Consider the following 57,671-nt stretch of genomic DNA (forward strand, 5'->3'; position numbering starts at 1 on the left):
GAAAACCTAGTCCGAGGACATATTGGCATTTGACAAGTGCACGCTGTTGAGTTCTCAAGGATCAGACGCACCCAGCCCTCACCATCACAGTGAGCCCTCCGGGGCAACTTCCCTACGCCACCACCACGACTTCTCGTTTAGGCGACAAGAGACAAACTTACCGGCCCATTCTGAATGAAACCTGAAGATCATCTCTTCCGAAACCCATCTCCTCTGAAGAGGATTCTGATTTCGTGTCGCCGTCTTGGGATGGGAGCCTGTCGGCTCAACCTCACCGCTTGGCGGCGACAAGGGATTACATTACGCGGATCCCAGGGCCCCAGCAAGCGGCCCCCGCACCGGGCGTGTCGCGCTCATCCCGCCCGGATACGCACAAGGGGCCGGCTCCGAAGAACCGGCCCCTCTGCTCACGACGAGCTCACGCGCCGCGGAGACGCTCCGCGAGGTAGCCGTAGAGCTTGTCGAGCGAGACGCGCTCCTGGCTCATGGTGTCGCGGTCACGGATCGTCACCGCGTTGTCCTCGAGCGAGTCGAAGTCGACCGTGACACAGAACGGCGTGCCGATCTCGTCCTGGCGGCGGTAACGGCGGCCGATCGCGCCTGCGTCGTCGAAGTCGACGTTCCAGGATCCGCGGAGGTCCTCGGCGACCTGGCGGGCGAGGGGCGACAGCTTCTCGTTGCGGCTCAGCGGCAGCACCGCGATCTTGACGGGAGCGAGGCGCGGGTCGAGCTTCAGCACGGTGCGGGTGTCGGTGCCGCCCTTTGCGTTCGGCACCTCCTCCTCCTCGTACGCGTCGACGAGGAATGCCATCATCGAGCGGGTGAGGCCGAACGACGGCTCGATCACATAGGGCACGTACTTCTCGCCCGACGCCTGGTCGAAGAACGCGAGGTTCGAGCCCGAGTGCTCGATGTGGTTCTTCAGGTCGAAGTCGGTGCGGTTGGCGACGCCCATGAGCTCGCCCCAGCCCTTGCCCTGGAAGCCGAAGTTGTACTCGAAGTCGATCGTGCGGTCCGAGTAGTGCGCGCGCTCGTCCTCCGGGACGTCGAATCGGCGCATGTTGTCGGGGTTCACGCCGAGGTCGATGAACCAGTTCCAGCACGCCTCGACCCAGTGGTCGAACCATTCGGGTGCCGTGTCGGGCGCGACGAAGAACTCGATCTCCATCTGCTCGAACTCGCGCGTGCGGAAGATGAAGTTACCGGGCGTGATCTCGTTGCGGAACGCCTTGCCGACCTGGCCGATGCCGAACGGGGGCTTCTTACGGGCCGCCGTGACAACATTCGCGAAGTTCGTGAAGATGCCCTGCGCCGTCTCGGGGCGGAGGTAGTGCAGCCCGGACTCGTCGTCGACGACGCCGAGGTAGCTCTTGACGAGACCCGAGAACGACTTCGGCTCGGTCCACTGACCGCGGGTACCGCAGTCGGGGCACGCGATGTCGGCGAGGCCGTTCTCGGGCTTGCGGCCCTTCTTCTCCTCGAACGCCTCGATGAGGTGGTCCTCGCGGTGACGCTTGTGGCACTGCAGGCACTCGACGAGGGGATCCGTGAACGTCGCCACGTGGCCCGAGGCCTCCCACACCTTCGACGGCAGGATCACCGAGCTGTCGAGGCCGACCATGTCGCCGCGTCCGCGCACGAAGGTCTGCCACCACTGGCGCCGGATGTTCTCCTTCAGCTCCGTGCCGAGGGGGCCGTAATCCCATGCCGATCGAGAACCGCCGTAGATCTCACCCGCTTGGAACACGAACCCGCGATGACGGGCGAGGGCGATGACTTTGTCGAGGCGAGACTGCTCGGCCACGGTGGCTCCAATGGTCGTCGGGAATGTCGTACGGTCAGAACGACCGTCGCTACGCGTCACATCCTATCGGGGGCGTCTGCGAGGCGCCGCCGATTTCACCAGCCGGGAAGAGTGCGATCGTCGTCATGACGCCACCCTACGCACGGGCATCGCGCGCCGCCGCGGCCGCGCGCGCGAGCCACGCCGGCGTCTTACCGGCGCGTGCCTGCGGGATCAGCTCCCCCGCCGCGCAGCAGTCGACGAGCTGGCTCGCGCGGCGCTCCCGCGTGGGCTGCTGCTTCGCGGACGAGATCCAGTGCCGCACGGTCTTGCGGTATCCGGGCGTCGCCGCCTCGAGGAACGCCACGGCAGCGGGCGACGCGTCGACGATCGCCTGCAGCTCGGGCGCGAGGGGCGCATCGTCGCGCTCGAAGGAGTAGATACCCGAGTTGTCGTCCGTGCGCCGCTCGTATGCGGCGATCCCGGCCGGGTGCATGCGTCCCTCGGCGAGAAGACGCTCGACGTGCGCGACGTTGACTTTCGACCAGGTGCTGCGCGGCTTCCGCGGCGTCCACCGCTGCCTCCGCGTGCCCTCACCGAGCGGGTAGGACACCGAGTCGATCCACCCGAAGCACAGCGCCTCCGGCACGGCCTCCGCCCAGGTCAGCCCCCGCTCCGGCGCACCCTTGGCGCGCAGTTCCATCCACAGTTCCGTCTCCGTCGCGTGGTGCCGCTCGAGCCACGCCCGGAACTCCTCGGCGTCTCGGAAGAAGACGGGGACGATGTCGTCACCCATGCCGGCGTCACTCCTCGGTGTCGAGCGGATCGCGGCGCGCGGGCACGGGCTCGGTGTGCTCGCGCCCCACGAGCCGCGCGCCGCGCAGGCGCTTCGCGAGGGCGCCGCCTCCCGCGACCGCCCACTCGCCGACCCGCACGTTGCCGTCGGCGCCCTCGGTCGCGACGCCCGAGATCGTGAAGATCCCGTAGGGCACCTGCTCGATATCGACCGACACGAGGTCCCCGTGCGCGAAGCCCAGCGGATCCGCGGGCTCGCCGTGCAGCGTCGCCGGGTCGGCGACAAGCGTGCGCAGCTCCGAGATCGGGGAGCGCACGGCGGATCCGTCCTTCGCCTTCGTCTGCGGGCCCGCGATGAGCCGCCCGCTCAGCCACAGATCGCCCGTCGGCGAGCTGAACACCCGCCCACTCACCTCGAGCGCCCCGTATCGCGTCGTGTGCAGGACGACCGTCACATGGTCGCCGCCGTCGAGCGCGCCCAGCGCGGCCTTGAGGCCGGCGACGTCGCGGCGGGCGGGGAAGGTGAGAAACGATTCCATGCCCCGAGCGTACCGAGACCGAGACGCGCGTCCTAGACGCGACCGGTCAGGCGTCGAAGCGGTACGCCGCTCCCCGGTGGTCGTCGGCGAGGTGGGCGCCCTTGCCACCGATGCGCTCGCGCAGCGTGACGGGGTCGCCGCCCTCGGCGAGCAGGCCCCGGCGGCGCAGCTCGGGCGAGACGAAGCGGGCGAAGCGCTCGAGGTCGGCCGGGCGCACGGCGGCCGAGACGTTGAAGCCGTCGACGCCGGACTCGTCCATCCACCGCTCGAGCTCGTCGACGACGGTCGCAGGCGAACCGACGATGACGGGCCCCCGGCCTCCGATCGCGACGAACTCGGCGAGGTCGCGCACCGTCCACGTCTTCCCGTCGGCGAGCGTCGTGAACGATGCGAGCGCCGACTGATTGGCGTCGGTGACGATGTGCTCGAGCTCCTGCTCGGGCCGCGCCCCCGCGAAGTCGACACCGGTCCACCCGCTGAACAGCGCCAGCGCCGACTCCGTGTCGACGTAGGAGGTGTACTCCGCGAGGCGCGCCTGGGCGGCCTCATCGGTTTCGTCGACGATGATCGTCGCGAGCGTGAAGATCTTGATGGCGTCGCGCGGCCGCCCCGCCGCCTCGAGCCCCTCGCGCACGCCATCGACCCACTTCTTCACGAGCCGCGGGGTGCCGCCCGAGAAGAAGATCGCCTCGGCGTGATCGACGGCGAACTGCTGCCCGCGCTTGGACGCGCCCGCCTGGAAGAGGAACGGGGTGCGCTGCGGGCCCGGCGCCGCGAGCGCCTCGCCCGGCACGCGGAAGTACGCGCCGTCGTGCGCGATCGGCCGCACCTTCTCCGGATCCACGAACACGTTCGCGTCGCGGTCCGCGACGACGGCCCCCTCGGCGAAGGAGCCCTCCCACAGCTTGTACATGACCTCCATGTACTCGTCCGCGCGGTCGTAGCGCTCGTCGTGGGGGATCTGCGCCTCGGTGCCGACGATGTTGCGCGCCGCGGAGTCCTGATAGCTCGTGACGATGTTCCACGCCACGCGGCCGTTCGTGAAGTGATCGAGCGTCGTCAGCGTGCGCGCGAGGAGATACGGGCGCTCGTACGACACCGACGCCGTGACGCCGAATCCGAGGCGTTCGGTGACCGCCGCCATCGCGGGGACGGCGACGATCGGATCCAGCAGCGGGTACTGCACCCCGCCGCGCGCCGTCTGCGCGATGTCGCCGCCGTACACGTCGTACGCGCCGACGATGTCGGCGAGGAACAGCGACGCGAACCCGCCCTCCTCGAGGGTCCGGGCGAGCGAGGTCCAATAGTCGAGCCGCTGGAAGTCCGCGACGCCCGACTCGGGGTGCCGCCAGAGGCCGGGCGACTGGTGCACGGGCACCAGCATGTCGAAGGCGTTGAGCAGGATGGGGCGGGTCATCGGGTCTCCGTTGCTATCAGGCGGCGCGCTCGGCGCGGATCTCGGCGCCGCGCGGATCCTTCGCGATGATCGTCGCGGTCAGCGAGATGGCGGCGATGAAGGTCAGGTAGCCGCAGATGAGCCAGGGCGTGTTTCCGCCCAGCTCGAAGAGCAGCGCGGCGATCATCGGCATGATGCCGCCGCCGATCACGGATCCCAGCTGGTAGCCCATGCTGACGCCCGAGTAGCGCACCTCGACCGGGAACTGCTCGGCGAACCACGCCGCCTGCGGGCCGTACACGGAGTCGTGGGCGACGTTCATGCCGAGGATCATGAGCAGGGGCAGTAGCGCGAGCGCGCCCGTCGACAGGTAGCCGAAGAACACCCAGCCGAACACGGCGATCGCGACGAATCCGAAGATGGTGACGGGCTTGCGACCCACGCGGTCGGAGAGCCAGCCCCAGAACGGTGCGGTGACGAGGCCGACGGCGGATCCGATCATCACCGCATTGACGCCGGCCTCCTTGTCGCCGTGGGTGTCGACGAGGTAGCTCAACACGTACACCGTGATCAGGAAGTAGACGCTGTTCTGCGCGATGCGCTGGGCGATCGTGACGAGCAGCGGGCGCCAGTGCGAACGGAACACCGTCACGACCGGCACGCGGTCGGTGGCGCCCGCGTCCTTGACCTGCTGGAACTCGGGGGCGTCGCGGACCCCGAGACGGATCCACAGGCCGATGACGACGAGCACCGCGGAGAGCAGGAAGGGGATGCGCCAGCCGAAGGCCTCGAACTGGGCGTCCGTCATCAGCGCCTGCACGATCACGAACATGCCCGTCGCGAGCAGCATGCCGGCGGCGGATCCGATCTGCGTGAAGGATCCGAAGAGGCCGCGGCGGCTGGGGGGCGCATGCTCGACCGACAGCAGCGCGGATCCGCCCCACTCGGCTCCCGCCGCGAGGCCCTGCACGAGTCGCAGCGCGACGAGCGCGGCCGCGGCCCACCAGCCGATCGCGTCGAAGTTCGGCACGAGCCCGATGATCGTCGACCCGATGCCCATCAGCAGCAGCGAGGCCACGAGGAGCGACTTCCGGCCGATCCGGTCGCCGAGGTGACCGGCGACGATACCGCCGATCGGCCGCGCGAGGAAGCCGACGGCGAGCGAGGCGAACGACGCCATGGTGCTCGCAAAGGCGCTGTCGGTCGGGAAGTACTGTTCGTTGAAGATCAGCGCGGCCGCGGTGCCGTAGAGGTAGAAGTCGTACCACTCGATGGTGGTGCCCGACAGGGCGGCGAGCAGGACCCTCCGCTTCTCGCGGGCGGTCGAGGTCGGTGCGGTGGCGACGGCGGTCATGCCTTCGATCCCTTCGTGGCATCGCCGATGGCGTTCAGGCCCTCGGGCAGCGTGCCGTTGATCCAGTAGTCGCCGATCGCCCGCGCGCGGAACGAGATCGGATTGTGGGTGGCGACCGTCTGGGCGTTGCGCCAGTGCCGGTCGAGGTTCTTGGCGGTCGACGTCGCGGAGGCGCCGACCGTGAGGAAGAGGTCCTGCGCGGCGCCGAGCGCGAGCTCCGGCACGCTGATCTGCGCGTGCTCGACGGCGACCTCGGACTGCACGATCTCGTCGGTCGCGGGCCCGTTGCCTTCCGCCGAGGCGACGCCGGCATCGAGCACGCGGGCCGTGTGCAGGACGACGGCCTCCGCGCTGTACGCCTTCGCGGCGATCCGCCCGACGGCCTCCTGGATCAGCGGATCCTCGCGGAACGGCAGGCCGGAGCCCGTGTTGAATGTGCGCGCGCGCCCGGCGACGAGCGCAGCGGCGTCGCGGCGGGCCGCGTGGGCGATCCCCGCGAGGACGGCGAGCAGGATGAGCTGGAAGTAGGCGGCCTCGTGGACGGCGTCGCTGGATCCGGAGATCCGGTCGATCAGCCCCGCGGGCTCGACGCGCACGCCGTCGAAGACGGTCGTGCCGGTTCCGGTGAGCTTCTGCCCGAAGCCGTCCCAGTCGTCCTCGATCGTGACGCCGTCGGCGTCGGTCGCGACGACCGCGAAGCAGCGGCCGTCCTCGTTCTCGAGGCCGGCCGAGACCCGCGTGTAGTCGGCGAAGATCGTGCCGGTCGAGTAGTACTTGCGGCCCGTGAGGACGGCGCCGTCGTCGGTGCGCGAGAGGACGGTGTTGAGGCGGCCGAGCGCGTTTCCGCCCTTCTCGGTCGAGGCGTTCCCGACGGTCGCCCCCGCGAGGACCCGCGGGTACCAGACGTCCTGGAGCTCGCGCGGCTGGAAGCGCAGCGAGTCGAGGAAGCCGAAGTGCGAGCGGTACTGGTGCGCGATGCTCGGGTCCGCCTGCGCGAGATCGATCAGCAGGCGCATCAGCGTCTCGATGCTCGCGCCCGGGCCGCCGTGCTCGCGCGGGACCCGCAACGTCCCGAAACCGGCCGCGTTGAGCTGGCGGATCTCCTCGAACGGCATGGCCCGCTGCTGCTCGCGCGCAGAGGATCCCTCGGCGAGCTCGTCGAAGATCGGCTGGAACAGGGCGCTGAGCGACGCGTAATCGCCCGGCAGGACGTCGGTCTGGCTGCGGTGCGGCATTGCGGATCCTTCCATGGAATGGGTCAATTGTGGTCGGAGGCCCCAAATGTGACGATTCGAGTCGTCACGCGCCGTCACGCTCTGTCACACGGCGTCATATGCGCCCCGCGGGAGCCGGAAGGCGGATCCGATAGTCTGCGGGGAGATGAACAGAGATCCGGGGTCCCGCGACAGACTGACCCGTCGCGTGCCCGGATGGGCCGTCGTCGCGGCCCTCGCCTTCGCGGGGCTGAGCTCCGCGTTCATGTTCACCCTCGTCGTCCCGCTGCAGGCCGAGCTGCCGGAGCTACTGGACGCGCCGCGCGAGGACACGACCTGGGTCGTCACGATCACGCTCCTCGTGGCCGCCGTCGCGACGCCCATCTCCGGGCGGCTCGGCGACATGTACGGAAAGCGTCGCGTGATCCTGGCCCTACTGATCGCGCTCATGGTCGGATCCCTCGTCGCCGCGCTGTCGCACTCGATCATCGGCCTGATCATCGGCCGCGGCCTGCAAGGCCTGACGACGGGCGTGATTCCCCTCGGCATCGCCGTCATGCGAGACGTCCTGCACCCCGCTCGCCTCGGCACCGCCGTGGCCTTCATGAGCGCGACGATGGGCGTCGGCGGCGCGATCGGCATGCCGGTCGCGGCATACATCGCCGAGAACTTCGACTGGCACATGCTGTTCTGGCTCGCGCTCGCGCTGGGGGTGCTCGGCTTCGCGGCGATCGCGCTCGTCGTGCCCGGCGACACGCTGCGCTCGCCCGGACGCCTCGACATCCCGGGCGTCATCGGCCTCGCCGTGGGCCTCACGGGCCTGCTGCTGTTCGTGTCGCGCGGTGCCGACTGGGGCTGGGCCTCGCCCGCCGCGATCGGATCCGCGGCCGGCGGCGTCATCGCGCTCGTGATCTGGGGCTGGTATCAGCTGAGAACGACGGATCCGCTCGTCGACCTCCGCGTCGCCTCGCGCCCCGCCGTGCTGCTGACGAACCTCGCGGCGATCGGCATGGGCTTCGCACTCTTCGGGTCGAACGTCTCGTTCCCCCAGATGCTCGAGCTCCCCGCCTCGACGGGCCACGGATTCGGACTCACGATGCTGCAGGCGGCTCTCGTGATCATGCCGTCGGGCCTCATCATGATGGTCCTCTCGCCCCTCTCCGGTCAGCTCGAGAAGGTCTTCGGACCGCGCCCCCTGTTCACGATCGGGACGGCGTCGATCGTCGTCGCCTACGTATTCGTGCTGATCTTCTCCACCGAGGTGTGGCACATCGTCGTCGTGAACTGCATCATCGGCGTCGGCATCGCCTTCTCCTTCGCGGCGATGCCGATGATCATCATGCAGGCCGTTCCCGCAAACGAGACCGGCGTCTCGAACGGGCTCAACGCACTGTTCCGCTCGGTCGGCACCTCCAGCGCCTCCGCCGTGATGGGCGGAGTGCTCGCCGCCATGAGCGTCGAGGTCGATGGGCACGCCCTCCCCACGGCGAGCGCCTTCCAGCTCTGCTTCTGGATCGCGATCGTCGCGGCCGTCGCCGCGACGATCCTGACCTTCTTCATCCCGCGGTCGACGCCCGAGGGGCACGCGTCGATCCCCTCCTGAGGCCACGCGCGACATCCGCAGGTTCTCCGGAACAAGAACCCGGTCCATGGCGCTGGGCATGCGGATTCGCGCACGATAGCGCATAGGATGACGCCTGCCGCCGCTCATCGAGACGGTCGGCTCTGACGAGAATGTGAGCGCATCGCCGTGGTCCTTGCCCGCTTTCAGACGCCGGTTCGGCCCGCACCAGAATGGGAGCGAAACGAAGCAGGAGAATCGCTGTCATTCGCTGCGGTGCCGGCACGACTATCGGTGTTTGGAGCGGTGGTCGCTGTCGTCACACTCTGCGCCGGTGCGCTGGTGAGCGTCCTCGCAATCACTGTCGCGCCCGAATCCGGCGCGGCCGCCCGGATGCTCATCGTCGCGGCCGCGCTGTGCCTGTGCCTCCCGCTCGTGTTCCTCGCGAATGCACCGTTTCGGGCGCGTACCGTGAGCGTCAGCCTCACCTACGATGCGCAGGCCATGACGATCACGGTCGGCGCCGAGTCGCGTCGGTTCCCGCTGCACGACATCACCGACATCGTCTGGCGCGCGGGCACGGAGTATTCCCGCATCGTCATCAACGGACGAGGCATACGGTGCTCGTTGCTGGCGGGTATCGCTCGCCCCCTCCCCGGCCTGCGCTCCGATGTGCCGACGGTGAGCGCCGAGTTGCACCGCGCACTCGAGGGCGCCGGATTGTCAGTCTCTGGGACCAAGCCCGGGTATCGCCGCTACCAGCGGTGAGCAGCCGACATCGCGACGCTGCAGGTGGGCCTTCGTACCCTCAGTTGCATACGAGATCGGCGGCGCTCCGATCGTGCCGCGCGTCAGCCCTCGGTGAACAGATACCCGCGCTCGGCGTCGAAGCCGGCAATCGTGAGCCCGCGGTTCATCAGCACGGCCATCTCGCGGCGGAGGTTCATGCGCCAGGCGTGCGCCTCGCGCGGGTCGTCGAGGCGCATCTGCTCGACGTCGCTCGGGATCTGCAGCGTCTCGACGACGTCACCGTCGGCCGGATGGGACGCGAGGTCGGCGAGCGCCCACTTCACGTCGAGGCGGTCGGACTCATCGCCCGCGTCGCCGCCGCCGAAGATCCCGTACTGGTTCACGGCGTAGTTCGTCACGCGCGCGCCGAGCACCGTCAGGAAAAAATGCGCGTTCCGGGCCACGAGGGGGTCGAAGGTCCACGTGATGTTGCCGACGCCGCGGGACAGGGCCCACTGGCGCTGGTGCTCCTTCATCTCGCGGCCCCAGCCGCGCCCGCGGAAGTCGGGCAAGAGGGCCGTGATGTGCGAGTGCATCGATCGCGTCGCGGGCGCGCCGAAGAACGCGACGGAGGCGCCGACCATGCGGCCCTCGTCGAAGAAGCCGACCGCGTAGTTGCCCGACTGCTGCAGCGCGCGCAGGGTTCCCGCGTCGACGACCCGCTGGGATCCGCGGATCGCGTCGAGCACCCCCTGTGCTTCGAGGATCAGTTCAACGCTGTCTAGATCGCGGATCTCACGCATGAATCCCAGCGTAGACCCCGTGAGCGCATGCGTGCCTCGCGGGGCGGCCCGTGGCGCCCAATAGACTGAGTCGGGAGCGCCCACGAGAGGACCCCCATGACCGCTTCCACGATCCCCCACCTCGTCGACCACGCCAGCGTCATCGTGCATGGGCCCGACCAGCCGGGAATCGTCGGCCAGGTCGCGGCACTGGTGGCGCGTAACGGCGGCAACATCATTTCGCTCGACCAGTACTCGTCGAACGAGTCGGGCGGCGACTTCTTCCAGCGCATCGTCATGCACCGCGACGGCCTCGCGGGCGCCCTGCCCGACATCGAGGCAGACCTCGCGCGCACGCTCGAGCCGATGGGTCTCTCGTGGCGCCTGCGCGACATGTCGCAGCCCCTGCGCATGGCCGTGCTCGCCTCGAAGAGCGACCACTGCCTGCTCGACCTGCTGTGGCGCCACCGCCGCGGCGAACTGCCCGTGTCGATCCCGATGACGATCTCGAACCACACAGACGTCGCCGACGACGTGCGCTCTTTCGGGATCCCGTTCTTCCACGTGCCGTCGCAGGTCGGCCCCGACAAGTCGAAGTCCGAGGCCGAGATCCTCGCCCTCCTGAAGGACAACGTCGACTTCATCGTGCTGGCGCGCTACATGCAGGTCATCTCGAGCGACTTCCTCGAGCAGCTCGGCGTGCCGGTCATCAACATCCACCACTCGTTCCTGCCGGCCTTCATCGGCGCGGCACCCTACCGCAAGGCGAAGGAACGCGGCGTGAAGCTCATCGGGGCCACGGCGCACTACGTGACCGAGGATCTCGACGAGGGCCCGATCATCGAGCAGGACGTGGTGCGCGTCACCCACGCCGACACCCCCGCGACGCTGCAGCGCCGCGGCGCCGACGTGGAGCGCGCCGTCCTCAGCCGCGCCGTGACGTGGCACGCGGAGGACCGCGTCATCCGTCACGGCAACCACACGATCGTGTTCAACTAGGGCTCGTCGCCCTGTCCGACTCGTCGCGCGCCCGAGCGCCTCGCTTCCTGCCCTCCTAGACTCGGTAGGAGCTGCGACGGGAGGGCGTGTGACGGCACGGGCATGGTTCGGCATCACGAGGCTCGCGATGGCGGCCGCGTGCGCCGTGTCGCTCGTGCATCGCCAGCTGTGGGGGCTGAACTCGCAGACCATCGCCGGGCAGAACTTCTTCTCCTACCTGACGATCCAATCGAACATCGCCTTCCTCGCGCTCGCGGTCGTCGGCGGGATCATCGCCCTGCGCCGGGAGGAGGATCCGGGCTGGCTCACCGACATCCGCACCGCCGTGCTGAGCTGGACGATCACGGCCGGGCTCGTGTTCGCGCTGCTCGTCTGGCAGGCGGGCCTGCGGGGCGTGCCGATGACCGTCCCCTGGTCCGACGTGGTGCTGCACTTCGTCCTGCCCGTGTTCAGCATCGCCGGCTGGATCATCGGCCCCGGCCGCCGGCGCGCGCGCTGGCGCGTCGTCGCGCTCGTGGTCGCGTACCCGATCGCCTGGGGACTGGTGACGCTGTGGCGGGGCCAGCGGATCGGCTGGTACCCCTACTACTTCCTCGACCCGCGCCAGGTGTCCGGGTTCGCCGAGTTTTCCCTCACCTGTGCCTTCGCGCTCGGAGTGTTCGTGGGCGTCGCGTGCGGCCTCATCGCCCTCAGCCGGTTCCACACGGTGAGGCCGCGAGAACCGATCCATCACAACGCGCGCAGGCTCGATATGTAGCTCAGGCGCCGTCGGCGGGCGGATCCGCGAACGGGGCGAGCGACGCCCTCGCGAGCTCGTGGAGCTCGTCGTCCGCGAGCTCCGCGAGACCGCGGGCGTCGCGTCCGCCGACGAGGCCGACGAGGATCGGCTCACCCGTGGTCGGGAGCAGGTTGATCCAGGTGCGGATCACCGGAGGAGCGGAGGTCTCGCCGTCCGGCTGCTCGCCCTCGGTCGCGTCGCCCTCCGGCTCCCCGGCCGAAGGCTCCTCGGTCGCCGCATCGTCGCCGATCGGCCCGACCAGCTGCCAGACGCCCGCCGTCGTCTCCCAGAACGGCGTCTCGTATCGCAGCCAGACAGCCTCCATGTGTCCCATCTCGAGCGCGGAGATCGCCCCGCGGTGCTCGAACGGAAGCGGCGGCTCGAAGCCGATCGCGTCGGTCTGCAGCACGCCGATCGGCACCGTGACGATCAGCCGGTCGACGGTGATCGACTCGCCGGAGGCGAAGCGCACGCTCACGCCCTCCTCGTCGTAGCTGATGTTCGAGACCACGGTCGACAGGGTCACGTCGACATCGCCCAGGGCGTCCTCCACGAAGGGTGCCACGTCGCTCACGAGGGCCGTGTGTGGCTCGGCGGGCAGCTCGGGCGCGTACCAGCTCGACGCGGTCTCGGGATCGATGCCCGTGAACGCCGAATAGCCGTCGAGGGCAGCGCGGAGCTCGTCGGAGAGCTCCTCGCCCAGCGCCTCGGCGAGCGGCGTGTCGGCGCTCGCCTCGCGCGCCGTCGCGAGGGCCTTCGCGATCTGCTCGGTGCTTGGCGCGTCGACCTCTCCGTCGGCTCCGATGCCGGCACGACCGTCGACGTCGACGGAACCCACGCCGACGAGGGCCAGCTTCGCGGCCGCTTGATCGTCGGGGGCGAACAGCCAGGCCCCGTGCTGGGGCGGCACCGGCCAGTCGTCGGTAGCCTCCGTCGCGAGGCGGCCGCCGATGCGGTCGCGCGCCTCGATGACGGTAACGGCGAAGCCCCCCTCCGCGAGCAGCCCGGCGGCCGCGGATCCCGCGATCCCCGCTCCCACGACCGCGATGCGCTCGCCGTCGTCCGCCAGCTCGGCGAGCTGCGCGGCGGCGCGGCGGCCCTCGTCGGCGGCCCCCGCGACCGTGCCCGGTCGCTCGGTGCTCGTCGCCTCTCCCGCGAAGAAGACCCGGTCCATGAGCGGCGCCGCGAGCGCCGCCCGCTCGACGCTCGTCACGCCCGCGGGCGTGACGCTGCGCGCACCGAAGGCATACGGATCCGCGGCCCAGGCCGTTCGGAACATCGCCGCCGCCTCGGGGATCTCACCGACGGGGGTGGGATCGACCGTCGGCTCCGGGGTCTTCGAGGGCTCGACCGGCTTCGGCTCCGGCTCATCGGGCGTGCACGAGGCGAGCAGGAGGGCGAGAGCGCCGGCTCCGGCGCCCGCGAAGAGCGTGCGGCGTGTGATCCTCATCGATCGCAAGGTTACCCGCGCCGCGCCCCGCGCGCGCGACTCGTGTTCCCGCGCGCCCGGACATCGGATCCATCTTCGTCTTCTTCCCCGTCCCATCCGCCGATCCGCACGATTGACGCGCGAGACGTCGGATGTCTACGCTGGAGTCACAGACCCTCAAGGAGCGCGTGTGAGCACCATCGTCAGCGTCGACACCATCGATATCCGATTCCCCACGTCCGAGCACCTTGACGGCTCGGACGCGATGAACCCGGATCCCGACTACTCGGCCGCCTACCTGCGCGTCACGACTGACGCGGGCGACGGACACGAGGGGCACGGCTTCGTCTTCACGATTGGCCGCGGCAACGACGTGCAGACGGCCGCCATCCGGGCCCTCACTCCCCACCTCGAGGGGCGCGCCGTCGAGGAGATCCTCGACGATATGGGCAGCTTCTGGCGCGAGCTCGTGTGGGATTCGCAGCTGCGCTGGCTCGGCCCCGAGAAGGGCGTCATGCACATGGCGATCGGGGCCGTCGTCAACGCCATGTGGGATCTCAAGGCGAAGCGGGCCGGTCTCCCCCTCTGGCAGCTCCTCGGCCGTATGAGCCCGGAGGAGATCGTCGACCTCGTCGACTTCCGCTATCTCACCGACGCCATGACGCGCGAGGACGCGCTCGGGATCCTCCACGCCGCCGAGGCGGGCCGAGCCGAACGCGAGGAACACCTGCTCGCGAGCGGCTACCCCGCCTACACGACGACGCCCGGATGGCTCGGATACTCCGACGAGAAGCTCGTTCGACTGTGCCGCGAGGCCGTCGAGGACGGCTTCGGCATGATCAAGCTGAAGGTCGGCGGAAACGTCGAGGACGACGTGCGCCGCATGCGCCTGGCCCGCGACACCGTCGGGCCGGACATCCGGATCGGCACCGACGCCAACCAGCGCTGGGACGTCGACGAGGCCATCGCGTGGATGGAGCACCTGCGCGAGTTCGACGTCGCGTGGATCGAGGAGCCCACGAGTCCCGACGACGTGCTCGGCCACGCCGCCATCGCGCGGGGCGTCGCGCCCATCCCCGTCGCGACCGGCGAGCACTCCGGCGGGCGCGTCATGTTCAAGCAGATGCTGCAGGCCGGATCCCTCAGCGTGCTGCAGATCGACGCCTCGCGCGTGGCGGGCGTCAACGAGAACATCGCCATCCTGCTGCTCGCCGCGAAGTTCGGCGTGCCCGTCTGCCCGCACGCCGGCGGCGTCGGCCTGTGCGAGGCGGTCCAGCACCTCTCGATGTTCGACTACGTCGCCGTCAGCGGAACGATGACCGGCCGCGTCATCGAATACGTCGATCACCTGCACGAGCACTTCGTGACCCCCACGAACGTGTCGGGCGGCGTCTACCACGCCCCCACCACCCCCGGAAACGGCATGGAGATGCTTGCCTCCAGCCGAGAGGAGTACACCTTCAATGCCTGAGCCCATTTCGCAGCGTAGCGAGCTGGTCCTGCCGACGCTCGGTTACGGGGCCGCGAACCTCGGGAACCTCCACCGCGCGCTCAGCGACGACGAGGCCCACGAGGTCCTCGAGGCCGCGTGGGACGCGGGGATCCGCTACTACGACACGGCACCCCACTACGGCATCGGCACCTCCGAGCGCCGCCTCGGCGCCTTCCTCGCGACGAAGCCGCGCGAGGAGTACGTGGTCTCGACCAAGGCGGGACGCCTGCTCGTCCCCAACGAGGACTACGCCGGCGAGCTCGACACGGCGCACGACTTCCACGTGCCGGCGACGGTGCGCCGCCACTGGGACGCGTCGCCCGACGGCATCCGCCGCTCGCTCGAGGAGTCGCTCAAGCGCATGGGGCTCGACCGCATCGACCTGCTCTACCTGCACGACCCGGATCGCTCGGAGGATCCGGACCGCGAACTGCAGTTCGGATCCGATGGCATCAACGCGCTCAAGGCCGAGGGCCTCGTGCGCGCCTCGGGTCTCGGATCCATGTCGGCTGAGACGCTCGCTCGCGGCGCGGAGTCGGGCGAGCTCGACGTGCTCATGGTCGCGGGGCGCCTGACGCTGCTCGAGCAGCCCGCGCTCGCCGACACCATCCCGGCCTGCGAGCGGACGGGGACGGGCATCGTCGCGGCATCCGTGTTCAACTCCGGCCTCCTCGCCCGCGAGAACCCCGCCGACAACCCGCGCTACGAGTACGGCGAGGCGCCGAGCGAGATCCTCGCGAAGGCGACGCGCATCGCCGAGATCAGCCGCTCGCACGGGGTGCCGTTGCCGGCCGCCGCCCTGCAGTACACCCTGCGCTTCGCGCCCATCGGATCCGTCGTCGCGGGATCCAGCCGCCCCGAGCAGATCCGCCAGAACGCCGAGTGGATGAACCTCGACATCCCCGACGAGCTGTGGGCGGAGCTGGCCGCCGAGGGCCTGATCCCGTCCGCCTGACGCGACAGCGCCCCCGGATCCATCGAGGATCCGGGGGCGCTTTTCATCGTTTTCTCAACCGGTCATCATGTCTCCGACGAATCATCCGTCGTCGCGGGATGATTCGTCGGAGACATGATGAGTTGTCGGGGAAGGGATGAGTTAGTCACCCACGGGCCGCAGGCGCAGGCCCTGCATTCCGCCGTCGACCGCGAGGGAGGTGCCGGTCGTGGATCCGGCGCGCGGGCTCGCGAGGTAGGCGACGGCGTCGGCGACCTCCTCGGCCGCGACGAGCCGGCCGTGCGGCTGGCGCGCGTTGAGCGCCGCGCGCTCGGCGGCGGGATCCTCGGCGGAGTCGAGCAGGCGACCCACCCAGGGCGTGTCCGCGGTGCCGGGGTTCACGCAGTTGACGCGGATGCCCTCGCGGAGGTGATCGGCGGCCATCTGCAGCGTGAGCGACAGCACCGCTCCCTTCGTCGCCCCGTAGATCGCGCGGGCGGGGAGGCCCGCCGTTGCCGCGACCGAACAGGTGTTGACGATCGCCGCGGCGCTCGACTGGCGCAGGTACGGCAGCGCGGCGCGCGAGACGCGCACGGCGCCGACGACGTTCACGTCGAAGACGCGGTGCCACTCCTCGTCCGCGCCGTCCTCGATCGTGCCCTGGGCGCCGATGCCGGCGTTGTTCACGACGATGTCGATCCCGCCGAAGTCGGCCGCCGCGGCGTCGACGCCCGCGCGCACGCTGGCGTCGTCGGTGACGTCGACGCGGTAGGCGTCGACGAGGTCCGGCGTGATCGCGCGGTCGAAGATCGCCACGCGGGCTCCCTCCTCGCGGAGGCGCGCGACGACCGCGGCGCCGATTCCGCTGGCGCCGCCCGTGACGATCGCCCGCAGGCCCTCGAAGCTCACGCGTACACCTGCCTCTGCGATCCGAGCCCCTCGATGTCGAGTTCGACGACGTCGCCGGCCTTCAGATACGGGAAGCGACCCGACAGCGCGACGCCCTCCGGCGTGCCGGTCATGATCACGTCGCCCGGCTCGAGCACCAGGAATTGCGACAGGTGCCACACGATGTACGGCACGTCGAAGATGAGGTCGCTCGTCGACGAGTCCTGGCGCGGTTCGCCGTTGACGAAGCTGCGCAGGCGCAGCCGCGAGGCGTCGACCTCGTCGGGGGTCACGAGCCAGGGGCCGAGGGGCGAGAAGCCCGGGCCCGACTTGCCCTTGCACCACTGCCCGCCCGAGATCTCGATCTGCCACTCGCGCTCCGAGAGGTCGTTGGCGATCGTGAAGCCGGCGATGTGCTCGAGCGACTGCTCGGGGCCGTCGAGGTAGCTGGCGCGCTTTCCGATGACGATCGCGAGTTCGACCTCCCAGTCGGTCTTCGTGCTGTTCCGCGGGATCTTCACCTCGTCGTTCGGCCCCACGACGGTGTTGGGCGCCTTCATGAACATGACGAGGTTCTTCGGCGGCTCGGATCCGGACTCCGCGGCGTGCGCCGCGTAGTTCATGCCGACGCAGTAGATCGCGCTGGGGCGCGTGATCGGGGCACCGAAGCGCTCGTCGCCGGGCGAGGTCTCCGGCAGGGATCCGGATTCGATCGCCCGGGTCACGCGGGCGCGGAAGTCCGATTCGAGGAAGGGCCCGTCGATGTCCGCCGTGAGCGGGCTCAGGTCGTAGGTGGTGTCATCGACGACGACAACGGGCTTCTCCGCGCCCGCTGCGCCACGTCGCGCAAATCGCATGGGTTCTCCGAACATCCGAGGTTTCGAGCCGCTTCGCGCGGTTCACCCCGAGGTTACCACCAGATGAGCGTCAAACGTCAGATGTATTTAGCGCATACGCGGCGCGGGCGGTCTCCCCCGAGAGCCTCGCCCACTCCGCATCACTCGCCGCCACGCGCAGCGCATCGAGCGCACGCGCGACCGGCACGCCGAAGCCGGCCTCCCCCGACACGGGCCAGTCGCTGCCGAACATCGCCCTCTCCGCACCGAAGGCATCGAGCGCGACCCGGTCGAAGACCCCTGCGACCTCGGCGAACGCGTCGCCCGCCTCGGCGGGGATCCCGGAGCACTTCACGAACACGTTCGGCAGGGCCGCGAGTCCCTCAATGCCGCGCCGCCACGCGGATCCCTGCGCGCTCGACAGTCCCTCGAGCACCGGGGGCTTGCCCAGGTGGTCAAGCACGATGCGCGTCTCGGGCGCGCGGGACGACGCCCGGACGAGGGCCTCGAGCTGGTGCCAGCGCACGCACGCGTCGACGGCGAGCCCGCGGGATCCGATCTCGCGGAGGTCCGAGGCGAACTCCTCCGAGGCGATGATGTCGGCGGGGCCGTTCTGCAGCGAGGGGCGCACGCCCACGAGCAGCCGCGCGCCCGTCAGCTCGTCGAGCTGCTGTGCGATGTCGCCGCGCGCCATCTCGACGTGCGCCACGATGCCGCGAAGGCCCGGCCAGTCGAGGCCGGCGACCCAGTCGGCCTCGGCGCGCGCGAAGGCCGGGATGGCGTCCGTCTCGACGAAGATCCACTCGCTGATCCGGCCGCCGGCCGTGTCGATGTTGCCCGGCAGGAAGGCGCGGTTGAGCGCCGGCACCTCCTCGAGCCAGGGATGCGGGATCTGCTCCGGATCCCACACGTGCACGTGGGAGTCGAGAATCGTCATGCCTTGGCCCCTCTCAGCCATGCCTCCACGCCGGCGACGTGGGCGACGGTCAGCGCGTGCGCGAGCTTCGCGTCGCGGTCCCGCAGGGCGCGGGCGATCGCGCGGTGCTCGTCGATGGTGCGCTCGACGGCGCCCGCCTCGGTCGCCCCGCGCCAGATCCGGGCCCGCACCGTCGGCCCCGACATGGACTCGAGCAGCCCCGCGAGATAGGCGTTGCCCGTCGACGTGGCGATGCGGTTGTGGAACTCGAGATCGTGGGCGACGAGCGCGTCGATGTCGGGATCCGCCGGCACGGCGTCGATCATGGCGTCGAGCTCGGCGAGCTGCTCGTCGCTCGCGGCGAGCGCCGCCCGTTCCGTGGCGGCGGGCTCGAGGATCCGGCGCACCGCGAAGATCTCGAGCACCGAGTCGTCCCGGTGCAGATCGACGACGAAGCTCATCGCCTCGAGCAGCAGGTTCGGTTCGAGGCTGGTGACGTAGGTTCCGTCGCCGCGGCGCACGTCGAGAACGCGGATCATCTCGAGCGCCTTCACGGCCTCGCGCAGCGAGCTGCGGGACAGCCCCAGTTCGTCGCTGAGCTCCTTCTCCGGGGGGAGCCGGTCGCCGGGGGCGAGCCGGCCCTTCACGATCATGTCCTTGATGCCCGCGATCGCCTGATCTGTCACCGCCATGGGGCGAGTCTAGCCAGAGATCGGATGTCTGGACACGGCGTTTTCCGCGAGAGCGCGGAGGGCTCGATTTCTCCTCACGGAAAAGTCTCGCTATTCTCGTACGCCTAATGTCCTCTTGTCGAACTGTCGACAATCGACGCGCAAGGGATCTTGCGGACGATACGAAACGGGAGATGGTCATGAGCCATTCCAGCCGGCCCACGAAGAACCGCACGGCGCGAGCGCCGAAACCGCGCACGCCTCGCCGCCTGCGCGTCGACGACGTGCTCGTCGTGAAGCGCTCGCGCATCCGGAGCGCCATCTCGGGCACCGTCGTGGGCAACTTCATGGAGTGGTTCGACTTCGGCATCTACGGCTACCTGGCCGTGACGATGACCGCGGTGTTCACCGAGGGGCTCCCCCGCGAGGCGGGCCTGCTGGTGACGCTGCTGGGCTTCGCGGTGTCCTTCCTCGTCCGACCCCTGGGCGGCATCGTGCTCGGCCCCCTCGGCGACCGGATCGGCCGCCAGAAGGTGCTCTTCTTCACGATGGCGATGATGGCCGCCGCGACCGCCCTCATCGGCGTGCTCCCCACCGCCGCGCAGATCGGCCTGTGGGCGATCGTTCCGCTGTACCTGCTGAAGATGATCCAGGGCTTCTCGACCGGTGGCGAGTACGCCGGGGCGGCGACCTACGTCGCCGAGTTCTCCTCCGACCGGCGCCGAGGCTTCTGGTCGTCGCTGCTCGACCTCGGATCCTACGTCGGCTTCGCCGCCGGAGCGGCGACAGTCGCCGTGACCACTCTGATCACAGAGTCGATCTCCGGCCCCGGCGCGATGCTCGACTACGGCTGGCGCATTCCGTTCCTCCTGGCCCTGCCGCTCGGCATCGTCGCGATCTGGTTCCGCCTGCGCATCCCCGAGACCCCCGCGTACGAGCTCGCGGAGGGCGCGGGCGAGACGCAGGCCCGCGACGACGCGGATCCGCTGGCCCGCCACGGCATCGTCGGCATCGCCCGCCACTACTGGCGCCAGATCCTCATCGCCATGGCGATCGTCGCCGCCACGAACACGTCGAGCTATGCCCTGACGAGCTACATGCCCGCCTACCTCGAGAACACGGTCGGGGCGAGCAACCTCATGGCCGCGATGGCGACGGTGCCCGTACTGCTCGTTCTCGCCGTCTGCATCCCGCTCGTCGGGCGCCTCTCCGACCGCGTGGGCCGGAAACCCGTCTATCTCGCGGCCTCGGTCGCGACGCTTGTGATCATGGTGCCCGCCTTCGCGATCATGCAGATCGGCCAGGAGTGGGCCATCTTCATCGCTCTCGCCCTGAACGCCATCCCGCTGGCCCTGTGGGTGGGCCCGTCGGCATCGGCGCTGCCGGCGCTCTTCCCCACCGCCTCGCGCTTCGGCGCGATGGCGATCGCCTACAACCTCTCGGTGTCGCTGTTCGGCGGCACGACCCCGCTGTTCAGCGAGTGGCTGATCCAGCTCACGGGCAACGCCTTCATGCCCGCGTTCTACGTGATGTTCTTCGGCGTCATCGGCGGGCTCGCGTGCCTCGGCATGCGCGAGTCGGCGGGGCGGCCGCTCGTCGGATCGATGCCGAGCGTCGAGTCTAAGGAGGAGGCGGTCGTGCTCGTCGAAGGCCAGGACGACAACCCGCTCTTGGACACCAGCACCATGCCGCTGGACCTCGTGCCCGCCGGCTCCGCGAGCGAGGGCGAGCTCGCGAGGGCTTAGGGTCGCGCGAAGCGGGCTCGGTTAGCGTGGATGTCATGAGCGAATACCAGGTCACCGAACTCGGCAGCATCGACAGCTGGAGCGGCAAGAACTTCATCCAGGGCGAGATCGGGGCAGATACGGTCGGCCTCTCGATCAACGCGACCGAGCCGGGCGACGGGTCCCCCTTCTGGCACTCGCACGCCGAGACCGAGGAGATCTACATCGTGCTCGACGGCGAGGGCGAGATCGTTGTGAATGAAGATACTGTCGCGCTGACGGCCGGCACCGTCGTCCGCGTCGCGCCGAACAGCAAGCTCGCGCTGCACGCGCTGCCGAGTAGCACGACGGCCCTCAAGTGGATCTGCATCCGTTCGGGCGCGAACACGATCGCCGCCATCGGCAACGACACGACCCTCGACCAGGAGACGCCGTTCCCCTGGGCCGCGTAAGACGCGCATTCGTGGTGGGCGCGGATTCATTCCGCACCCACCACGAATGACGGTGGCGTCTCAGTCCACTCGGAAGGTCGCCCCGTAGCGGAAGGTTCCCGGGAGAAGGCGCGCGGACGGCAACGGGCCGGGACCGCAGGATCCGGATCCGAGGCCCGACTGGCCCGCGTCGAGATTGAGCCACACGTTGCTCGATCTCGCGAGGTCATAGGGATGTTGCGCAGCGTCAAGGTCCTCGGTCGCCCAACGACGCACCGTGAAATCGAACGTAGAATGCGCGTCAATCTGGATGGATCGGTTGCCGCCAGCAAGAGTCACTCGACGGGCCGCCATACGGTTGCCGTTCTCCTGCGGCATGAGGTAAGGCGTCTGCATGTCGTCGATGGTTCTATGCCATACACCGAAGCGTGCAGCCGAGTGACTATCGCTGTATGCCTCACCCGGTCCAGGACCGTACCACTCGACATCGGAGAACGACGCCGGTAGTGCCATGCGCACGCCGAAGCGCGGCAGTGGCACATCCCAGTCACCGATAGGGTTTGCCTCGATCACCACGCTCAAGGCGTCAGCGGAGGCCGTCCAGCGCGTACGCGTCGCATAGCCCAGATCGGAGCCGGCGAAGCCCAGTCGTCCTTCGACCGTGATCGCCTCATCATCAGCGACGACCGATCGCACAGCGTGGTGCGGCCTGTCTAGGCCGATCTCACGCCAGCGCGGCTCGTTCGGCTCCCAGGAGAAAGCACGATCGTTGTCGATCACGGCTCGCCAGGTGTCGAACGTCGGGGACGTCACAGGGATGCCGCTGAGCGAGCGCAGAGCACCATCGCGACCGAAGCGTGCAGGCCCCAGCAGGATCTCGTCGGCCTCTGTACTCGGCCTCGCCCCGGTGGCAGGCGCGAGCGGCTCTGCCTCCGCAACCACGAACTGGTCCCATGCGACCTCGTGCCCAGCCTCGGCCCACGGGGAATCGGCCGCAAGAACCGCTCGTAGAGTCAGCACGCGCTCCCCGGGCCCCTCGGGAAGGTCCGGCAGCGTGAGGAGCGCGGACTCGCCTGCGAGCACAGTGCCGAAGTCGATGAGCCCGCCGCCGACTGCAGCGCCGTCGGCGAGGAGCTCCCACTCGAGGCGCAGGTACGAAAGGTCACGGTGATCGTGCTTGTTGCAGATCCGATAACCGGCGGTGGTGTGCACGAACGATACAGGCTGGAAGACCTTCTTCAGTTCGTGCAGCGCGGGGCTGGGAGTTCCATCAGGGAAGACGATCCCATCGGCGATGAAGTTTCCATCGTGCCGTACTTCGCCGAAGTCTCCTCCGTAGGCGAAGTACTCCTCACCGTTTTCGCGCCGCTGACGCAGGCCGTGATCGAACCACTCCCAGGTGAAACCGCCCGCGAGCCGCGGGTACCGTTCGAAGATCTCCTGGTACTCAGCCAGACCACCGGGACCATTCCCCATGGAGTGCGCATACTCGCACAGAATGAAGGGCATGTTGCGCCGACGAGCATCGAGATCCGCGTCGGGAAATGGAGCCTCTTGCCCCTGACCGATCATCTCCAGCTCACGGTGCGTCGAGTACATACGACTGTAGATGTCGACGTACTGACACGACCAGTCCCGTTCGTAGTGCAGCAGACGCGAGGGATCACGTCGCTTCGCCCATTGCGCCATCGCACCCAGGTTGTCGCCCGTGCCGCACTCGTTTCCGAGCGACCAGATGATGACGCTGGGACGATTCTTGTCGCGTTCAACCAGCCGCTGCATGCGGTCGACGAGTGCCCTCTCCCACCGCGGATCCTCGGTCGGGTTACCCGGGAGCTTATGGAACCAATCGACAGGGAAGAAGCCGTGCGTCTCGAAATCGCACTCGTCGATGACCCATAGGCCCAGCTCGTCGCATAGCTCGAGGAAGCGCGCCGACGGTGGATAGTGACTTGTGCGGACCGCGTTGATGTTGTGGCGCTTCATCATGACGATGTCGGAGCGCATTCGCTCCTCGCTGACGACGCGGCCTGTATCGGGGTCGTAGTCGTGGCGATTCGTACCGCGGAACAGCACTGGGGCGCCGTTGACACGGATCTCCGAGTTGACCACCTCGACGCGGCGGAAGCCGATGCGCAGCTCGACACTCTCGCCGCTCGAAACGAGACGGCCGGAGTAGAGGCGAGGGTTCTCGGCCGACCACGGTTCGACGGCCACTCGAACGGTCTCTCCTGCAGCGATATCGATGGCGAGCTCCGGCACGATGACACGTGACGAAATGGACGCGTCGACTCGCAGAATCCCCTCCCCATTGACCGCGTCAAAGTCGGCATGCACGAAGTGATCATCGATCGCCCCGTCGGGGCGCCCCAACAGCGTGACGCTACGGAAGATACCCGACAGCCACCACATGTCCTGATCCTCGAGATAGCTACCCGAAGACCACTGATGAACGCGCACTGCGAGCAGATTCTCCTCGCCGCGCCGGATAAGATCCGTCACATCGAACTCATGCCGCAGGCGGCTTCCCGATGCAATCCCGACCTCGGTGCCATTCACCCAGATGCGCCCGATCGAATCGATGCCGTCGAAGCGCAGGAGAATTCGCTCGGTATCCCACTCTGACGGAACGATGAACGCGCGACGATAGTCACCGGTAGGGTTCTCCGTTGGTACATATGGGGGATCGACGGGGAACGGATACACACGGTTCGTGTACTCCGGCCTACCGAACCCGTTCAACTGCCAGTGAGCGGGAACGGGGATCTCACTCCATGCCTCGTCTAGTGCCTCGCCCTGGACGAAATCGAGAGGCGCATCGGCCGTGAGCGAGTAACGGAAATCCCACGATCCATCGAGACTCAGCTCGGGAGCGTCCGAGCGCGCGTGCGCGCGTGGAGCGAGCCCGCCCCGTGACGGGAACAACTCCTCGTAGTAGGCGAACGGGCGATCCATCGGCACGAGGCCGTCGATGATTGACCGCTCCCGGTCGCCGGCCGCGAGGTCCTTCGCGACACGATCGTTCATGGCACTGAGGCTGTTCATTCTTTGACGCTTCCCGTCGTGAGGCCCGAGGTCCAGTATTTCTGCAGGTAGAGGAAGATGACGACGAGCGGCAGTATCGAGACGAGCGATCCGGTGATCACCGTCGAGAACTGCGCGGACGCGCCGCCGCCGGCTTCGCTCGCCGCCTGCAGCTGGGCGAGTCCCAAGGTCAGCGGGAAGAGATTCGGATCCGTGAGCATGATGAGTGGTAGGAAGTAGTTGTTCCAGGTGTGCACCACCGCGAACAGCAGCACCGTCACGATGCCGGGCACCATGATCTTCAGCGCGATCTGCCAGAAGATTCGGAACTCACCCGCCCCGTCAAGACGCGCAGCCTCAATCAGCGTGTCCGGGATGGATTCTTCCGCATAGACGCGCATCAGATACACGCCGAATGGACTGACAAGCGAGGGAAGGATGATTGCCCACACCGTATTCGTCAATCCGGCTCCCGCGAAGAGTAGGTATGTAGGGATCGCGAGTGCCGTTGTGGGAATCATGATCGCTCCGAGCACGACAGCGAAAAGGAACTTCTTCGCCGGAAAGTCGTACTTAGCGAATGCATACCCGGCGGCTGCCGAGAGAAGCGCGGATCCGAGGCCCGCCACGATCGCATATAGCGCCGTGTTCGAAATCCAGCGCAGGAAGACTCCGTCACGTGTGGTGAAGAGATCGACGAGGTTCGCCCAGAGGTGGAACTCGTCGTCGAACCAGAGACCAAAACTGGAGAAGAGGCCCGAGTTGTCCTTCGTCGACGAGATAAGGAGCCAGAACAGCGGCAGCAGGAAATATGCGGCACAGACCCAGATGACGATCGTCAGGATCGGGCTCCGCCCCTCTCCGGGAGGGAGATCGCGGCCGCGCTTCTTCGTCCGATATCTCTGATCCGGCGGTAGAACAGCGAGGCGGGTGCTAGATGTGGCGCTCATGCGCGCGCTCCCTTCTTCTCACGGCGTGCGGTCGACAGCTGGAACACGTATGAGACGACCATGATGACGATGCCGAGCAAGAACGCAACAGCGGCCGAGTAGTTCACTTCCTGGTTGGTGAAGGCCAAGTTGTACGCGTACAGATTCGGCGAGAACGAGGATCCGATCGCGTTGGGAGCGACTTCGTACAATAGCTTCGGCTCGCTGAACAGCTGAAAAGCGCCAATCACGGAGAAGATCGTGCACAGCACGATGGAGGAGCGGATCGCGGGGATCTTGATGCTCCAGGCGATGCGGAACTGGCCGGCACCGTCGATGCGCGCCGCTTCGTACTGATCGCCCGGGATCGAGCGCATGGCCGAGTACATGATGACCATGTTGTAGCCGACAAACTGCCACGTGACGATGTTGACAATCGAGCCCAGGATGTTCTCCGCACCGAGGAGCTCGGGGGAGCCGAGTCCGATTGCTCGCATGAACTGGGCAATAGGGCCGAAGTTGTCGCCATAGAGGTAGCCCCACATGAGTGTCGCCACGACGCCGGGAACCGCATAGGGCACGAAGATCGCAAGACGCGCGAACTTCCCCCCGCGCACCCGCATGGAGTCCAGAGCGAGCGCGAAGAGCAGCGCAAGTAGGAGCATGATCGGTACCTGAATCACAAGAAACAGACACATGCGGACGACACCGCCGATGAAACGCTCATCGGTCAGTGCCCGGGCATAGTTGTCGAACCATGCGAAAGAGGCTCCGCCGATGAGCTGCTCGGTGAACAGGCTCAGATAGCCGGCATAGAACAACGGGAGGAGCAGCATAGTGGCGAAAAGAAGCATGAACGGCGCGATGAAGAGATACGCGGCCGCGTTCCGGCGACGCTTATCCCTTCGAGTCCTGCGCCCGAGAGCGGTCGTGCTCATCGGCGGTGCCTTTCTGAAGATAAGAGGAGGGGAGCAGGAGCGGGGCGCTTCGACGGCCCGCCCCGCTGCATCACTCAGTGACGACGGTGAAGCCCTGCGACTCGCCGTACTCAACGAGCTCGGTCTTCCATTCCTCGAGCGCGGCGCGAAGGTCACCCTTCTCGGTGATTGCTGCCCCGAGCGTCTCCTTGAAGCTCGAGCTGGCAAAGTCGTTGTACGGCAACCACTGCCAGTCCGCAGCCACGGTCTCCGAGATGTCCGCAAAAACTCCGTTGACCTTCTGGCCGTTGTAAAAGTCGAGTTCCTGGTCGCGAACGTCTGACGAGTCCAGCGTGGCCTTGAGCGAGGGGAAGATGAACTGTTCCGTCGCGAGGGTGCCCGTCGACTTCTGATCCGTTGTGAGGAACTTCACGAATTCCGCGGCCACGATCTTGGCATCAGAATCCGAGGTGACCGCTACGGCGGATCCGCCCTGGTTACCGGACGCCGGTGCCGAAGCGTCCCACTGCGGCATCGGCGATGCCTGCCATAGACCGGCCGTGTCCGCGGCGGTTCCCTGGAGGAAGGTCGGCCCCCATGCAGCGGCGAGCCAGCTAGCGTACTTGCCCGATGCGACCGACTGGTACCAGTTATCGTCGAGCTGTGGAGCAGTGTCAACAAGATCGCGCCGGATCAAGTTGTCCCAATAGTCGATGACGTCCGTGACCTTCTCGGACTCGAGGTCGATAGTCACGGTCTTGTCGCCGTCGAACTGGAACGGTCGCGCACCGTTCTGCCAGAGGAGCGCGAGAATCGGGGAGAAGCTATTACCAGGCAGATCCGAGATATACGCTCCGGTCTCGTCCTTGATCTTCTGGGCGGCCTCAGCGTACTCATCCCAAGTATCGGGTACCTCGACGCCGGCCTTCTCGAAGATGTCGGTCCGATAAAGCTGCCCGGTCGGACCGAGGTCCTGCGGCAAGCCCCAGACACCGTCATTCATCGCGACGGATGTCCACGCGCTGTCAACGAACTGATCGGACAGGTCGGCCACGCCGTAAGGCCTGAGATCCAGCACGCTATCCGTGAGGACGAACGACGGCAGGAACGAATACTCGATCTGCACCACATCGGGCACATCCCCAGACTTCGTCGCGGCGCGGAGCTTCTGGTATTGAGCCGTCGCGCCGCCCTGGTTCGAGAGCTTCACTGTGATATTCGGGTGCAGATCCTCGAACATGTCGATCTGATTCTGAATGTCAGGTACCCACGACCAGAACTCGATCGTCGTCGGCGTATCCAGCGCCTTGTCGATATCGGCTTGGCTAACGGGCTCGACAGTCGTGTCTGTCGCCCCCGACGTCGACGGGGCTCCACAGCCCACCAGCATCATCGCTGAAGTTGCAGCCAGCGCTCCGAACGTCAGCACCGTGCCACGTCGCATTACGGTCATCTCTGTCCTCCTCATGGACCGGGCCCGATCCACCCTGTTGCGGGTTCGGGTACCGACGACAACGTCGGCGCTAGGAGACGTTATCACAACCAACGACCGAAACGTATGCTTTTTAAGCATTCGCGCTTTATTAACGCGTAAGAGGTTCGCCCTTCGCCGCCGCCATCACGTCGATCTCATCCAGGGCGCCCACCAAGATCGATCGCATCACGTCATGCGCCCCGTCGGGGTCGCGACGCTGTATCGCACCGGCGAGGTCCACATGCTTCTGCAGAGCAACGCCTGCCGGATGCTCAGGCCCGAGGCCATGCTCTTTTCGGCTCACGAGCACCTGACTAATCAGCCCGCCCATCCGCGAGAACATGGGGTTTCCGGACAGCTCGAGAATATGCGCGTGGAACTCCACGTCGAGTTCAAGGAACTTCGCATCGTCGCCGCGCTCGCCCGCCGCCCACAGGCGTCCAGATAGAGCAATGAGATCACTTACCTGCTCCGACGTAGCCCTCGTTGCCGCCAAACGCGCGGCCTCAGGTTCGATCGCGGCGCGAAGTTCAACCATCGAAGCAAGTTGGGCGGCACGATCCGGCGAAGCCAGCCGCCACCGAATGACCTGCGGATCATAGAGATTCCATACGGAAGCGGGCTGGACGATGACGCCCACACGACGACGCGACTCTACGAGGCACATCGATTCGAGAACCCGTACGGTCTCCCGCGCCACGGATCGTGAGACTTCACATTCGGCCTCGATCTCCTCAAGCGTCAGGCTCGCACCCTCGTCAATCTCGCCCGAACAGATCATCTGCCCCAATCGGTCGAGAGCCCGAGAGTGCTGACTCGCCGCCAAACGTGGGGCGTCGCCGGTATTCATGGTCATAGGTTCACAATATCAATTACCCTTGTTTCAAAAAGCATACGTTATGCTCGTCGCTTGGAAATAATTACCTGCGGGTCATCGGCGATGATTCCGCGTCGAGGACGAGGACTCAATGAAGATCACGCGCATCGAGACGTTCCTGGTGCCACCGCGGTGGCTCTTTGTGCGAATCGAGACGGATGAGGGCGCTGTCGGCTGGGGTGAAGCATCACTCGAGGGACGCTCGGAGACTGTACGAACCGCTGTCGAGCAACTCGCCGAAGTGCTCCTGGGGCAGGACCCGTTGCGCATCCAAGACCACTGGCAGGTCATGATGAAGGGCTCGTTCTATCGCGGCGGCCCCGTACTGTCGAGCGCGGTATCCGGCCTGGATCAGGCCCTCTGGGATATTGCAGGAAAGATCGCCGGCCTCCCAGTGCACACCCTGCTGGGCGGGCCAGTCCGGGACCGGATCCGCATGTACGGCTGGGTCGGTGGCGATGAACCGAATGAGATTGCCGACGCGATCTCAGAGCGTCTCGAGCAGGGACTAACCGCCGTGAAGATGAACGCCTCCGGCCGCTTCGCGCGCATCGCCAACAATCGAGATATCGACGGAATCATCGGCCGCGTCGTTGCCGCCCGCGAGGTTCTCGGTGATACGGGGGATGTCGGAGTCGACTTCCATGGGCGCATCACCATGCCGAACGCGCGACGCATCATCCCCGAGCTTGAGCCTATGCGGCCAATGTTCGTTGAAGAGCCCACAACGCCCGAGAACAGCCACCTGCTCGGGCAGCTCACGCAGGGCACGTCGATCCCGATCGCAACGGGAGAGCGGCTCTACTCGCGGAACGAGTTCCTTCCGGTCCTGCAGGCGGGCATCAGCATCGCACAGCCGGACCTCTCTCACGCGGCGGGGATCTCCGAGGTCCACCGCATCGCGTCTCTCGCAGAGATCTTCGACGCGCAACTCGCGCCGCACTGTCCACTGGGCCCGATCGCCCTCGCGTCATGCCTGCAAATCGGCTTCGCCGTGCCGAACTACTTCATCCAGGAGCAGAGCATCGGCATCCACTACAACCAGGACGGAGAGGTGCTCGATTATCTCGCCGACACCACGGTGTTTGACATTCGCGACGGCTTCATCGAGCGTCTGCAAGCACCCGGTCTCGGTATCGACATCGACGAAGCAGCCGTCCGCAAGGCTGACGAGCGGGGCCATGCCTGGCGTGGCCCAGTGTGGCGTCACACAGACGGGAGCTTCGCAGAATGGTGACTTCGACAGAATTGTTCGCGCTCGTTGCGCGGGAACGCGTCATCCCGATCATCCGCAGCAACGAGCGCACCGTAGCGGTGCGCATCGGACGCGCGCTGATCGAAGCGGGCTTCGGCGCGCTTGAGATCTCGCTCACGAGCCCCGACGCGCTCGACGGGATCGCGGAGCTAGCTGCTCTCGGCACCGCTCAGATCGGTGCGGGCACGGTGCTCACCAGACAGGACGTCGCAAACGCGCAAGCGGCCGGCGCGAGTTTCCTGGTTACGCCGGCGGTAACCGAATCTCTCGCGGAATCGGTTGCGCGCGGGCTTCCCGTGCTCGCAGGCGCCCTGACCCCAACTGAGATTCTTGCGGCGTGGAGTGCCGGTGCGACGGCTGTGAAGCTCTTTCCCGCGGAGTTTGGCGGCCCAGCATACCTCAGTGCGCTTCGAGCACCGTTTCCGGATATTCCGCTCATTCCCGTCGGTGGGGTCACCGTCGAGTCGGCTCGTGACTACCTGCGTCGTGGCGCGCCCGCCGTCGGTGTAGGTTCACCACTGACGGGACGCGCCACCGACACGATCGATGAACAAGCGCTGTCCGATCGAGCCAACGCTTTCATGTCGCTTCGGGATCTATCATGAGCACCGATGTCGTCACCATCGGCGAGGCGATGATTGCGTTCCGTTCGCAGGGCCAGCTGAGCTTGTCAGCTCCCATGTCAGCGTCGCTCGCGGGTGCCGAGACGAACGTTGCCATCGGCCTCTCCCGCCTAGGGCACGCGAGCGCATGGGTCGGTGCGCTCGGTGTGGATCCCGCTGGCGAGCTGGCGGTACGCACGCTCCGCGCCGAGGGCGTCGACGTACGGAACGTGCGTCGCGATCCGTCCCGACCAACCGGTATCATGCTGGTCGATATGCCCGCAATGTTGCCGCCCGTCGTGACTTATCACCGCCGGGGTTCGGCCGGTTCGCATGTCTCGACGTCCGACATCGTCGCGGCGCCTCGCAGCGCTAGAATCTGGCACCTCACGGGCGTTACTCCCGCGCTGTCCTCGGAGGCGCATGCAGCGATTCAGGCTGCGATCGATACTGCACGGACCTATGGCGCACTCGTGTCGTTCGATGTGAACTATCGCGCAAAGCTCTGGGGTCGTGATTCCGCCGCGGAAGCACTCGCGCCACTCGCGCACCAGGCTGACATCGTCATTGCTTCGGAAGACGAACTAGAACTCGTCGCCGACGGCATCGATGAGAAGAGTCGCGTTGCCGCGCTGCTGGCGGGTGTTCCGTCCGAGGTCATCATCAAGCGCGGGAGCCGTGGTGCCGACCACATGAGTCTCAATGGCACCGTTTCCTGCCCCGCTTTCGCAGTGACGGAGGTGAACAGCATCGGCGCCGGCGACGCGTTCACCGCTGGCTACCTCTCGGGATTTCTCGACGGCGCGCCGATTCACGAACGACTCACACGAGGGGCGATGTGCGGAGCGCTCGCCGTCTCGGGCATCGGCGACTGGGAGCAGGCTCCGACACGAGCGCAGCTCACAACGCTGAGATCCCCCCGCGAGGAGGCGAGTCGCTGACATTCAACCGACCCGCGCGCTACGCTCGGCACGGCGAGCAATCAGCCGCAATCGAGACATGCCGGTGCCAACACCCCTGTGGGACCGCGGTCCGTCGATCGCGCAACGGACATGCTATGGCAGATACGGCGCCAGCGCGTCGCGCAGCGGATCCGCGAGCTGCGTCACGAAGGTGGCGGTGAGGTGATTGGCATCGCGATACACGAGGGTGTTGCCGATCACCGGCGGGCACCGGTCCGCGCAAAGATATCCGGTGATGTCGACGTAGCCCGCACGCGTAGTGGCCACGGCCGATTCGACGGCGGCGCGACCCACCGATTCCATCGCGCGCTCGGCGCTGACGGCGCATGCGTCGGCATCATCGACGTGCCTCACGAGACACGGGATGGGGCTCTCCCCGAGGTCCGGACTGTCGGCGAGAACGACGACGCGCGAAGAGTCGGGTATCGCCTGCACGGTCCGGGCGAGGCCGCTGCGCCACTGCTCCCCCGGGTCGGATCCGGGAGCGGTGTGTGCCCCCGCGAAGTTCGCGAGGATGACGAGCTCGGGCGGCTCGGCGGCGAGCTGATCCAGCACGGCCTCGCGCCACCGCGTGCACGCCCGGTCTCGCTCGGCGTCTCCGGGCTGAGCCTCGAGAGTCGAACGACACGAGCTCTTGGTCTGCGCCACGAGCTCGAAGCCCTCCCGCGCGGCGATCTCGGCGAGGGCGGGCTGCCACTGCGCGGCATGGGAGTCGCCGAAGAGCACGACACGCGGTCCGCCGATGTCTCCATATGAACAGGGCCTGGGCTCTGACACGAGGAAGCCCAATTGGCACCCTTCCGCATACATCGAGGGGTTGTCGTCGGGCGCCGCACGGAGGCTCGGGTGCATGCCCGCCGGCACATAGCCGGTCGATGAGGGCGGCGAGGTGAGCGCGCCATCGGTCGCCGCGCGCGCCGAAGCGATCGGGATCCCCGCGACGACGGCGGATCCCGCGAGGCCCATCCCCGCGACGACAACCCCGGCCGTCAGCAGCGCGACGACACCGCGACCCGCCGGCGCCGCGCGACGGGGTGTGCGCCGCAGGGGCCCCTCGACGAATCGGTGCAGTGCCCAGGCGACGGGCACGGCAAGCCCTGCAAGGGCCAGGGTCGACCACAGCGGCAGCGACTCGTCGTGCCCCACCCGCGCCTGCGCGAGCTGCAGGAGCGGCCAGTGCACGAGGTACAGGCTGTATGAAACCAATCCGAGCCACTGCGCAGGTCGCAGGCGCAGCACGAGCCCGGCCCCGCCGCTCGGATCGCCCGATGCGACGAGGAGCGCAGCGGCCAATGTGGGCAGCACGGCGGCCGACCCCGGGTACACCGTCGCGTCGTCGTATGCGAGGTACGCGATGAGGATGCCGGCGAGGCCCACCCAGCTCGCCGCCGCGCGGATCCCCGCCGGTACACGCCCGAGCAGGGGCAGGGCCAGAGCGCACAGGGCCCCGACGGCGAACTGCCACGCTCGCGACCAGACCGGGAAGAAAGCCCAGGGCTGGTTGCGGCCCGTCTCGAACAGGCACCAGGCAAACGACGCCGCGGCCACGACGGCGAAGAGCACCGCGAGGGCCGCCCGCCGCCGCGCGAAGACGGCGGCGACGAGCGCGATCAGCACGGGCCAGACGAGATAGAACTGCTCCTCCACGCCGAGCGACCAGTAGTGCTGGTAGAGCGAGGGCGTGGCATCGGCGAGATAGTCGGTGCCCCGCGCCGCGAGCACCAGGTTCGGCACGTACAGGGCCGCCGCGGCCGCGTCCGTCAGCGACTGCGGCAGCGAGGTGGGCGCGAGGCACCACCAGCTCGCGATCGCCGTGAGCACGATCACGACGAGCGCGGCGGGCAGGAGCCGCCGCGCGCGGCGGCCGTAGAACGCGGCGAAGCGGATCCGCCCGTCGCGCTCGCGCGCGGCGAGCAGCTGGAGCGTGATCAGGAAGCCGGAGATCACGAAGAAGACGTCGACACCCGCGTAGCCGCCCTCGAGCGCCCCCACGCCGGCGTGCGCGAGCACGACCCCGGCGACCGCGACGGCGCGCAGCCCCTGGATGTCGTGGCGGAACTCGGTGCGCATGCGCGGCAGGGTAGCTGCCGCCGGGAAACGGCGCGTTAACCCGCCGACAGCCTGCGGAACCTGTCGACCTGGCGGTTTCGCCGGCTCGAGGATCCCTCGCCCTCGACGCGGCCGATCTGCAGGATCGCCCGGGCGAGCACCTCGTCGGGCTGCGTGCGCCGCGCGTGGTCGTCGGCGAGCATCTCGACGAGCGCCTCGACCTCGCCCTCCGCGCGCGCCGCCATGGGGAACCACGGCAGCGCCGAGCGCCACGCCTTGAACGACACGAGGAGCACCTCGTGGCGCTGCTCGACGTGTGCGCGCTCGTGGGCGATGACCGCATCGAGCTCGTCGGGGCCGAGCGAGTCGAAGAGGCCCTTCGAGAGGACCGTGACGGAGCCGATCCCGCGCGGGAGGCAATAGGCGACGGGCGCGTTGTCGTCGAGCACGAGGGTCGCCTTGCGCGTCGGGTCGGGCGAGCTCAACAGCAGCAGGAGCTGCAGGTGTCGGCGCCGCTGGCGCTCGAAGCGCACGACCGTGACGACGAGGTGGGCGATGAGGTAGAGCGCGAGCAGCGCCGCGGGGATCCCGGCGATCAGCGGGTGCTCGGGAATGAAGGCGTCGGCAAGCAGCCAGAGGGCGCCGATCATCGACAGCCCACCCGCGAGGGCGATGACCTGCCAGAGGATGAGCGCGCGGGCGGGCGCGCGGGCGGGCCACGCCGCGCGCGAGAGCACGATCGGCGCGGGCCAGGCGAGGAACACGGCCACGAGCGCCAACGCGACGGCGGAACTCAGGGCCGGAACGGTCATGATGTCAAGGTTACGCGGCGCGTGGCGGCGGAGATGGCCCCGAAATACGGATCCATTCGCGGCTCGGGTCCGCGAGAGGGGCCCATCTCCGCGGATCCGGCCCGGTCTACTTCGTGAGCAGCTCTCGCAGGTAGGCGGCTTCCTCGGGCGAGACGCCGCCGACGAAGCGGGCGAGCACGGCCGTGCGGTCGCCGGATCCGACGAGGACCTCGTGCATGAGCTCGGCCTGGTGCTCGGCGCGCGACGCGATCGCACGGTAGCGGTGCGGGCGCACCGACTTGTCGGGCGCGACGAGGCCCTTCTTCTCGAGCCGGGAGAGCACGGTCAGCACCGTCGTGGCCGCCATGTCGCGGCCGCGATCGGCCTCGATGGCGTCCTTGATGTCGTACGCGGTGAGCGCCTCATCGGCGTCCCACAGCACGTCCATGACGCTGCGTTCCAGGTCTCCGAGCTTGCCCAAGCGCTCCCCCTCGTGTGATGAATGAACGTCCATTCTACCGCGTGTCGAAGAAGAATCTACACATCGTCGAAATACTTCTACATCCTGTAGAAACTGTCGTATCCTGATCTCGACAACTTCTACACGAGGTAGAAAAGGAGCATCGAGTGGATCCCCTCGACATCGCACGGTGGCAGTTCGGCATCACGACCGTCTACCACTTCCTCATGGTTCCGCTCACCCTGGGCCTCGGCATGACCGTCGCGATCATGCACAGCATGTGGGTGAAGACGGGCCAGGACCGGTTCCTGCGCGCCACCAAGTTCTGGGGCAAGCTCTACCTGATCAACTTCATCGTCGGCGTCGCCACGGGTCTCGTGCAGGAGTTCCAGTTCGGCATGGCCTGGAGCGAGTACTCCCGCTTCGTCGGCGACGTGTTCGGCGCGCCGCTCGCGATGGAGGGCCTGCTCGCGTTCTTCGTCGAGTCGACGTTCCTCGGCGTGTGGATCTTCGGCTGGGGCCGGATCCGCAAGGGCCTGCACCTCGCCGCGCTGTGGTGCGCCGTGATCGGATCGTGGATCAGCGCGTACTTCATCATCGTCGCGAACTCGTGGATGCAGCACCCCGTCGGCGTCGAGATGGGCGACGACGGCCGCCCCGTGATGACCGATGTCTGGGCGGTGCTGACGAACAACACGGCGATCGCGGCCTACACGCACGCGATCTGCGGCGCGCTCGTCGTCTCGGGCATGTTCCTGCTCGGCATCAGCTGGTACCACCTGTGGCGCCGCCGCCACGACGGCGTCGACACGGTCGGCGCCGACGGCCGCGTCATCGTCGGCGACGGCACCGCGCAGGGTCTCGACAAGAAGGGCCGCGACAAGACCGACCACGGCCTGTGGATCTGGTCGCTGCGCTTCGGCGCCATCGTCGCGATCCTCGGCTTCGCCGGAACGGTCGTCACGGGCGACGTGCAGGGCAAGCTCATGTACGAACAGCAGCCGATGAAGATGGCCGCGGCGGAGGCCGCGTGCCACACCGGCGGATCCTTCTCCGTGCTCTCGATCGGCGACCCCGGCGGCGACTGCGACGACGTCACCCCGATCATCGAGATCCCCGGCGTGCTCGGCTTCCTCGGCACGGGCGAGTGGGGTGCGGACATGCCCGGCATCACCGACCTCGAGCCGCAGTACGTCGAGCAGTACGGCGCCACGCTGCCCGACAACCCGCTCTACGGCGAGCGCGCGGGCCAGACGATCGACTACGTGCCCACGATGTGGGTGACCTACTGGGGCTTCCGCCTCATGATCGGCCTCGGCGGCATCGTCGCGGGCGCCGCGGTGATCGCGCTGTGGCTGACCCGCAAGGGCACCGTGCCGCGGTCGCCGTGGATCATGCGGCTCGCGATCCTCGGCATCACCGCGCCGTTCGCGGCGAACATCGCGGGCTGGATCTTCACGGAGATGGGACGGCAGCCGTTCGTCGTCGCCCCGAACCCCGACCCGTCCGGGATCGACCAGGTGTTCATGTACACGGCCGCGGCGGTTTCGCCCGGCGTCACCGCCGGAGAGCTGCTGTTCTCGGTGATCGCGCTAACGCTCGTGTACGCCGTGATCCTCGTGTTCGAACTGTTCCTGCTCGTGAAGTACGTGCGCGGCGGCGCAGCGAGCGCGATGCCCGAGCTCGCGCAGCACGACGACGCCCACGACGACACCGACCGCGACGACGTTCTCGCCTTCGCGTACTAAGGAGAAGACGACATGGACATCCTCCCCGTCATCTGGTTCGTCGCGATCGGCGTGCTGTGGACCGGTTTCCTCGCGCTCGAGGGCTTCGACTTCGGCGTCGGCATGCGCGTGCTCTTCGGGACGAAGAGCGAGAAGGAGCGTCGCACGATGCTCAACACGATCGGCCCCGTGTGGGACGGCAACGAGGTGTGGCTGATCACGGCGGGCGCCGCGATCTTCGCCGCCTTCCCCGACTGGTACGCGTCGCTGTTCTCGGCGCTCTACGTGCCGCTGACGATCACCCTCATCGCGCTGATCGCCCGCGCCGTCGCGATCGAGTTCCGCGGCAAGGTGCACGATGCCCGCTGGACCCGCTTCTGGACGTGGTGCCTGGGCCTCGGCTCGGCCGTCAGCGCGTTCTGCATCGGCGCGGCGCTCGCGATCACCTCGACGGGCCTGCCGATCGACGCCAACGGCGACCGCGTGGGCGGACCGTTCGCGTGGCTGACCTTCCCCGCGATCCTCGGCGGCGTCGCGGTCGTGTGCTTCTCGATCGCGCACGGATCCGCCTTCCTGGCCCTCAAGACCGACGGTGCGATCCGCGAGCGCGCGGGCCGCTTCAGCGGCACCTGGGGCCCCGTGCTGCTCCTCCCCGCGGCCGCGTGGGCGCTGTGGGTGCAGTTCGCGCACGGCGGCGGATGGTGGCTGTCGTGGGCGCTCGTCGCGCTCGCCGTTGCGAGCGTCGTGCACGCCTGGTTCTACGCCCGCCGGCGCAAGGAGGGCATGGCCTTCGCGGGCTACATCGGGTTCATCGTCTTCGGCGCGGGCTCGATCTTCGCCGGCATGTTCCCGCAGGTGCTGCCGTCGACCCTCGACGACGCGTTCAGCCTGACGGTGACCAACGCCTCGAACAGCCCGTACACGCTGACGGTCATGACGGTCGTCGCCGCGATCGGCCTGCCGCTCGTGATCGCCTACCAGGCGTGGTCGTACTGGGTGTTCCGCGCGCGGCTCACGCCGGGGATGATCCCCGAACCGCACATCGTGGTTCCCGCCATCCTGCGCGCAAAATGAGCGCCCGTCGGGCATAGTCGCACCATGGAGTCTCCTCGTCCGGATCTCGGTCCGGTTCCGAAGCCCGCCCTCGCGGGGCTCGGCGCGCTCGCCGCGCTCAAGGCGCTCGGCCTCGTGCTCGTCGCGGGCGCCGTCGCCTCGGGCATCGCGGGCCTCGCCTCGGGCGACCTCGACGTCCGCGGCGTCATGATGCTCGGATCCGCGGGCGCGATCCTGCGGGCCGTGGCCGCCTGGGGCACGCGCGTCGTCGCGGCGCGTGTCGCAATCACCGTCAAACAGGACCTCCGCGGGCAGCTCTGGGACCGCATCGCCAGCGGCGACGCGGAGGGCGCCGAGGGCGAGGATCCGCACGCGGACCGCCCCGTGGATCCCGCGCGCATCTCGCAGGGGAGCGAACGCGAGGGCTCCATCGCCGTCCTCGCGACCGACGGCCTGGACGACCTCGACGACTACTTCTCGCAGAGCCTCCCGGCGATGATCCAGGCGGCCGTCGTGCCGCTCGTGGTGGGTGCCCGGATCCTCGGCGCGGACTGGCTGAGCGCCCTCATCATCGTGCTGACGATTCCCCTCGTGCCGGTGTTCATGATCCTCATCGGCAAGCACACGCAGGAGAAGACCGACGAGGCAACGGGCGCGCTCGCGCGCCTCGCCAACCACCTCACGGAGCTCGCCCGCGGGCTGCCCGTGCTCGTCGGGCTCGGCCGCGTCGACGAGCAGTCGCGCGCGCTCGCCGAGATCCAGGGCGAGTACCGCACGCGGACGCAGCGCACGCTGCGCACCGCCTTCCTCTCGGCGCTCGCGCTCGAGCTGATCTCCACGATTTCGGTCGCGCTCGTCGCCGTCGTGCTCGGCCTGCGGCTCATGCACGGCACCGTCGGGCTCGAGGCGGCGCTGCTCGCCCTCATCCTGGCGCCCGAGTGCTTCCAGGCGCTGCGCGAGCTCGGATCCGCCTTCCACTCGTCCCAGAACGGCGCGAGCGCGCTCGCGCGCGTGAAGCGGATCCTCGCCGGCGCCCGGCGCGGCGACGTACGCGGTGCGCGGCTGAACGTCGTGGCGCGGCAGGACGGCTCCGCCGCACGATCCCTCACGCGCCCCGAGCCACTCACGAAGCTTCCGGCGGGCTTCCCCTCGCTCGCCGAGGTCGTCGCCCAGCTCGGCGAACCCCTCGAGCGAGCCGCCGACGCCGCACCCACGACGATCGCGGTGCACGAGCTGACGGTGCGGCACGAGGGCCGCGCCCGCCCTACGCTCGAGCGCTTCTCCGCAAGCATCGGCGGCATCACGGCGGTGGCGGGGCCGAGCGGATCCGGGAAGTCGACCCTGCTCAAGGCGCTCGCGGGCGCTCTGCCCTCCTCCGCACACGCATCGGGCTGGGTCGTCGGCATCGACACCGACCGCACGGCATACGCCCCGCAGACGCCGCGGGCGTTCACCTCGACGCCATGGGACGAGCTCGCGCTCTACGGAGCCGAGGATCCGGGATCGCTCCTGACCGAGGTGGGCCTCGACCACCGCGCCGACGCCGCGACGGCGGAGCTGAGCCCCGGCGAGCAGCGGCGACTCGCCGTCGCCCGGGCGCTCGCCCGCGTCGACGCCGGCGCGACCCTGCTGATCCTCGACGAACCGACGGCGCACCTCGACCGGGCCTCGGCCGAGCTGGTGCGCGGCGCGATCCGCTGCCGCGCGAAGCGCGCCACGGTGGTGCTCGCAACCCACGAGCCCGAGACCCTCGCGCTCGCCGGCCGCATCGTGCGCGTCGCCGAGGGCGGCACCGTGCACCCCGGCGGTGCGGCCGAGCTCGGCGCGCCGGCGGATCCGGACGGCGCCGCGCGTGCGGCATCCGGCACGGTCGGGGTGCCCGTGTCGACGGGCCCCGTCCGAATCGCGGGCGGCCCGGCCTCCCAGGCGATCGAGCTGCCGAAGCTGCGCGGCCCGGGGCACCGCCCCGTCGCGCGCCGCGGATCCCGCTCGCGCCGCGAGATCCGAAGCCTGCTGCGCCCCGACGCGCTGCGCTGGGGCTTCGGCGCGCTGCTGGCGTTCGTCACGACCGGCATGGGCCTCGCCCTGACAGCCGTGTCGGGCTGGCTGATCGTGCGCGCCAGCGTCGAAGAGTTCATCATGTACCTGCTCGTCGCGATCGTCGGCGTGCGCTTCTTCGGCATCGGCCGCGCGGTGAGCCGCTACGGCGAGCGCCTCGCGACGCACGCCGCGTCCTTCGCGACCGTCGATCGCCTGCGGCTCCGGCTCTGGCGCGGCGTCGCCGCGCGCGGCGCCGGATCCCGCCGCCTCCTCGAGGGCGGATCCCCCGTCGACTACCTCGTGACGCTCGCCGACGATCTGCGCGATCAGCTGCCGCGCGTCATCCCCGGGGTGGTCGCGGGGCTTCTGGCGATCGTCGGCATCGTCGTCACGACCGCGCTCGTCGCCCCCGCCCTCGCCCTTCCCGTCGCCCTCGTGCTCGTGGTCGCGGCGGCCCTGAGCGGCGCGATCGCCGTGTGGGCCGCGCGCGGATCCATGCGGACGCGCGTGAAGGAGCGCTCGGCGCTCGCCCGCGGAACCGCGGCGCTCGCGCTCGCGGCCGACGACCTGCGCGCGAACGGCCGCGCCGTGCCGGCGATCGCGCGGCTCGACCGCGCGGGCGAGCGGCTCGCGCGGGCCGAACGCGGATCCGCCTGGTCGGCGGGGCTCGCCGACGCCGTCATCCTGCTCTGCTGCTCCGCGCTCGCGGCCGCCGTGCCCGTGCTCGCGGGCGGCCTCGCGGCGGAGTTCGCCTGCGTCGTCGCCCTGCTGGCCCTCGCGGCCGTCGAACCGCTCTCGGGCCTGGCGAACGCCTGCCACCGCGTTCCCGCTCTGCGCGAACTCGCGCGCCGCATCGCCCCGCTCGCGGACGAGCCTCCCGCCGTGATGACGGGCCGGACGCCCGTGCCTCGGCCCGTCTCCTCCGTCGCCCTCGACGACGTCGCGGCCGCCTACCCCGGCCAAGACGTTCCCGTGTTCCGCCACGTCTCCGGCGAGGTCGCGCCCGGCGAATGGCTCGTCGTGTCCGGCCCCAGCGGATCCGGCAAGTCGACCCTGCTCTCGGTCCTGATGGGCGCGCTCGCGCCGGTCGAGGGGACGGTCTACGCCTCCGAGGTCTCGCTCGCCCGCGCCGACGCCGCCAGCTGGCGCGACGCCGTCGCCTGGTGCCCGCAGGACGCGTACGTGTTCGACTCGCGGATCCGCGCAAACCTCGCGATCGCGCGCTCGCGCGAGAACGCGCCGACCGACGAGGAGATGACGGCCGCGCTCGCGCGCGTCGGGCTCTCGCTCGACCTCGACACCCGCGTCGGCGCCGGCGGATCCGCGCTCTCGGGCGGCGAGCGCCAGCGGCTCGCGGTCGCCCGCGCGCTGCTGACGAGCGCCGAGGTGATCCTGCTCGACGAGCCCGCCGCGCACCTCGACCGGCCCACCGCGGAGGCGATGATGGCCGACATCCGCCGCGCCACCGCCGACCGCATCGTGGTGCTCGTCTCGCACCGCCCCGACGCCCAGGCGCCGGAGGGGTCGCGGGTGATCGCGCTCGGGTAGCGGCTACTCGCCCTCGGCGAGGAAGAGGTCGACCTCGATCGTGCCGGTCTCCTCGACCTTCACGAAGCCGAGGTTAGGGGCGGTGACGCCGAAGTCGGCGAAGGTGATGGGGATGCTGCCCACGACCTCGGCGCGATCCTCCTCCACCGCGACCTGCGCCTCGAGGCTCACCTGCTGCGTCACGCCGTGCACCGTGAGTTCGCCAGCGAGGGTGACGGTCGAGGCGCCCGGCTCGAGCGCGACCGGATCCGTGAGCGCGAATGTCGCCGTCGGGAACTGATCCGTCTCGAGCGCGGTGTCGCGGAAGTACGCGTCGCGGTTGCCGGAGTCGGTCCCGACGCTCGCCATGTCCACCTCGATCTCGGCGGATTCCAGCGTTCCCTCGGCGATCTCGAGCGTGCCCGTGACCTGCTCGGTGCTGCCGCGCACCGTCACGTCCTCGCCCTGGAGCACCTCGTCGAGCTGGTAGCCCGCCGTCGAGCCCTCGGCGACCGTGAGCGTGCCCGTGTACGAGGCCACGTCGTCGGGGATCTCGCCCGAGGTCGAGAGCGTGGGGGCCGGCTCGGCCTTGTCGTTGGCCCACTGCGCGTACAGGCGGGGGCCGAACAGCACCGCCGCCGCCACGACCACGACGACGGCGACAGCAACGCCGATCAGAATCTTCGTTCGTTGTGCCACGTCGTCCTCCAGGGTCGATATCCACGAGTAGGAACAGCGTAAGGACGGGCGTCTATCCCCGAGCAGTTCTCTTTCTCGGAAACGCCCGTCGATTTCCCATGGCTTGCGTGCATCGTCGCGGCTCGAGGGCACGATCGTCGCAGGACACTGCATAGTCGTACATATATACGGCATTTGTCCTTGCCACTATCGAACATTATTGCTAAACTGGGCGCATAGCAACGACGTCGCAGGCTCCGCACAGCACCCTCCCGGTGCGTGAACGGATCGCTAGCGCGTTGCCCCTTGTGGCGCGTCTTGCCGACTCGATCGGGCATCTCTCCGATGCAGAGCTCGTTGCCGTCACGGGGCTCCTCGAGGGCCTGGGCCGTCACGTCGACGCCGCCAGGGTACGGGCCGCGGGCGAGGTCGATGCGCGTTCGGGGCGGGACCGCGAGTCGTCTCTCGCTCGCCGCTACGACAGCACGTCGGCCTCGGGCCTGCTCGCGCATACGACTCACGCCGCCCCCGGCGAGCTACGCGCACGCATCCGTCTCGATCGCCGGACTCGCCACGGCGCATCGCTCACGGGCGAGGAGCTCCCGCCCGATTATCCGGTGGTCGCGGCCGCTCTCCGCGAGGGCGCGATCGGGGTCGACGTCGCCGAGCACCTGACCGACGCCCTCGAGCGCGCCTCGAGAACCGCCGTCGTCGACCCGGTCGAGGCCGCGACGGCCGAGCGCGGGATCGTGAATGCCGCGGCGGCCGGGTTCGCCGGCGTCGGACCGATGGCGGGATCCGACAAGGCGCTGCCGCGCACCTTCGACGACTACCTCGCGGTCGAGGGCGCATGGGTCGAGTTCTTGACCCGTGACGGCATCGAGCCGTCCGCCGAGCAGGCCGCGAAGTATCGCGCCTTCTCCGTCGGCCGCGTGCGCTCGGATGGCCTCGCACACATCTTCGGCCGGGTCACCCCGGAGCTTGCCGGCGCGATGACGCGGCTTCTCGATGCGTACGTCGGTTCCACGGTGTCATTCGGTACGTCACCCGAACAATCGGCACCGGGCGAGCCCTGGGCCGACACCGACGTGGTCCCGGATCCGCGCACGAAGGCGCAGATCCGGGACGACGCGCTGATGTCGATGATCCAGGCCGCCGCCGCCTCGGCCGAGGCGCCCACGATCGGCGGTGCCGCACCCACGCTCGTCGTCACGATCGATGCCGAGCAGCTGGCTCACGACGGCGGTGTCGCCGACATCGACGGCATCGATATCGCCGTCCCGGCGCATGTCGCCCACCGCATCGCCTGCACGGGAGCGGTCCAGAAGGTGGTTTTCGGCACGGAGGGGCGCGTCCTCGCTCTCGGCTCCCCGCAGCGGCTGTTCACCTCCCACCAGCGCCGCGCGATCGCCGCGCGCGACGGTGGATGCATCATCCCGGGGTGTCACATCCCCGCCGCCTGGTGCGAGATCCACCACGTTAAGGAGCATTCCCGGGGTGGCGCGACCCACACCGATAATGGCGTGCTGCTCTGCTGGGCCCATCACCACGACATCGATTCCTCGGGCTGGGAGATCACGATGCGCGACGGCGTGCCGCACGTCAAGGCGCCGCGATGGATCGACCGGCGCGGCCTGTATCGCCCGGTCGTGGGTCGCAGGTCGCTTCGCGAGAGGGTGCGGCGGCGAAGCGAAAGCCTCGATCCACCCGTCGCCGCACACACGCACGACCACGCCACCACGGGATAGGGCGCGGCCCCTACAGCAGCCCGCGCAGCTCGTTCGCGTCGGTCTCGCGGCCCTGACCGTCGAGCATCGCGGCGAGGCGCATGACGGCGCCGACGTAGACGCCCGTGCCCTGCTCGCCATTGGCGAGCGAGGTGCGGTAGCGCGTCTCCGCTCGGCCCAGCTCCCCCAGTTCCTCAAGCGCGACCGCGGCGTGCATGTTCGCGACCGCCGCGAGGCCGCCACCGAACTCCGCCGCCCGGTCCGCGGCGCCCTCGAAGACGGCTGCCGCACGGGGCAGGTCGTCGAGGTGGCGCAGGCCGATGCCGCGCGAGATCTCGATGTCGACGGCGGCCGCGGGCGTCTCCGCGGCCACGGCGAGGGCGATCGCCTCGTCGAGGTTTGCCTCGCCGCCCGCGTCGCCGAACTGCATGCGCGCGCCGCCCAGGTTGTGCAGGGCCTCCACCAGGGTCCACGGATCGTCGTCATCAAGCCCGCGCGCCGCCTCCAGCGCCTCTTCGAAGGCGTCGACGGCGTCGGGATCGCCGTGCTCGCGCTCGAGGTTTCCGAGCGCCGTCTGCACGTTGATGATCGCGCGCGGCTCGCCGAGCTGCTGCGCCATGCCTGCGGCCTCCATGTACGAACGGAAGGCGAGGCCCGGGTCCTCCGCCTGCTGCGCCACCTCGGCGAGCTTCATGAGCGTCGGGAGGATCTCGTTCGGCGCGGCCTCCGCCTCGGATTCGGCCCGGTAGATGTCCTCGAAGGTCTCGAGCGCGGCCTGCGTGTAGCCGGCGGCCTGCTGCGCGGATCCGAGCTGCCAGGTGATCGATGGATCGGGCTCGCCGGAGCGCTCGGAGGCCCGGGCGGCGAACTCGAGGCGCGCCACCGACTCATCGAAACGGCCGGTCTCGGCGAGCATGAGACCCGCCGTGCGGGCGACCTCCGCGGCGTAGCTCGCCTGCCCCTCGGCCTGGGCGACGTCGGTGAGCAGGCCGTCGAGGATCTCGATCGCCTCGTCCCGACGGTCCGCGTGCGCGAGGCCGATCGCGCCGAGCCGGCGCAGCTCGCCGGCGGGCTGCCCCGCCGCGCGCGGATCCCGCAGCGCGGCGAGCGCGAACTCGCCCGCCTCGGGGCCGCGCTGGCTGTTGAGGAGCGTCACGAGCCGCAGCGTCGCGAGGCGCACGAACAGCAGGAAGGGATCCTCGTCCGTCAAAGATTCCAGCGCCGCGTCAATCGCGTTGAGGCGGCCATCCGGCTCCTCGGCGTCGGGCTGCGCCCCGACCGAGAGGAAGTGGGCGAGCATCCACGCCCACGCGTCCGGGTCGTCGGCGCCGCGGTCGAGCTCCGCCGAGATCGCCGCCGCGGCGCCCTCCTCCGCGCCCGGCGCCGCGAAGCGGCCGAGGCGCTCCTGCGCATCGGCGAGCTCGCCCCAGTCGGCGGCGCGCAGGGCCTGGATCCGCCGGGCGAGCAGCTCGCTCACGGCGGCCTCGTCGCCCCGGTCGACGGCCTCGTCGATCCGGTCGCTCCAGACGACCGGCGCGAAGCGCGGATCCTCCAGGGCCTTCTCCCGAGCCTCCTCCACGGCGGCGGCGGAACCGCCCCACATCTGCCGGCGGCGGGCGAGCGAGGCCCAGCCGCGGGCGTCGCTCGGCAGCGCCTCGGACGCCGCGGCGGCGGGCGTGTATCCCTCGCCGCCGAAGGGCGCGGGGATCCTCTCGCCGCGCAGCGCGCGACGGCGGGCGACGGCCGCGGCGGATCCGGTCGTGCGGTCGCGCTCGTCGAGCTTGCCGGCGAGCTCCGCCGCCGCCGACCACGCCCGCTCGGCGAACTGGGCGGCCGTGAGCACGCCCTCATGGCCGAGAAGGCGGCGCAGGCCCGCCTCGTCGGATCCGCGCACGGGCACGTCGCCGCGCCCCGCGTCGACCAACGCGTCGAGCAGCACCGCGACCCGGCTGAGAGTGTGCATCGTGCTGCGCTCGTTGAACGGCGCGGCCGCGATCGACGGCAGGTGGCGCTCGATCATGTCGAGACCGCGGGTGAGGTTCCCGGAGACGGCGAGGAACGGCAGGTGCTGCGCGAACATCGTGCCCTCCGCGTGGTACTGCCGCACGAGGCGATAGCTGGCGGCGTGCATCGCGAGCGCCTCGTCCGCGCGGCCCGCGCGCAGCAGCGGGAGCAGCATGGTCGCGTCGACGCGCTCCGGCTCCTCGCCGCACGAGTAGTTGCCCGCGTGGATCTCCTGCCACAGCGCCATGGCGCGGTCGGCGTCGCCCGAGGCGAGGGCGAGGTCGACGTCGCTCGAGCGCACGCACGCGTCGCAGTGCGAGTGGTCGTCCTTCGGGTGCAGGTCGCGCTCTGCGGTGATCCGCTGCGCGAGCTCGACGTCGCCCGAGCTGAGGGCGAGGTCGCGGCGCACCTGCAGCAGCCCGTGCATGCTGAGGCCGGCCTCGCGGAAGCGGCGCTCGAGGTCGTCGACGACGTTCTCGATCTGCGCGAGCGGGAAGCCCGAGTTCTGCGCGAGGTCGCTCGCCATCCACTTGCCCTGGAAGAGCAGGTCGGCGCCGTCCTCCTCGCCGAAGGGGTCGATGGGGAAGCGCGCGGGATCCGAATCGTGCTTCGCGACGCACCACCCGTAGGAGGGGATCATGATCTCGGTGTCGTCGAGCCAGCTCGCCGCCGAGGTCAGGCGCATCCGCGCCTTGTAGGCGAGGTCCTCGTCGCCCTCCTCGTCCGCGAGGCGCACCGCGAGCTGGGCGGCGGCGAGGCGCTCCGGCCCCATGAAGATGTGGTCGAGGGCCTCGAGTGCCTCGCGTGCGGTCGTCGGCTCGCTCACAGCGTGCCCCCTTCGTGGTCGGTGAATCCGGCGCTGAGCGACACCATGTCGCCGAGCGCCTGGGTGAGAATGCGTCGGTCGTTCGCCTGGAGCGGCCGCTGCGAGGCGAGCAGCGCCTGCACGTACAGCAGCCGCACGGTGCGGCTCAGCACGAGCTCGTCGCCGAGGCGGGCGAGGCGCTTCACGAGCGGGCTGCGCCAATTGAGGCACAGCTGCGCGGCCTGCGCGGCCTCCGGATCCGTGGCGCGGCGCTTGTCGATCAGGTCACCGACGCTGCCGACGATGCCGCCCCAGAGGCCGCCGCCGATGTCGCCCTTGGCCTGCTCGCGGTCGATCCGGCGCTGCACCTCCGGATCCACGACGACGAGCGCCGGCAGCTCCTCCGGTGCGAACTGCCGCGTGGTCACGGCGCACCCGACGTCGGAGAGCGCCGTCGTGGCGCGGGCCTCGAGTTCGACGGCGAGCACCCGGTCGTCGAGCGGCACGGGGGCGAGGTCGTCGAGGATCTCGTTGACGCTCGCGCGCGTCACGGGGATCCCGAGCACCTCGGGCAGGCGCCGCATGATCGCGGCCTGGTGCACGTAGCCGCCGTTGACGACGGGGTGTCCGTCGCGGGCGACGGCCGCGATCTGACGGAACTCGTCGACCGACTCGGTGTAGCGCGCGCCGCCGTAGCGCTCGGCGAGCTCGCCGATCGTCATGTCGCCCGCCGAGGTCTCGACGGGCAGCCACGGCAGCACGGTGCGGGCGAACTCGTCGTCGCCGAGCGTCATCGCCTTGAGCGCGAGGTGGTGCACGCCCAGGAAGCGCTGGAACACCCACGGCTTCGCGCGGGCCTGCTCGAGGATCCACGCGCGCACGGCGGCCCCGATCTGCTCACGCGTGTGCTCGAGCGCCGGGGAGTCGACGAACGATTCGCGCGACGCCGTCGGCGCGAGCCCCGTCGTGTCGAGCACCGCGCGCACGAAGAACGCCCACTCGGGCAGCAGGTCATCGACGTGCTCGCTCACGAGCATGCGTCCGAGGTAGACGGTGTTCGCCTGGCGGGCCCCGGGAGGCGGCGCGTAGGGCAGCACGTAGGCGACGCCCCGCGTCTGGGTGCCCTCGATGTTCAGCCGGATCGCGTCGAGCGGCCGCGCGCCCAGCACCTGCTCCCCGAAGGCGAGCAGCTGCTCGCGGTCTTCCGCGAGGAACTCGGGCTCGCGCGACACGCGCCGCCAGGATCCGCCCTCCTCCTGCACCCGCACCGCGACGGGCAGGTAGCGGCCGAAGTGCTCCGCGAGCTTCGTCACCTGCTCGCGGGCGAGCATCGCCGCGTCGTCGGGGCGCGGCGAGAGCACGATCTCCGTGCCGATCGGCAGGGCGCGCGTGTCCTCGTCGCTCAGCTCGCGGATCCGGAACTCGCCCGACGCGTCGCCGACCCACTCGATCGCGGGCGCGCCCTTCGCCGAACGGCTCGTGACGTGGATCCGGTCGCTCACCATGAAGCAGCTCAGCAGGCCGATGCCGAACTGGCCGAGGTAGCCCTCGCGGCGCTCGCCGAGGATGTCGTCGCGCTTCGAGCTGCGCCCCACGGTCGACAGCAGCTCGGCCGCCTCCTCCGCCGTGAGGCCCACACCGTCGTCGCGGAAGCGGAACTCGCCGGGCCCCGCGGGCACGATGTCGAGCGTGCCCGCGGGAGCCGACGGATCCAGGTCGTGCCGCGCGCGAATCGCGTCGCGGCCGTTCTGCAACAGCTCCCGCAGGAACACCTGCGGGCTGGAGTAGATGTGGCGGCCGAGCAGATCGACCACTCCCCGAAGATCAACCTGGAAAGGACGTGCGGTCGTATCGGTCACTCGTCGATTATGCCGCGGATCCTTTTGCTCCCGGTAGCAAACCCGGGCGGCGCGGGGGCGTGCATCGCAAGGCGGAGGAGGGAAGGCGCACCGAGGTGCGTCGACCGATCGACAACGCCGCGAGGCGCGCTCCCGCGCCGTTCGGTCACCAGATGGAGACGCGCTGGTCCCGGGGAAGCCACAGCTCGTCGCCCTCCGTGACGCCGAAGGCCTCGTAGAAGGCGTCGACGTTGCGGGCGATCTGGTTCGCGCGGAACTCGTTGGGCGAGTGCGGGTCGACCGTGAGCAGGCGGATCGCCTCGGCGTCGCGGATCGCGAGCTGCCAGACCTGCGCGTACGAGAGGAACACGCGCTGCGTTCCGGTGTAGCCGTCGATCACGGGCGACTCGGCCCCGTCGAGCGAGCGCTCGTACGCCTTCAGTGCGATCGAGAGGCCGCCGAGGTCGCCGATGTTCTCGCCGATCGTGAGGGCGCCGTTGACCGTGTGCTCCTCGCCCAGCGCCTTCGGCGACAGCGCGTTGTACTGCGCGATGAGGGCGCCCGTGCGCTCCTCGAACGCCGCGCGGTCTTCGTCGGTCCACCAGTTGTTGAGGGCGCCGGATCCGTCGTACTGCGAACCCTGGTCGTCGAAGCCGTGCCCGATCTCGTGGCCGATCACGGCGCCGATGCCGCCGTAGTTCGCGGCCGCGTCGCGGTTCGGGTCGAAGAACGGGTACTGCAGGATCGCCGCCGGGAAGACGATCTCGTTCATGAGCGGGTTGTAGTAGGCGTTAACCGTCTGCGGGCTCATGAACCATTCGTCGCGGTCGATCGGCTTCCCGATCTTGCTGAGCTCGCGGTGGTGGCCGAACTCCGCCGCACGGCGCACGTTGCCGACGAGGTCGGTCGGGTCGATCTCGAGGCGCGAGTAGTCGATCCACTTCACCGGGTAGCCGATCTTCGGCACGAAGGTGTCGAGCTTGGCGAGCGCCTTCTCGCGGGTCGCGGGCGTCATCCACTCGAGGTTTGTGATCGACTCGCGGTAGGCCTCGACGACGTTCGTCACGAGCTCGTCCATCTGCGCCTTCGCCGCCGGCGGGAAGTGCCGCTCGACGTAGGCCTTGCCGATGACGTCGCCGAGCGCGCCCTCGGCGAGGCTCACGCCGCGCTTCCAGCGGCCGCGCATCTCGGGCACGCCCTGGAGCGTGGTGCCGACGAAGGAGAAGTTCTCCTCGATCAGGTCATCCGTCAGGTAGGGGGCGGCCGAGCGCACGATCTTCCAGCGCAGCCAGGTCTTCCAGTCGTCGAGGTTCTCCTCGGTGAGGAGGGATCCGAGGCCCGTGAGGAACGACGGCTGCATGACGTTGACCTCGGCGAACGCGTCCGCGGCGACGCCCTCGAGGATCGCGTCGCGCCACGGCGCGAGGTCTCGGCCCGCGAGCTCCTGCACGGCGTCCCAGGTCATGAGGTTGTAGCCGGCGACGGCGTCGCGGCTCTTCACGTTGTCCCAGTGGTGGCTCGCGACGCGCGTCTCGAGATCCATGATCCGCATCGCGCTCTCCGCCGGCTCCGCGATCTTCGCGAGCGTCAACATGCGCTCCACGTGCTGCACGAACGCCTCGCGGATCGGCGCGAAGACGTCCTCGCGGTAGTACTGCTCGTCGGGCAGCGAAATGCCCGCCTGGGTGAAGAACGGCACGTAGCGCTCGGGGTTGCCCGGATCCGGCTCGATGAAGACGCCGATGACGTTGGTCACGCCCTGGCGGTCGAGTTCGCTGACGGTGCGGAGGAACGCGCTGACGTCGGTGACGGCGTCGACCGCGGCGAGCTGATCCTGGATCGGGTCGAGGCCGAGCGCCGCGATGCGCTCGGTGTCCATGAAGCTCGTGAAGATATCGCCGACCTTGCGGGCCTCGGCGCCCTCGGGGGCTTGCTGCGCCTCTTCGACGATGACGCGCACGTCCTTCTCGGCCTGCTCGGCGAGCTCCATGAAGGATCCCCAGCGCGCCTTGTCGGAGGGGATCTCGGTGCGGTCGAGCCACGCGCCGTTCACGTGGCGGTAGAGGTCGTCCTGCGGACGGATGTCTGCGGAGAAGTCGTCGGATGCGAGCCCGGAGGGAAGAGTCATGTCTCCACCCTAAGAGCGCCGCCGGGGCGTGTCCCACTTGTGGCGGGAATAGCGCCCCCATACCCGCACCAAGTGGGACACGGTACAAGGCGTGTCCCAGTTATGGCGGGAATAGCCACCCCATACCCGCACTAAGTGGGACACGCTCCTCATAGAGTGGCTGTGTGACCCGTTCCCTCAATCGCTCGATCCTCGCGCTCGCGATTCCCGCCTTCGGGTCGCTCATCGTCGAACCGGTCTTCCTCGCGGTCGACACCGCGATGATCGGGCACCTCGGCGTCACCGAGCTCGCCGGCATCGGCATCGCCTCGAGCGTGCTGCAGACCCTCGTCGGGCTCATGGTGTTCCTCGCCTACTCGACGACGCCCGCGGTGGCACGGCTGTTCGGATCCGGGAACACCGCCGGCGCGATCTCGCGCGGCATCGACGGGATGTGGCTCGCGGTCGGCATCGGGGCGGCGCTCGCGGTCGTCGGTTACCTGCTCTCTCCGTGGGCCGTGACGCTGTTCCGGCCGAGCGGTGACGTGTTCGACCAGGCCACGATCTACCTGCAGCTGAGCATGTGGGGCCTGCCCGCGATGCTCGTGATCTTCGCGGCGACGGGCCTGCTCCGCGGACTGCAAGACACCATCACCCCGCTGTGGATCGCCGGCTTCGGCTTCGCCGCGAACGCCCTGCTGAACTGGGCGTTCATCTACGGCGCGGGGTGGGGCATCGCCGGATCCGCGGCCGGCACGATCGTCGCCCAGTGGGGCATGGTCGTCGCATACGTCGTCATCATCGCCCGCCTCGCCCGGCGTCACGGCGCGAGCGCATCGCCCTCCCGCGGCGGCATCGGCGGCACCGCGAGGACGGGCGGCTGGCTCTTCCTCCGCACGGTCGCGCTGCGCGTCGGCCTCCTCCTCACGGTCGGGGCGGCGACGGCGCTCGGCACCGAGGAGCTCGCCGGCTGGCAGATCGTGTTCACCGTGTCGTCGTTCGCGGCCTTCGCGCTCGACTCGCTCGCGATCGCGGCGCAGGCGCTCATCGGCAAGCACCTCGGATCCGGTGACGAGAGCGCCGTGCGCTTCGTGCTGCGCCGAACGGTCGCCTGGGGCGGGGCGGGCGGCGCCGTGCTGGGCGTGATCGTCGCGGGCCTGTCGCCCCTCCTCGGCGTCATGTTCACGGGCCAATGGTCGATGTCGTGGCTGACGATGCCGGCGCTCATCCTCATGAGCGTGCTCATGCCGATCGCGGGCATCGTCTACGTGCTCGATGGCGTGCTCATGGGGGCGAACGACTCGCGGTACCTCGCCCTCGCGGGCGCCGTGAACCTCGCGCCCTTCGTGATCTACCTCGCCGTCCTGCTGACGGTCGCCCCGCACGGATCCTGGGGTCTCCTCTTCGTCGCGCTCGGCTTCTTCGGCGTGCTGATGGGCATGCGCTGGTGGACGCTGGGGCGCCGGGTGCGCGGATCCGCGTGGCTGAAGAACGCCGCCTGAGGAACTCACCGGCGCGCGGGCGCGCGCGTGAGGAGAAACTCTCCCACACGTAACACGAGCGATGCGGAGGCGAAACCGCCGATCGACAGGGTGAGAGTGTTCACCACTCCATCCGTCATCGGAGGCAGCATGTCGTACGTGAAACCCGCCGAACTCGCGCAGAGCATGATCGAGGCCGGCCAGTCGAAGGTCCTGATGTCGACCCGCGACACCCTCATCCGCGGCTACATGGGCGGCGCCATCCTCACGCTCGGTGCCGCGTTCGCGATCACCATCACGGCGCAGACGGGCGAGCCCCTGCTCGGCGCGATCCTCTTCCCCGTCGGCTTCATCCTGCTGTATCTGCTGGGCTTCGACCTCCTGACGGGCGTGTTCACGCTCGCGCCGGTGGCGCTCATCGACAAGCGCCCCGGCATCAACATCGCGGGCGTTCTGCGCACCTGGGGCCTCGTCTTCCTCGGCAACTTCGCGGGAGCCTTCACGGTCGCCATCGCGATGGCGATCTACTTCACCTACGGCTTCACCTCGGAACCGAGCGCCGTCGGCCTCGCGCTCAGCGAGATCGGCCACGGCCGCACCGTCGGCTACGCCGAGCACGGCGCCGGCGGCATGCTCACGCTCTTCACCCGCGGTGTGCTGTGCAACTGGATGGTGTCGACGGGCGTCGTCGCGGCGATGATGGCGAAGGACGTCATCGGCAAGGTCTTCGTCATGTGGATGCCGATCATGCTGTTCTTCTACATGGGCTTCGAGCACTCCGTCGTGAACATGTTCCTCTTCCCCACCGGCCTGCTCCTCGGCGCCGACTTCACGATCGGCGACTACCTCATCTGGAACGAGATCCCGACCGTCCTCGGCAACCTCGTCGGCGGACTGACCTTCGTGGGGCTCACGATCTACGTGACGCACGCCCGCACCGCCCCGAAGCGCGTGCCCCTCACCCGCCCGAACGGCCGGCGCTTCGCCTCGCACCACGCGCGCGTCCCCGCGGAGCTCCTCGAGCAGCACGTCCGCTGACCTCGCACCGTGAAGCGGCGGGCGTCCCGGGAGGGGCGCCCGCCGCTTCGTCGTGCGCTCAGGCGCCGATCGCGGCAGCGTAGCGCGCGGCGACGATCTGCGCGATGCGGGGCTCCGCGGATCCGTCGGGGGAGAGCCCCAACGGATCCGTCACGACGTCGGCGCCGGAGCGCGCGACGAGGGTCGCGAAGTGCCCCGGCGCGAGCACGTAGCTCGCGACGACGACGCGGTCCGCGCCGGCCTCGCGTGCCTCCCGCACCGCCTCGGCGACGCTCGGGGCGGCGCCGTACGCGTATCCGGCGGTCACGGGGTGCGGCAGGCGCTCGGCGAGCGCGGCGCGCACCTCCTCCACGCGCTCGGCCGCCTCGGGCCGCGAGGATCCGGACGCCGCGAGCACGACGCGGTCGCCGTCGCGGAGACCCGCCGAGGCGAGGCGGTCGACGAGCACGTCGACGAGCAGCGGATCCGGCCCGAGGGTGCCCGTCGCCGTCACTCCCGGCCGCGAGGACGCGGCCCGGCCGATGTCGACGGAGGTGTGGAATCCGGGAGACAGAAGCAGCGGGACGATCACGGTCGGGCCGTCGATCGAGGCAACGACCTCGTCGACCTGCGGGTGCTGCACGTCGACGTAGGTCTCGTGCGTCGGGGCGCGGACGAGGGCGCGCGCGGCGTCGACGATCGCCGAGATCACGGCGCGGCCCTCGGCGGAGTCGGTGCCGTGCGAGCAGCACACCAGGGTGGGTCGGGTCATGCGTCCTCCTCGAGGTCGAGACGATAGCCGCGCTTGACGACCGTGCGGACGAGCCGGGGCAGCCCGAGCGCCTCGCGCAGCCGCGCGATCGCCATCTCGAGAGCGTGGTCGTTGACGGTGTGCGCCGGAAGGGCGTCGAGAAGCGCGCGCCGGGACACCACGGCCCCGCGGGCCTCGAACAGCACGCGGAGCACGGCGAGGCCGGTCGGCGACAGGGGCGTGTAGCGCCCGCCGATCACGACGCCGGTGCTGCGGAGCGACAGCTCCCCCGCGGACGTCGCGATCCTCGGGCGTCCCGCGCCGAGCTGCGCGACGACGCCGCGGATGAGGGATCCGAGCCTCCCGCGCTCCGCGATGAACACCGACAGGGCGTGGTCGCCGAGGGGCGCGGCCGTCGCGGGGCCGACGGCGGCCAGCAGGAGCTGTCCGCTCGCGGCGCGGCGGCGGATCCCCTCGAGCGCGCCGCACTCGCGGGCCGCCGTCACCCACTCGTACGCGCCGGGGGCGGAGGTGAACACGACCGCGTCGACCGAGCCCGCGCCCGCGGCGAGGGTCGAGGCGCGCACGGCCTCCGGATCCGCGGGCGGGCCCCAGCGGTACATCGTGAGGCTCACGACGGATGCGCCGTGCGCGGCGAAGAGCTCGTCGAGCCCATCGGCGCCGGAGCCGTGGTGCTGCACCGCGACCCGGCAGCCCGCGACGCCCTCCCCGACGAGGCGCTCGCCGAGCTCCGCGGCGGTCTCGCTCTCGGGAACCCAGGCGACGGGAAGCCCGGCCTGCTGCACGGCGCCGCGCGCCTTCGCGCCGCGCGCGACGATCCGGGCCCGCGCGAGCACGCGGTCCAGGTCTCCCGCGAGACCGGCCTCGTCGGCGGCTTCGATCCACGCGCGAAACCCGATGCCCGTCGTGGCGACGACGACATCGGGTGGGTTATCGATGAGTTCCCTCGTGCGGGCGATGAGGGCCTCATCGTCGGCGTGGGGGACGATCGTGAGCGAGGGCGCGCGCAGCACGACCGCGCCGTGGCGCTCGAAGGCCGCGGTGATCTCCGCGGTGCGCCGATCGGCGGTCAGCACGATGCGACAGCCCTCGAGCGCCATCGACAGCGGGGGCGCCGTCACGCCGGGGCCCGTCTCTTCTGGGCCGCCACCGGCAGCAGCAGCTCGGGTGCGGCGACCTCTCCGATCACGATCACGGCGGGGTTGCGCACCCCGGCCCGGGCGGCGTCCTCCGCGGCGCGGCCGAGGGTCGAGTGCGTCGTGCGCTGCCGCTCGGTGTGGCCGTTCTCGACGAACGCGACGGGGCGTGCGGCCGGAACCCCCGCGGCGAGCGCCCGCTCGGCGAGCGAGCCGAACGCCGCCACGCCCATCAGCAGAACGGTCGTCACCTCGGCGTCGGCGAGCGCCTCGCGCGTGGCGGCCGTGAACTCGTGCTGGCCGTTGATGATGTGCACGCTCGAGGCGACGCCGCGGTGGGTCACGGGGATCCCCGCGGCCTGCGGCACGGCGACGGCGCTCGTGGGGGCCGGCACGACCTCGACGGGGACGCCCGCCTCGAGGCAGGCCGTGACCTCCTCGCCGCCGCGACCGAAGACGAAGGGATCCCCGCCCTTCAGGCGGACGACCCGCTTTCCCGCCGTGGCGTGCTCGACGAGCAGCGCGTTGATCTCGTCCTGCGATGCCGAGTGGTGTCCCGGCGCCTTGCCCACGTGGATCACCTGCACGTCGGGATCGAGCTCGTCGAGCACGCCGACGGGGCCGAGGCGGTCGGCGATCACGACGTCGGCCTCGGCGAGCAGCCGGCGGGCGCGGATCGTCATGAGATCGATGGGCCCGGGGCCGCCGCCCACGAGCGCGACACCGCCCGGCGCGGACGCCCGCACGCGCCGGAGGTCGGCCCCGCCGCGGTCGAGCACCTCCCGGATCCGCGACGACACGCGCGCGGAGCGGCGCGGGTCGACGCCCGCGTCGCCCACGACGCCGACGATGACGTCGCCCGAGCGCACCTCGCTCGTCATGCGGGCGCTGCCGTGCGAGCCGTCGGAGGCGTTGACGCAGAGGATCCGCTCGGCCTCGCACCACGCCGCCACGAGCGCGTCGACCTCGCGGTCGCCCGTCGCGGTGTGCACGAACCATGCCCGGTCGATGTCCGATCGGCGCACCGCGTGCGAGCGCCAGGCGAGGCCGTGGTCGTCGACCAGGGCGCGCACCTCGGGGCTCAGCTGCGGCGCGACGACGACCGCGTGCGCGCCCTCCGCGACGAGCCGCGTCAGCCGCCGCGCCGTCACAGATCCGCCGCCCACGAGCACGACCCGCCGGCCCGTCAGCGACACTCCCAGTGTCATCGTCATGATGTCTCCTTCCACCGAACGAGCACGCGATCCCCGTCGAGGCCGACGGGGAAGACAGCGATGGGGCGGTCGTCCTTGCCCTGCGTCTCGAGCACGACGCCCGTGCGCAGATCCCACGACTGCTTGTGCAGCGGCGACGAGATCGTCGGCGCCTCGCTGCCGTCGACGAGGGTGCGCGAGCCGACGATTCCGCGGGAGAGCACGTGCGCGCCCGAGTAGGGGTCGTGGTTCGACACGGCCCGCACGGATCCGTCGCGCAGCAGGAACAACGCGAGCTGCTCGCCCTCGATCAGGGCCGCGCGGCCGCGCTCGACCTCGAGGTCGGCGAGGGTGCAGACGGGGATCCAGGTGGAGCTCATCGCCGCACCTCCAGCGTCGTGCCGGCGATCATGACCGCCCCGGAGTCGCGCTCCTCGCGAGACGCGGGACGCGGCTGGCCGCGCTCGGCGACGTACGCGAGCGACGGATCCGGGGTGGCGGGCGCGTTGACGAAGGACTGGAAGCGGCGCAGCTTCTCCGGATCCCTCAGGGTCGCGGCCCATTCGTCCTCGTAGGTGTCGACGTGCCGCTCCATCGCCCGGTCGAGGTCGTCGCAGATGCCGAGGGCGTCGTCGAAGATCACCTCGCGGAGCCCGTCGATGCCGCCCTCGAGCTCGACGATCCACGGCGCGGTGCGCTGCAGTCGATCGGCCGTGCGGATGTAGTACATGAAGAAGCGGTCGATCGCGCGGATGAGCTCGTCGTCGCTCAGCCCCTCGGCGAGGAGGTCGGCGTGGCGGGGCGTGAAGCCGCCGTTTCCGCCGACGTACATGTTCCAGCCGTTTTCGCTGGCGATCACGCCGACGTCCTTGCCGCGGGCCTCCGCGCACTCGCGCGCGCAGCCCGAGACGCCGACCTTGAGCTTGTGCGGCGAGCGTAGGCCGCGGTAGCGCAGCTCGAGGCGCACCGCCATCCCGACCGCGTCCTGCACGCCGTAGCGGCACCAGGTGGATCCGACGCACGACTTCACGGTGCGCAGCGCCTTGCCGTATGCCTGGCCCGATTCGAAACCCGCACCGACGAGCCGCTCCCAGATGAGGGGCAGCTGCTCGAGGCGGGCGCCGAACATGTCGATGCGCTGCGCGCCCGTGAGCTTCGTGTAGAGGCCGAAGTCGCGTGCGATCTCTCCGATCGCGACGAGCCCCTCCGGCGTCACCTCGCCGCCGGGCATGCGCGGCACCACGGAGTAGGAGCCGTCCTTCTGCATGTTCGCCATGACGTGGTCGTTCGTGTCCTGCAGCGTCGCGTTCTCGCCGTCGAGCACGTGTGCGCCGACGAGGCTCGACAGGATGCTCGCGACGGTCGGCTTGCACACGTCGCACCCGCGTCCGCGGCCGAAGCGCTCGATGATCTCGCTGAAGGTCGTGAGCTCGGCGACGCGGATGGCGTCGAAGAGCTGCCGGCGCGACAGCTCGAAGTGCTCGCACAGCGCGCTCGACAGGGTCTTGCCCTGGGCGAGCAGCTCCTTGCCGACGAGCTTCTTCACCATGGTCACGCAGGATCCGCAGGTGGCGCCCGCGCGCGTGCACGCCTTCACCGCGTCGGCGTCCTCGCAGCCCTCCTCGTGGACGGCCGCGCGGATCCGGCCCGCCGACACCGACGAGCAGGAGCACACGATCGCCTCGTCCGGCAGCTCGCCCGCGGGGGCCTCGACCCCGCCCTCGGGCATCAGGTAGGCGACCGGGTCGGCCCCGAGCGGGCCGCCGACGAGCGGGCGGAGCGAACCGTAGGCGCTCGCGTCGCCCACGAGCACGCCGCCGAGGAGCGTCGAGGCGTCGTCGGAGAGCACGAGCTTCTTGTAGACGCCGCCGACGGGATCCGCGTAGACGACGTCGAGGGCGTTCGGCGTCGCCGCCATCGCGTCGCCGAAGCTCGCGACGTCGACGCCGGAGAGCTTCAGCTTGGTCGACTCGTC

46 protein-coding genes (1 of these 46 running past the window's edge) are annotated in these 57,671 nt (G+C 69.5%); 17 read left to right on the plus strand and 29 right to left on the minus strand.

The genetic code is table 11. The annotated features are described in order from the left end of the window. Positions 1–418 precede the first annotated feature (418 nt). The 6 genes from IEX05_RS12805 to IEX05_RS12830 form a co-directional block, all read right to left on the minus strand. On the minus strand, positions 419–1,804 hold the full coding sequence (locus IEX05_RS12805; RefSeq protein WP_188702465.1) for a glycine--tRNA ligase: 1,386 nt from the start codon (positions 1,802–1,804) through the stop codon (positions 419–421). A 136-nt stretch (positions 1,805–1,940) separates the two neighbouring features. Beyond that, positions 1,941–2,579: a YdeI/OmpD-associated family protein gene (locus IEX05_RS12810; RefSeq protein ID WP_188702467.1), complete on the minus strand. Its 639-nt coding sequence runs from the start codon at positions 2,577–2,579 to the stop codon at positions 1,941–1,943. 7 nt (positions 2,580–2,586) lie between these two features. Continuing rightward, positions 2,587–3,117 carry a hypothetical protein gene (locus tag IEX05_RS12815; protein ID WP_188702469.1) on the minus strand — a complete coding sequence of 177 codons (531 nt, stop codon included), beginning with the start codon at positions 3,115–3,117 and terminating at the stop codon, positions 2,587–2,589. Positions 3,118–3,163: 46 nt separating this feature from the next. Next, complete coding sequence (locus IEX05_RS12820; protein ID WP_188702471.1) at positions 3,164–4,534, minus strand: LLM class flavin-dependent oxidoreductase; 1,371 nt, start codon at positions 4,532–4,534, stop codon at positions 3,164–3,166. A gap of 16 nt (positions 4,535–4,550) precedes the next feature. Further along, the gene (locus IEX05_RS12825; RefSeq protein WP_188702473.1) at positions 4,551–5,867 is read right to left on the minus strand and encodes an MFS transporter; all 1,317 of its coding nucleotides are present in this window, start codon (positions 5,865–5,867) and stop codon (positions 4,551–4,553) included. Then, positions 5,864–7,102: an acyl-CoA dehydrogenase family protein gene (locus tag IEX05_RS12830; protein WP_188702475.1), complete on the minus strand. Its 1,239-nt coding sequence runs from the start codon at positions 7,100–7,102 to the stop codon at positions 5,864–5,866. The genes IEX05_RS12825 and IEX05_RS12830 overlap by 4 nt, the downstream gene beginning before the upstream one ends. A 145-nt stretch (positions 7,103–7,247) precedes the next feature. Between IEX05_RS12830 and IEX05_RS12835 the strand changes: the two genes are divergently transcribed. Together IEX05_RS12835 and IEX05_RS12840 are read left to right on the plus strand one after the other, a co-directional pair. Further along, on the plus strand, positions 7,248–8,684 hold the full coding sequence (locus IEX05_RS12835) for an MFS transporter (RefSeq protein WP_188702477.1): 1,437 nt from the start codon (positions 7,248–7,250) through the stop codon (positions 8,682–8,684). Positions 8,685–8,984: 300 nt separating this feature from the next. Next, the gene (locus IEX05_RS12840; RefSeq protein ID WP_188702478.1) at positions 8,985–9,410 is read left to right on the plus strand and encodes a hypothetical protein; all 426 of its coding nucleotides are present in this window, start codon (positions 8,985–8,987) and stop codon (positions 9,408–9,410) included. A gap of 83 nt (positions 9,411–9,493) precedes the next feature. Here the strand turns inward: IEX05_RS12840 and IEX05_RS12845 are convergent, their stop codons facing one another. Next, the gene (locus IEX05_RS12845; protein WP_188702480.1) at positions 9,494–10,174 is read right to left on the minus strand and encodes a GNAT family N-acetyltransferase; all 681 of its coding nucleotides are present in this window, start codon (positions 10,172–10,174) and stop codon (positions 9,494–9,496) included. Positions 10,175–10,270: 96 nt separating this feature from the next. Here IEX05_RS12845 and purU point away from each other — a divergent pair, with 96 nt between their 5' ends. Both purU and IEX05_RS12855 read left to right on the plus strand, forming a co-directional pair. Next, positions 10,271–11,152, plus strand: coding sequence for a formyltetrahydrofolate deformylase (gene purU / locus IEX05_RS12850; protein ID WP_188702482.1), 882 nt, complete (start codon positions 10,271–10,273; stop codon positions 11,150–11,152). An 88-nt stretch (positions 11,153–11,240) separates the two neighbouring features. Further along, entirely contained in the window at positions 11,241–11,909 is a 669-nt protein-coding gene (locus IEX05_RS12855) for a Pr6Pr family membrane protein (protein WP_229661305.1), read from the plus strand. Between the two features lies 1 nt (position 11,910). Here IEX05_RS12855 and IEX05_RS12860 read toward each other — a convergent pair whose 3' ends face one another. Continuing rightward, on the minus strand, positions 11,911–13,380 hold the full coding sequence (locus IEX05_RS12860; protein ID WP_188702484.1) for a flavin monoamine oxidase family protein: 1,470 nt from the start codon (positions 13,378–13,380) through the stop codon (positions 11,911–11,913). Positions 13,381–13,549: 169 nt separating this feature from the next. Here IEX05_RS12860 and IEX05_RS12865 point away from each other — a divergent pair, with 169 nt between their 5' ends. Together IEX05_RS12865 and IEX05_RS12870 are read left to right on the plus strand one after the other, a co-directional pair. After that, positions 13,550–14,830 (plus strand): enolase C-terminal domain-like protein, encoded by a 1,281-nt coding sequence (locus tag IEX05_RS12865; RefSeq protein WP_188702486.1) that lies wholly within the window; start codon positions 13,550–13,552, stop codon positions 14,828–14,830. Beyond that, positions 14,823–15,806 (plus strand): aldo/keto reductase, encoded by a 984-nt coding sequence (locus IEX05_RS12870; RefSeq protein WP_188702488.1) that lies wholly within the window; start codon positions 14,823–14,825, stop codon positions 15,804–15,806. The genes IEX05_RS12865 and IEX05_RS12870 overlap by 8 nt, the downstream gene beginning before the upstream one ends. Before the next feature lie 141 nt (positions 15,807–15,947). On the opposite strand, the gene IEX05_RS12875 is transcribed toward IEX05_RS12870, so the two are convergent. The 4 genes from IEX05_RS12875 to IEX05_RS12890 all read right to left on the minus strand — a co-directional run bounded on the left by IEX05_RS12875 (position 15,948) and on the right by IEX05_RS12890 (position 19,117). After that, positions 15,948–16,694 (minus strand): SDR family NAD(P)-dependent oxidoreductase, encoded by a 747-nt coding sequence (locus IEX05_RS12875; protein ID WP_188702491.1) that lies wholly within the window; start codon positions 16,692–16,694, stop codon positions 15,948–15,950. Beyond that, the gene (locus IEX05_RS12880; RefSeq protein WP_188702493.1) at positions 16,691–17,530 is read right to left on the minus strand and encodes a fumarylacetoacetate hydrolase family protein; all 840 of its coding nucleotides are present in this window, start codon (positions 17,528–17,530) and stop codon (positions 16,691–16,693) included. Before IEX05_RS12880 ends, IEX05_RS12875 begins: the two co-directional genes overlap by 4 nt. Positions 17,531–17,600: 70 nt before the next feature. Next, on the minus strand, positions 17,601–18,446 hold the full coding sequence (locus tag IEX05_RS12885) for an amidohydrolase family protein (protein WP_188702495.1): 846 nt from the start codon (positions 18,444–18,446) through the stop codon (positions 17,601–17,603). Then, positions 18,443–19,117: a FadR/GntR family transcriptional regulator gene (locus IEX05_RS12890; protein ID WP_188702497.1), complete on the minus strand. Its 675-nt coding sequence runs from the start codon at positions 19,115–19,117 to the stop codon at positions 18,443–18,445. Before IEX05_RS12890 ends, IEX05_RS12885 begins: the two co-directional genes overlap by 4 nt. Before the next feature lie 179 nt (positions 19,118–19,296). Here IEX05_RS12890 and IEX05_RS12895 point away from each other — a divergent pair, with 179 nt between their 5' ends. Both IEX05_RS12895 and IEX05_RS12900 read left to right on the plus strand, forming a co-directional pair. After that, positions 19,297–20,841, plus strand: coding sequence for an MFS transporter (locus IEX05_RS12895; RefSeq protein ID WP_188702499.1), 1,545 nt, complete (start codon positions 19,297–19,299; stop codon positions 20,839–20,841). Positions 20,842–20,876: 35 nt separating this feature from the next. Then, entirely contained in the window at positions 20,877–21,272 is a 396-nt protein-coding gene (locus IEX05_RS12900; protein WP_188702501.1) for a cupin domain-containing protein, read from the plus strand. A 60-nt stretch (positions 21,273–21,332) separates the two neighbouring features. Here the strand turns inward: IEX05_RS12900 and IEX05_RS12905 are convergent, their stop codons facing one another. The 5 genes from IEX05_RS12905 to IEX05_RS12925 form a co-directional block, all read right to left on the minus strand. Beyond that, positions 21,333–24,278 carry a glycoside hydrolase family 2 TIM barrel-domain containing protein gene (locus IEX05_RS12905; RefSeq protein WP_229661306.1) on the minus strand — a complete coding sequence of 982 codons (2,946 nt, stop codon included), beginning with the start codon at positions 24,276–24,278 and terminating at the stop codon, positions 21,333–21,335. 14 nt (positions 24,279–24,292) lie between these two features. Beyond that, the gene (locus IEX05_RS12910) at positions 24,293–25,225 is read right to left on the minus strand and encodes a carbohydrate ABC transporter permease (protein ID WP_188702504.1); all 933 of its coding nucleotides are present in this window, start codon (positions 25,223–25,225) and stop codon (positions 24,293–24,295) included. Further along, positions 25,222–26,142 carry a carbohydrate ABC transporter permease gene (locus tag IEX05_RS12915; protein ID WP_188702506.1) on the minus strand — a complete coding sequence of 307 codons (921 nt, stop codon included), beginning with the start codon at positions 26,140–26,142 and terminating at the stop codon, positions 25,222–25,224. Before IEX05_RS12915 ends, IEX05_RS12910 begins: the two co-directional genes overlap by 4 nt. Before the next feature lie 70 nt (positions 26,143–26,212). Beyond that, positions 26,213–27,565 carry an ABC transporter substrate-binding protein gene (locus IEX05_RS12920; protein WP_229661307.1) on the minus strand — a complete coding sequence of 451 codons (1,353 nt, stop codon included), beginning with the start codon at positions 27,563–27,565 and terminating at the stop codon, positions 26,213–26,215. A 139-nt stretch (positions 27,566–27,704) separates the two neighbouring features. After that, positions 27,705–28,451, minus strand: a complete 747-nt coding sequence (locus IEX05_RS12925) for a FadR/GntR family transcriptional regulator (protein ID WP_229661308.1) — start codon at positions 28,449–28,451, stop codon at positions 27,705–27,707. Positions 28,452–28,563: 112 nt separating this feature from the next. Between IEX05_RS12925 and dgoD the strand changes: the two genes are divergently transcribed. From dgoD to IEX05_RS12940, 3 genes are read left to right on the plus strand one after another with little or no spacing between them, the layout of a single operon-like run. Next, positions 28,564–29,709, plus strand: coding sequence for a galactonate dehydratase (gene dgoD, locus IEX05_RS12930; RefSeq protein ID WP_188702510.1), 1,146 nt, complete (start codon positions 28,564–28,566; stop codon positions 29,707–29,709). Further along, positions 29,703–30,332, plus strand: coding sequence for a bifunctional 4-hydroxy-2-oxoglutarate aldolase/2-dehydro-3-deoxy-phosphogluconate aldolase (locus IEX05_RS12935; RefSeq protein ID WP_188702512.1), 630 nt, complete (start codon positions 29,703–29,705; stop codon positions 30,330–30,332). Before dgoD ends, IEX05_RS12935 begins: the two co-directional genes overlap by 7 nt. Continuing rightward, positions 30,329–31,270 (plus strand): sugar kinase, encoded by a 942-nt coding sequence (locus IEX05_RS12940; RefSeq protein ID WP_188702514.1) that lies wholly within the window; start codon positions 30,329–30,331, stop codon positions 31,268–31,270. Before IEX05_RS12935 ends, IEX05_RS12940 begins: the two co-directional genes overlap by 4 nt. A 114-nt stretch (positions 31,271–31,384) precedes the next feature. Here IEX05_RS12940 and IEX05_RS12945 read toward each other — a convergent pair whose 3' ends face one another. The 3 genes from IEX05_RS12945 to IEX05_RS12955 form a co-directional block, all read right to left on the minus strand. Beyond that, positions 31,385–33,361, minus strand: coding sequence for an acyltransferase family protein (locus tag IEX05_RS12945; RefSeq protein ID WP_188702515.1), 1,977 nt, complete (start codon positions 33,359–33,361; stop codon positions 31,385–31,387). A 35-nt stretch (positions 33,362–33,396) separates the two neighbouring features. Continuing rightward, positions 33,397–34,152: a M56 family metallopeptidase gene (locus IEX05_RS12950; RefSeq protein ID WP_188702518.1), complete on the minus strand. Its 756-nt coding sequence runs from the start codon at positions 34,150–34,152 to the stop codon at positions 33,397–33,399. A gap of 106 nt (positions 34,153–34,258) precedes the next feature. Next, positions 34,259–34,612, minus strand: coding sequence for a BlaI/MecI/CopY family transcriptional regulator (locus tag IEX05_RS12955; RefSeq protein WP_188702519.1), 354 nt, complete (start codon positions 34,610–34,612; stop codon positions 34,259–34,261). Positions 34,613–34,758: 146 nt separating this feature from the next. On the opposite strand from IEX05_RS12955, the gene IEX05_RS12960 reads away from it, so the two are divergent. The 3 genes from IEX05_RS12960 to cydC are packed head-to-tail and all read left to right on the plus strand — an operon-like array spanning position 34,759 to position 40,959. After that, positions 34,759–36,339, plus strand: coding sequence for a cytochrome ubiquinol oxidase subunit I (locus tag IEX05_RS12960; protein WP_188702521.1), 1,581 nt, complete (start codon positions 34,759–34,761; stop codon positions 36,337–36,339). A 12-nt stretch (positions 36,340–36,351) separates the two neighbouring features. Then, a complete protein-coding gene (cydB, locus tag IEX05_RS12965) occupies positions 36,352–37,392 on the plus strand; it encodes a cytochrome d ubiquinol oxidase subunit II (RefSeq protein ID WP_188702523.1) in 1,041 nt (346 codons plus the stop codon). Positions 37,393–37,416: 24 nt separating this feature from the next. Further along, on the plus strand, positions 37,417–40,959 hold the full coding sequence (gene cydC, locus IEX05_RS12970; protein WP_188702525.1) for a thiol reductant ABC exporter subunit CydC: 3,543 nt from the start codon (positions 37,417–37,419) through the stop codon (positions 40,957–40,959). A gap of 3 nt (positions 40,960–40,962) precedes the next feature. Here the strand turns inward: cydC and IEX05_RS12975 are convergent, their stop codons facing one another. Beyond that, positions 40,963–41,637 carry a YceI family protein gene (locus IEX05_RS12975; protein ID WP_188702527.1) on the minus strand — a complete coding sequence of 225 codons (675 nt, stop codon included), beginning with the start codon at positions 41,635–41,637 and terminating at the stop codon, positions 40,963–40,965. Positions 41,638–41,924: 287 nt separating this feature from the next. On the opposite strand from IEX05_RS12975, the gene IEX05_RS12980 reads away from it, so the two are divergent. Next, the gene (locus IEX05_RS12980) at positions 41,925–43,364 is read left to right on the plus strand and encodes an HNH endonuclease signature motif containing protein (protein ID WP_188702529.1); all 1,440 of its coding nucleotides are present in this window, start codon (positions 41,925–41,927) and stop codon (positions 43,362–43,364) included. Between the two features lie 10 nt (positions 43,365–43,374). On the opposite strand, the gene IEX05_RS12985 is transcribed toward IEX05_RS12980, so the two are convergent. The 3 genes from IEX05_RS12985 to IEX05_RS12995 form a co-directional block, all read right to left on the minus strand. Further along, positions 43,375–46,173: a hypothetical protein gene (locus IEX05_RS12985; protein ID WP_188702530.1), complete on the minus strand. Its 2,799-nt coding sequence runs from the start codon at positions 46,171–46,173 to the stop codon at positions 43,375–43,377. Further along, the gene (locus IEX05_RS12990) at positions 46,170–48,011 is read right to left on the minus strand and encodes an HSP90 family protein (protein ID WP_188702533.1); all 1,842 of its coding nucleotides are present in this window, start codon (positions 48,009–48,011) and stop codon (positions 46,170–46,172) included. The genes IEX05_RS12985 and IEX05_RS12990 overlap by 4 nt, the downstream gene beginning before the upstream one ends. 145 nt (positions 48,012–48,156) lie before the next feature. Continuing rightward, positions 48,157–50,118 (minus strand): M13 family metallopeptidase, encoded by a 1,962-nt coding sequence (locus tag IEX05_RS12995; protein ID WP_188702535.1) that lies wholly within the window; start codon positions 50,116–50,118, stop codon positions 48,157–48,159. A 164-nt stretch (positions 50,119–50,282) separates the two neighbouring features. On the opposite strand from IEX05_RS12995, the gene IEX05_RS13000 reads away from it, so the two are divergent. Together IEX05_RS13000 and IEX05_RS13005 are read left to right on the plus strand one after the other, a co-directional pair. Beyond that, on the plus strand, positions 50,283–51,599 hold the full coding sequence (locus IEX05_RS13000) for an MATE family efflux transporter (RefSeq protein ID WP_188702537.1): 1,317 nt from the start codon (positions 50,283–50,285) through the stop codon (positions 51,597–51,599). A 129-nt stretch (positions 51,600–51,728) separates the two neighbouring features. Beyond that, positions 51,729–52,616, plus strand: a complete 888-nt coding sequence (locus tag IEX05_RS13005; RefSeq protein WP_188702539.1) for a formate/nitrite transporter family protein — start codon at positions 51,729–51,731, stop codon at positions 52,614–52,616. Positions 52,617–52,674: 58 nt separating this feature from the next. On the opposite strand, the gene IEX05_RS13010 is transcribed toward IEX05_RS13005, so the two are convergent. The 5 genes in view from IEX05_RS13010 to nirB are tightly spaced (each overlapping or abutting the next) and all read right to left on the minus strand, a layout consistent with a single transcriptional unit that may run on beyond the window. Beyond that, positions 52,675–53,367, minus strand: a complete 693-nt coding sequence (locus tag IEX05_RS13010; RefSeq protein WP_188702541.1) for a sirohydrochlorin chelatase — start codon at positions 53,365–53,367, stop codon at positions 52,675–52,677. Then, positions 53,364–54,488, minus strand: a complete 1,125-nt coding sequence (locus tag IEX05_RS13015) for a uroporphyrinogen-III synthase (RefSeq protein WP_373286306.1) — start codon at positions 54,486–54,488, stop codon at positions 53,364–53,366. Before IEX05_RS13015 ends, IEX05_RS13010 begins: the two co-directional genes overlap by 4 nt. After that, positions 54,485–55,717: a uroporphyrinogen-III C-methyltransferase gene (cobA, locus tag IEX05_RS13020; protein WP_188702543.1), complete on the minus strand. Its 1,233-nt coding sequence runs from the start codon at positions 55,715–55,717 to the stop codon at positions 54,485–54,487. Before cobA ends, IEX05_RS13015 begins: the two co-directional genes overlap by 4 nt. After that, the gene (nirD, locus tag IEX05_RS13025; RefSeq protein WP_188702545.1) at positions 55,714–56,076 is read right to left on the minus strand and encodes a nitrite reductase small subunit NirD; all 363 of its coding nucleotides are present in this window, start codon (positions 56,074–56,076) and stop codon (positions 55,714–55,716) included. The genes cobA and nirD overlap by 4 nt, the downstream gene beginning before the upstream one ends. Next, positions 56,073–57,671, minus strand: the 3' portion of a protein-coding gene (nirB, locus tag IEX05_RS13030) for a nitrite reductase large subunit NirB (protein ID WP_188702548.1). 990 nt of this gene lie beyond the right edge of the window; 1,599 of the gene's 2,589 nt are visible here — the last part of the coding sequence; its start codon lies beyond the right edge, outside the window; it ends in the stop codon at positions 56,073–56,075. The genes nirD and nirB overlap by 4 nt, the downstream gene beginning before the upstream one ends.

This window comes from Microbacterium nanhaiense (genome assembly GCF_014646015.1).
Classification (GTDB): Bacteria; Actinomycetota; Actinomycetes; order Actinomycetales; family Microbacteriaceae; genus Microbacterium; species Microbacterium nanhaiense.

Bases quoted from the DNA above. Each gene is read 5' to 3' on its own strand.
- IEX05_RS12810 (WP_188702467.1), bottom strand. From the start codon at position 2,579: ATGGGTGACGACATCGTCCCCGTCTTCTTCCGAGACGCCGAGGAGTTC.
- IEX05_RS12815 (WP_188702469.1), bottom strand. From the start codon at position 3,117: ATGGAATCGTTTCTCACCTTCCCCGCCCGCCGCGACGTCGCCGGCCTC.
- IEX05_RS12820 (WP_188702471.1), bottom strand. From the start codon at position 4,534: ATGACCCGCCCCATCCTGCTCAACGCCTTCGACATGCTGGTGCCCGTG.
- IEX05_RS12825 (WP_188702473.1), bottom strand. From the start codon at position 5,867: ATGACCGCCGTCGCCACCGCACCGACCTCGACCGCCCGCGAGAAGCGG.
- IEX05_RS12830 (WP_188702475.1), bottom strand. From the start codon at position 7,102: ATGCCGCACCGCAGCCAGACCGACGTCCTGCCGGGCGATTACGCGTCG.
- IEX05_RS12835 (WP_188702477.1), top strand. From the start codon at position 7,248: ATGAACAGAGATCCGGGGTCCCGCGACAGACTGACCCGTCGCGTGCCC.
- IEX05_RS12845 (WP_188702480.1), bottom strand. From the start codon at position 10,174: ATGCGTGAGATCCGCGATCTAGACAGCGTTGAACTGATCCTCGAAGCA.
- purU (WP_188702482.1), top strand. From the start codon at position 10,271: ATGACCGCTTCCACGATCCCCCACCTCGTCGACCACGCCAGCGTCATC.
- IEX05_RS12860 (WP_188702484.1), bottom strand. From the start codon at position 13,380: ATGAGGATCACACGCCGCACGCTCTTCGCGGGCGCCGGAGCCGGCGCT.
- IEX05_RS12870 (WP_188702488.1), top strand. From the start codon at position 14,823: ATGCCTGAGCCCATTTCGCAGCGTAGCGAGCTGGTCCTGCCGACGCTC.
- IEX05_RS12880 (WP_188702493.1), bottom strand. From the start codon at position 17,530: ATGCGATTTGCGCGACGTGGCGCAGCGGGCGCGGAGAAGCCCGTTGTC.
- IEX05_RS12885 (WP_188702495.1), bottom strand. From the start codon at position 18,446: ATGACGATTCTCGACTCCCACGTGCACGTGTGGGATCCGGAGCAGATC.
- IEX05_RS12890 (WP_188702497.1), bottom strand. From the start codon at position 19,117: ATGGCGGTGACAGATCAGGCGATCGCGGGCATCAAGGACATGATCGTG.
- IEX05_RS12895 (WP_188702499.1), top strand. From the start codon at position 19,297: ATGAGCCATTCCAGCCGGCCCACGAAGAACCGCACGGCGCGAGCGCCG.
- IEX05_RS12900 (WP_188702501.1), top strand. From the start codon at position 20,877: ATGAGCGAATACCAGGTCACCGAACTCGGCAGCATCGACAGCTGGAGC.
- IEX05_RS12905 (WP_229661306.1), bottom strand. From the start codon at position 24,278: ATGAACGATCGTGTCGCGAAGGACCTCGCGGCCGGCGACCGGGAGCGG.
- IEX05_RS12910 (WP_188702504.1), bottom strand. From the start codon at position 25,225: ATGAGCGCCACATCTAGCACCCGCCTCGCTGTTCTACCGCCGGATCAG.
- IEX05_RS12915 (WP_188702506.1), bottom strand. From the start codon at position 26,142: ATGAGCACGACCGCTCTCGGGCGCAGGACTCGAAGGGATAAGCGTCGC.
- IEX05_RS12920 (WP_229661307.1), bottom strand. From the start codon at position 27,565: ATGCGACGTGGCACGGTGCTGACGTTCGGAGCGCTGGCTGCAACTTCA.
- IEX05_RS12925 (WP_229661308.1), bottom strand. From the start codon at position 28,451: ATGACCATGAATACCGGCGACGCCCCACGTTTGGCGGCGAGTCAGCAC.
- dgoD (WP_188702510.1), top strand. From the start codon at position 28,564: ATGAAGATCACGCGCATCGAGACGTTCCTGGTGCCACCGCGGTGGCTC.
- IEX05_RS12935 (WP_188702512.1), top strand. From the start codon at position 29,703: ATGGTGACTTCGACAGAATTGTTCGCGCTCGTTGCGCGGGAACGCGTC.
- IEX05_RS12940 (WP_188702514.1), top strand. From the start codon at position 30,329: ATGAGCACCGATGTCGTCACCATCGGCGAGGCGATGATTGCGTTCCGT.
- IEX05_RS12945 (WP_188702515.1), bottom strand. From the start codon at position 33,361: ATGCGCACCGAGTTCCGCCACGACATCCAGGGGCTGCGCGCCGTCGCG.
- IEX05_RS12950 (WP_188702518.1), bottom strand. From the start codon at position 34,152: ATGACCGTTCCGGCCCTGAGTTCCGCCGTCGCGTTGGCGCTCGTGGCC.
- cydB (WP_188702523.1), top strand. From the start codon at position 36,352: ATGGACATCCTCCCCGTCATCTGGTTCGTCGCGATCGGCGTGCTGTGG.
- cydC (WP_188702525.1), top strand. From the start codon at position 37,417: ATGGAGTCTCCTCGTCCGGATCTCGGTCCGGTTCCGAAGCCCGCCCTC.
- IEX05_RS12995 (WP_188702535.1), bottom strand. From the start codon at position 50,118: ATGACTCTTCCCTCCGGGCTCGCATCCGACGACTTCTCCGCAGACATC.
- IEX05_RS13005 (WP_188702539.1), top strand. From the start codon at position 51,729: ATGTCGTACGTGAAACCCGCCGAACTCGCGCAGAGCATGATCGAGGCC.
- IEX05_RS13010 (WP_188702541.1), bottom strand. From the start codon at position 53,367: ATGACCCGACCCACCCTGGTGTGCTGCTCGCACGGCACCGACTCCGCC.
- cobA (WP_188702543.1), bottom strand. From the start codon at position 55,717: ATGACGATGACACTGGGAGTGTCGCTGACGGGCCGGCGGGTCGTGCTC.
- nirD (WP_188702545.1), bottom strand. From the start codon at position 56,076: ATGAGCTCCACCTGGATCCCCGTCTGCACCCTCGCCGACCTCGAGGTC.